Consider the following 55,696-nt stretch of genomic DNA (forward strand, 5'->3'; position numbering starts at 1 on the left):
CGCGGCGAAGGACATCACCGCGTAGCCGCTAGCGCGCGGCTGCCATGCCCCGCGTGTCGCGCCTGGTCCGGGCGCCCTGCGTGTCGTCGGTGTCGTGCGTCTCGTAGGGGTAGCGGGCGAGCGGCGCCTCCCGTGTGAAGAACGTCTTCGCATGCGCCAGCGCGGCCGTGTCCTTCAGTACGTCACCGGGCTTGCTGCCGTTGCCGAGCAGGACCCCGCCGAAACGCATGCCCAGGTACGCGGCCGAGTGGTGGAGAGTGCCGATCAGCGGGTCGGCGACCTCTTCCTCCTCGTGCGCCAGCGCGGTCACGCCCCAGAGGACGCGCCCCGCCATCCTGGCCTTGAAGTCGACGTCGGGCGTGCGCAGCCAGCCCGACCAGTAGTCCAGGTAGCGCTTGGTGAGGCCGGACACCGAGTACCAGTACAGCGGCGAGGCGATCACGATGTCGGTGGCCGCCAGGGTGGCGTCGAGCAGCAGCGCCGGATTGCTCCCGGCGGCCGGGCGTACGTGGTCGCTGTCGCGCCGCAGGTCCACGAAGTCGGGCAGCGGGTGCTCGGCGAGGCTCAGCCAGCGCTGCTCGACATCCGCGGGCAACTGTTCGGCTGCCCGGCGGGCCAGCAGCTCGGTGTTGCCGTCAGGGCGGCTGCTGCCCAGCAGGAACAGGAAGTGACGGCTCATGGGTCCCCCAGGGTGCGTGCGCAACGGGTCGTGGAACGCCACGACCCGCAAGTGCAACTACATGCGTGCACAATATATGCATACGCATGTGACGTCCATGTCGGGAGACAGGGATGGCGGATGCCGGACGCGGACTGTCGGCTTCCGGCTTCCGGGGTTCTGCCGGGGTTCCGTCGGGGTTCCGTCGGGGTTCTGTCGGGGTCAGGGCAGGCGCGTGGCGCCCGTCAGGCGGGCCAGCGCAGCCGTCTCGCGGGGCGGCGCCGAGGTGAGGTCACCGATGCGCCACGCCGGGATCCACGGCACCTGATACACGTCGATCATCGAATCGATCACCTTGACACGCTGGGCGAGTGGGCGGGGCAGCCGTCCGGGCGCGTCCGCGACCAGCACCACGGCGTCGAGGTCGAGCCCCGGGGGTGCCTCGCCCCGGCGGAACGTGTCCAGGGTGTGCGAGACGGCGTCCAGTCCCGCCGCGTGCGTACGCCCGACGAGGAGCACCGACCCCGGTTCTCCCTGGTCGGGCCGGGGCCAGTTCCGCCCGGCGTCATGGCCGCCGAAGACCGCGGCGAGCGTGGTGGTGCCGGCCCCGCCGTGCGTCGCGACCCAGGCGAACCGCCGTGGGCCGACGGCGAGGCGTTCGGGTTCGTCCCCGCCGGGTTCGGGCCACCGAGTGGGTTCCACCGTGTCGGCGACCGGCCCGCGGAGCCAGATCTCGGGCCCCTCCGCCCCCTGCCGCCTGCTCACCTGCATCACTTGACCACTCTCCTCGGTCGTTGTCGGCGTTGTCGGCCACTCTTACGAGGCTGTGACGCCGTAGTGACGCATGCAGCGGTGGTGAGCCGAGAGACTTGACTGTATGCACCTGACGGGATCTTGAGGCAAGGTCGACGCATGGAAGTACGACCCGAGTGAGGGAAGCGATGTCTCGACTCAGCCGCGAACAGAAGCGGGAATCCAAGCGGCAGCGCTCGGCGGTCGGCCCCGGTACCGGCCCGCTGGAGGTGTGGGTCACCGCGCCCGCGGGGGAAAGCGGGGGCGGTGTCACGGTCGGCGGTGTGCCGGTCGTCGTCGTGACCGGCGAGACCGTCCAGGCCGCCGTCCTGAACCACCTCCACCGACTCGCCCTCGCCGCCGGTCACTCCGTCCTCGCGACCATCCACGACGAACGGATCGGCTTCGTCGTACCGCTGGAGGTGTACGGGGACGGGTCGAGCCGGTACACGGGCGAGCCGGTACGGGTGGGGCCGCCGGCCGAGGTGCCCGAGGTGCCGGCAACCCCTCCCGCGATGCCTCCGACCCCTCCCGCGATGCCTGCGGCCCCACCCGCGGCGCCGCGGGTGCCGGTGGCGGAGCCTCAGCCCCTGCCCGGGGCCGCGGCGACGCATGTGCTGCGGGCGCTGCCGGAGCCGACGCGGGACGCCGCCCCCGGCGTCGCGGTGGCTCCGACGGGCGAGTTCGGCCCGCCGCCGCCCGTGGGACCGACTCCTGAGCGTCCGGCCCCCGCGATGGAGGCCATGTCCGTCATGGACCCCGAGCCGGAGCCGGATCCGAAGCCCACTCCCGCGCGCGGCTTCGACGCCGTCGCCGAGTCCGTGCTGGCACCGGTTCAGGAGACGGAGGGCGCGGCGTTCCTCGTGGAGCCCGTGGCGCGGATCAACGAGGCCGTGAAGATGGGCCGGATCGAAGAGGCCACGGGGATGGCGGAGCGGGTGGGCGCGGACGCGTCGCGGTCGCTGGGCCCCGAGCACCCGGAGGTGCTGCGGCTGCGCGAGCTGAGCTCGTACATCGCCTATCTGGCCGGTGACCCGCTCCGGGCGTTCCACCTGTCCCTCGACCTCGCCCGCGTCCGCAGGCGGCACCAGGACCCCGAGGCCGCGTACGGCAACGTACAGAGCGCCGCCGCGGCCTGGCGCGCCGTGCGCGACCCCGTGCAGGGGCTGAACCTGGGGCAGGACCTCATCACGCTGTGGACCGAGCTCGTGGCCGACGGCGGCCCCGCCGCCGACGACCTCGAACAGCTCGAGTCGGCCCGCACCCGCATGACCCGCCTCACGGAGCGGGCCCGGGCCCGTTCCCTGGCGGACAACCCGTACACCCCCTAGGAGGGCGGGGAGGACGAGGAGCCCCAGTGGGCCCCAGGAGCCCCCAGTGGGCCCTAGGAGCCCAGGAGCCCTAGGAGGACAGGAGCCCTAGGAGGACAGCGTCCACACGGCGTACGCCAGCGCGTCCGCGTTCCGGTTCAGCGCCGTGTCGTCGATGTTGGACGCCGTGTCGCAGGAGGCGTGGTAGCAGCGGTCGAAGGCCTGGCCGGAGGTGCCGCCCCACTTGGCGGCCTGGGCGGCCGTCTTGATGTAGTCGGCGCCGCTGAAGAGACCGCCGACCGGGATGCCCACGTTCTTGAAGGGGGAGTGGTCCGAGCGGCCGTCGCCCTCGGTCTCCGGCTCCGTGGCGATGCCGACGCCCGCGAAGTAGTCCTTGAAGGTCTTCTCGATCGTGGGGTCGTCGTCGTAGACGAAGTAGCCGGGGTTCGGTGAGCCGATCATGTCGAAGTTCAGGTAGTCGCTGATCTTCGCCCGGTTCGCGGAGGACAGGCTGTTCACGTAGTACTTCGAGCCGACCATCCCCAGCTCCTCCGCGCCCCACCAGGCGAACCGCAGGTGCTTGGTGGGCTGGTACTGGGCCCGGGAGACGGCGAGCGCGGTCTCCAGGATCGCGGCGGACCCGGATCCGTTGTCGTTGATGCCGGGTCCCGCGGTCACGCTGTCGAGGTGGGAGCCCGCCATGACGACCTGGTTGGCGTCGCCGCCGGGCCAGTCGGCGATCAGGTTGTACCCGGTGCGGCCGGAGGACGTGAACTGCTGGAGGGTCGTGGTGAATCCGGCCGCGTCCAGTTTCGCCTTCGCATAGTCGATGGAGGCCTTGTAGCCGGTGCGGCCGTGTGCGCGGTTGCCGCCGTTGGCGGTGGCGATGGACTGCAGCTGTGCGAGATGGGCCTTGACGTTGGCCACGGGGATGTCGGGTGCGGCTGCCGCGGCGGTGGGGGCCGGCGCCGCGCCGGTTATCGCGCCGGTGGTGAGGAGCGTGACGGCCGCGACGACGACGGCGCCGGTGGCACGCCCGGGAACGGAGAGCTTCATGTGGGGGGCTCCGGATTCCTTGTGGGAATGAGGTGCCTGATGGTGTTTCTGAGGCTGACGTTCCGTCAAGAGCGCAATCCGGTCAGGGTGGTTCGCATAGCGAACCCGGGCCGCCGGGGTGGGAAGGCCGGGCGGCCGTGGAGGGCGACGGTGGCCTCGGCCGGCAGGGTACCGAGGCCCAGAAGTCGTTCGCCGAGCGCGCTGTCGCTGCTCACCTACGACTTGGCGTCCACGGCGGTGGCACCCCGCACGCCGGCGACGGCACCCGCGACCGCCCCGGCCCTGAGCGCCCGAGCCGCCCGTCGCGCGGTCCGCAGCGCGTCGAAGGTGAGCAGCGACAGCGCGAGCCAGACCAGCGCGAACCCGGCCCACCGCTCCGGCGGCATGGCCTCGTGGAAGTAGAGGATGCCGAGCAGGAACTGGAACACCGGGGCGAGGTACTGCAACAGCCCCAGCGTGGACAACGGCACCCGTATCGCGGCCGCGCCGAAGCACACCAGCGGAAGTGCGGTCACCACGCCCGTCGCCGCGAGCAGTGTCGCGTGCCCCGCGCCCTCCGTGCCGAAGGTCGCGCCCCCGCTCGAACCCAGCCACAGCAGATAGGCGAGCGCGGGCAGGAACTGGATCGCCGTCTCGGCGGCGAGCGACTCGATCCCGCCGAGGTTGACCTTCTTCTTCACCAGCCCGTAGGTGGCGAAGGAGAAGGCGAGGGTGAGGGAGATCCACGGCGGCCGGCCGTACCCGATGGTGAGGACGAGCACCGCGGAGAAGCCGACACCGACCGCCGTCCACTGCAGGGGACGCAGTCGTTCCTTCAGCAGCAGGACGCCCATGGCGATGGTGACGAGCGGGTTGATGAAGTAGCCGAGGGACGCCTCGACGACGTGCTCGCTGTTCACGGCCCAGATGTAGACGCCCCAGTTGACCGTGATCACGGCCGCCGCGACGCTGATCAGCGCCAGCTTGCGCGGCTGTCGCAGCAGCTCGCCGAGCCAGGCCCAGCGCCGCATCACCAGCAGGGCGACGCCGACCACGGCGAGGGACCACACCATCCGGTGGGCGAGGATCTCGAGGGCCCCGGCCGGCTTCAGCAGCGGCCAGAAGAGGGGAACGAGCCCCCACATGCCGTACGCGGCGAAGCCGTTCAACAGCCCGACGCGCTGCTCGGCCTTGGATGTCCGGGGACCCGTCGAGCCGACAGGGCCACTGGAACCCGCGGAGCCGACGGGGTCACTGGAGCCCGCGGAGCCGGTCGCACCCATCGAATTCTTCGCCTGCTGCACGGCCACCGGCCCTCCCTCTCGCACAGCTGCTCCCGTGCAGCCTCCAAGAAGGTAGCGCCGGGCACCCCCGCCTGTCATGCCCGTATCGCTATACGGTCATGACAGGCGGGGGTGGGGAGGGCGACGGTGCCAGGGCCCCGAGGGGGAGTCAGCCCTTCAGTGCCGCCGCGATCGACTCGGCGACCGGCGTGGTCGGGCGGCCGGTCAGCCGGGACAGGTCACCGCTGGTGCCCGCGAGCTCGCCCTTCTCGATGGACGCGTCGACGCCCGCGAGGATCGCGGCGAGGGGGCCGGGCAGTCCGGCGCCGGTCAGGATGCCGGTGAGCGCCTCGACGGTGACGGCGTTGTAGACGATCTCCTTGCCGGACCGCTCGGCCACCAGGGCGGCGTACTCGGCGAAGCTCCACGCGGTGTCGCCGCTCAGCTCGTACGTCTTGTTCTCGTGGCCCTCGCTGGTCAGTACGGCCACGGCGGCGGCCGCGTAGTCGGCGCGGGCGGCGGAGGCGACCTTGCCGTCGCCGGCGGCCTGGGTGACGGCGCCGTACTCGAGGACCGGGGCGAGGTTCTCGGTGTAGTTCTCGTTGTACCAGCCGTTGCGCAGCAGGGCGTAGGGCACACCCGACGCCAGGATCGCCTTCTCGGTGCCCTTGTGGTCGTCGGCGAGGGCGGCGGTGAGGGTGCCCGGCGCGCTGGTGTACGCGAAGAGCGCGACCCCGGCGGCCTTGGCGGCGTCCAGGACGACCTGGTGCTGGGCCACGCGGCCCTTGTCGAACTCGTTGCCGGAGATGAGCAGCACCTTGTCGCCGGCGGCGAAGAGGGTCCCGAAGGTCTCGGGCTCGTTGTAGTTGGCGACCGCGATCTTCACGCCGCGGGCCGCGAAGCCGGCGGCCTTCTCCGTGTCGCGGACGACGGCGGTGATCTGGTCGGCCGGAACCTTCTCCAGCAGTCCCTCGATGACGTGGCGGCCGAGGTGTCCGGTGGCTCCGGTGACGACGATGCTCATGACTTGGCTCCTTGTGGGGTGGGTCTGTCACTAACCCTAGGAGGTGCGCTAACTCTGCGAAAGTACCCACTTTGAAGTAAGGTACTGGCATGGGAGTAAGTGCAGAGGTATCCACCGACACCCCGGCCGCGTCCAAGCCTGCGGCCGTCTCCGAGCGTGCGGCCGTCTCCAAGGCGGCCGTCTCCAAGTACGACACGGGCGAGGCGATGTGCCCGTACCGCCTCGTCCTGGAGCACGTCACCAGCCGCTGGGGTGTGCTCGTACTGATCGAGCTCCTCGACCGCCCCTACCGCTTCAGCGAGCTGCGCCGGGCGATCGGCCGGGTCAGCGAGAAGATGCTCACCCAGACCCTCCAGACCCTGGAGCGCGACGGTCTTGTCCACCGTGACGCGAAGCCCGTGATCCCGCCCCGCGTCGACTACTCGCTCACCGAACTGGGCCGCGAGGCCGCCGAGCAGGTGCGCGCGCTGGCCGTCTGGACCAAGGACCGGATGGACGACGTGGAGAAGTCCCGCCACGCGTACGACGAGGCCCGGGTGTCAGCCACCCGGGCCCCTGGAACTTCCTGAGCGCCTCGAACGCCTCGAACGGTCGGCTCGCTCAGCCGACGACCGTCCAGGTGTCCCCGCCCGCGAGGAGCGTGGCGAGATCGCCCTTGCCGTTCTGTTCGATGGCCGTGTCGAGCTGGTCGGCCATCTGGGTGTCGTAGACCGGCCGCTCCACGGAGCGCAGGACGCCGATCGGGGTGTGGTGCAGGGTGTCCGGGTCGGCCAGCCGGGAGAGCGCGAAGGCCGTGGTCGGGGACGCGGAGTGGGCGTCGTGGACCAGGACCTGTGCCTCGTTCTCCGGGGTGACGGTGACGACCTTCAGGTCACCGGTCAGCTGATCCCGTACGACACCCTTGGCGCGGTCCGCGCCGAAGCGGATCTGCTGCCCGTGTTCGAGCCGGATCACCGCCTCCTCGGCCTGCTGCTTGTCCTTGAGGGCCTCGAAGGCGCCGTCGTTGAAGATGTTGCAGTTCTGGTAGATCTCCACCAGCGCCGTGCCCGGGTGGGCGGCGGCCTGCCGCAGCACGTCGGTGAGGTGCTTGCGGTCGGAGTCCACGGTCCGGGCCACGAAGGACGCCTCCGCGCCGATGGCCAGGGACACCGGGTTGAAGGGCGCGTCCAGCGAGCCCATCGGCGTCGACTTGGTGATCTTGCCGACCTCGGAGGTGGGCGAGTACTGCCCCTTGGTGAGGCCGTAGATCCGGTTGTTGAACAAAAGGATCTTCAGGTTCACGTTGCGGCGCAGCGCGTGGATCAGGTGGTTGCCGCCGATGGAGAGGGCGTCCCCGTCACCGGTCACCACCCACACGCTCAGGTCCCGCCTGCTGGAGGCGAGGCCCGTCGCGATGGCGGGCGCGCGGCCGTGGATGGAGTGCATGCCGTACGTGTTCATGTAGTACGGGAAGCGGGACGAGCAGCCGATGCCCGACACGAAGACGATGTTCTCCTTGGCGAGACCGAGCTCGGGCATGAAGCCCTGTACGGCGGCCAGCACCGCGTAGTCACCGCAACCGGGGCACCAGCGCACTTCCTGATCGGACTTGAAGTCCTTCATGGACTGCCTGGCCTCGGCCTTGGGCACCAGAGTGAGGGCCTCGATCGTGTCCGCGCTTCCTGTGGTCGTCTCAGCCATCGATGGCCTCCTTGAGCGCCGTGGCGAGCTGTTCGGCCTTGAACGGCATGCCGTTGACCTGGTTGTAGGAATGCGCGTCGACCAGGTACTTCGCCCGGACGAGCGTGGCGAGCTGGCCGAGGTTCATCTCGGGGATCACCACCTTCTCGTAACGCCCCAGCACCGCTCCGAGATTCCGCGGGAAGGGGTTGAGGTGGCGCAGATGGGCCTGCGCGATGTTCTCCCCGGCCGCCCGCAGCCGCCGTACCGCCGCGGTGATGGGTCCGTACGTCGAACCCCAGCCCAGAACCAGGGTGTCGGCCTCGCCGGAGGGGTCGTCGACCTCGATGTCCGGGACGTCGATGCCGTCGATCTTCGCCTGGCGGGTGCGGACCATGAAGTCGTGGTTGGCGGGGTCGTAGGAGATGTTGCCCGTGCCGTCCTGCTTCTCGATGCCGCCGATGCGGTGCTCGAGTCCCGGTGTGCCCGGGATCGCCCACGGGCGGGCCAGGGTCCCCGGGTCGCGCTTGTACGGCCAGAACACCTCGGTGCCGTCGTCCAGGGTGTGGTTCGGACCCTGTGCGAACTGCACCCGCAGGTCCGGAAGTTCGTCGACCTCCGGGATCCGCCACGGCTCGGAGCCGTTGGCCAGGTAGCCGTCGGAGAGGAGGAGGACGGGGGTGCGGTAGGTGAGGGCGATCCGGGCCGCCTCCAGGGCGGCGTCGAAGCAGTCGGTCGGCGTGCACGGGGCGACCACCGGGACCGGGGCCTCTCCGTTGCGCCCGTACATCGCCTGGAGCAGGTCCGCCTGCTCCGTCTTCGTCGGCAGCCCCGTGGAAGGCCCGCCACGCTGGATGTCGATGACCAGCAGTGGCAGTTCGAGGGAGACCGCGAGCCCGATGGTCTCCGACTTCAGCGCCACGCCCGGCCCGGAGGTCGTGGTGACGGCGAGGGAGCCGCCGAAGGCCGCGCCCAGGGCCGCGCCGATGCCCGCGATCTCGTCCTCGGCCTGGAAGGTCCGCACGCCGAAGTTCTTGTGCCGGCTCAGCTCGTGCAGGATGTCGGAGGCCGGGGTGATCGGGTAGGAGCCCAGGTAGAGGGGCAGGTCCGCCTGTTTGGAGGCGGCGATCAGGCCGTACGACAGGGCCAGGTTTCCGGAGATGTTGCGGTAGGTGCCGGTCGGGAAGGTCTTGGTGGCCGGGGCGACCTCGTAGGAGACCGCGAAGTCCTCGGTCGTCTCGCCGAAGTTCCAGCCCGCCCGGAAGGCGGCGATGTTGGCGGCGGCGATCTCGGGCTTCTTCGCGAACTTGTTCCGCAGGAACTTCTCGGTGCCCTCGGTGGGCCGGTGGTACATCCAGGACAGCAGGCCCAGCGCGAACATGTTCTTGCTGCGCTCCGCCTCCTTGCGGGACAGCTCGAACTCCTTGAGCGCCTCGACCGTCATCGTCGTCAGCGGGACCGGATGGACGGCGTACCCGTCCAGTGAACCGTCCTCCAGCGGGCTGGCCGCGTAACCGACCTTCGCCATCGCCCGCTTCGTGAACTCGTCCGTGTTGACGATGATCTCCGCGCCGCGCGGCACATCACCGATGTTCGCCTTGAGCGCCGCCGGATTCATGGCCACCAGCACATTCGGCGCGTCACCGGGCGTGAGGATGTCATGGTCCGCGAAATGCAGCTGAAATGAAGAAACGCCCGGCAGGGTGCCTGCGGGCGCTCGGATTTCGGCGGGGAAGTTCGGCAGCGTCGAAAGATCATTGCCGAAGGACGCCGTCTCGGAGGTGAAGCGGTCGCCGGTGAGTTGCATTCCATCACCGGAGTCACCCGCGAACCGGATGATCACCCGGTCGAGCCGGCGTGTTTCCTTTGCCCCCGCCGGTTTGCGCTGTTCTCCTACGACGGCTTCGTCGGCCTGCTCCGCTGGGCTACTGACCTGGCTGGTCACTGAACTGGACCTCCTTCGAGGCGGCTGTCTGGGAGCGGCCTTCCCGCAGGCCTTCCCGGGATCAACCCTACGTCTGTAAGGGTCGCCTTCCCTCGGCCGTTCGCATGATGGACACCATTTTGAGATGGTTCGACGCCCTGACTTGTCATGACTTACTCGCCCCCGACGCTGCTCTGGAAGACGCTTCTACCTCATCCTTTGGTTCTCGTGCCGGTCTCGCGCCGCTCTGGTGCCGTGTCGGGCCCCCGGTCCTTCGAGGCGATTCCGTTCGGCCGACCCAGTGCGTTCGGCTGCCCCAGGGTCAGTCCCTAGTGTCAGTCCCTCAGGAGTTCAGATAGGTGAGGACCGCGAGAACACGCCGATGATCGCCGTCGCTCGGGGAAAGCCCGAGTTTCAGGAAGATATTGCTGACGTGTTTCTCGACAGCTCCGTCACTCACCACGAGCTGCCGCGCGATCGCCGAGTTGGTGCGTCCCTCAGCCATAAGTCCTAGGACCTCCCGCTCCCGCGGGGTGAGCCCGGCCAGTACGTCCTGCTTACGACTGCGTCCGAGCAGTTGCGCGACCACTTCCGGGTCCAGAGCGGTACCCCCCTGGGCCACCCGCACCACCGCGTCCACGAACTCGCGCACCTCCGCGACGCGGTCCTTGAGCAGGTAGCCGACGCCACGGCTCGAACCGGCCAGCAGTTCGGTGGCGTAGCGCTCCTCCACGTACTGCGACAGCACCAGCACCCCCACCCCCGGGTGCTGCTTGCGCAGCTGCACGGCCGCCTTCACGCCCTCGTCGGTGTGCGTCGGCGGCATCCGTACGTCGGCGACCACGACGTCCGGCAGCGAGTCCTGGGCCGCCAGGTCGGTGATGGTCTTGATCAGCGCGTCGCCGTCTCCGACACCGGCCACGACGTCGTGCCCGCGGTCGGTCAACAACCGGGTCAGGCCCTCCCTGAGCAGCACTGAATCCTCGGCGATGACCACCCGCACCCTGTCCTCCACGATTCTCGGCCCCCCACACCATTCCCCGACCCACGTCGGCCGCGTCCCCGCCCATACCTCAGCCCACAGCATCCCAGCATTCGGACCCACCTGCCCCCGAGCAAGGGGAATCAAGGGAAATCAGGGGGAGGGGGAAGGGGGAATACGGGGGGCGCACTTTTGGCTCCGGGGTGGGGTTTAGGGGGTGGGGATGGGGGTGGGGATTTCGGGCTGGCGGTGGGAAGCAGGGGGCAGGGGGCGGGGTCCGTGGGGGAGGGTTCTTGGTGGGGGCGGAGCCCTGCGGGGGCAGGGGGTACGCGCGTGGTGGGGTGCGGGGTCGGTGCTCCGTCGGGGTTGGGGGCGGAGCCCTGTCGGGGTCGGGGCCGAGCCCTGCGGGGGACTGGGGGTCATGTGCGTGGTGGGGGGCGGGGGCCGAGCCCCGTCGGGGTTGGGGGCGGAACCCTGTCGAGTTGGGGAGCCGAGCCCGGTCGGGTTTGGGGCATCGCCCCGGTGGGGGGCGGGGGCCGAGCCCCGAGGGGCCAGAGGTGACGCCTGTGGTGGGGGCAGGGGCCGAGCCCCGTGGAGGTCAGAGGTGACGCCTGTGGTGGGGTGCGGGGCAGCTGGACCGCGGGGGCCAGGGGCAGCGCCCGTGATGGGGCGCAGGGGCGGAGCCCCGCCGGGGGGCCGGGGGCGGAGCCCCCGGGGATGGGACGGGTAGGGGCGGCGGGGGCGAGAAACACCCCACCCCACCCCACCCCACGCCCCAGCTCACCCCCGCCAGGGCAACTCCGCAGTAATCCGACTGGGCCCACCCACAGGAGAGTCCACCACCAGAACCCCGTCCACCGCATCGAGCCGCTCCGCCAGCCCCGCAAGCCCGGACCCACCGGAAACATCGGCCCCACCCACACCATCGTCGACAACCTGAAGCATCAACCGGTTCTCGACCCGCCACACATCGACCGTGGCCCGCGTCGCCCGCGCATGCTTACTGATGTTCTGCAGCAGCTCGGAGACGGTGAAGTACGCGATCCCCTCGATCGCCGGCGCCGGCCGAGCGGGAAGATCCACATCCACCTGCACCGGCACGGTGCACCGCGAGGCCACGGAAGACAGCGCCGCATCCAGCCCACGATCGGTCAGCACGGCCGGATGAATCCCCCGCGCCAGATCCCGCAGCTCCTGCAACGCCGTCTTCACCTCACCGTGCGCCTCGTCCACCATCCGCGCCGCGGCCTGCGGATCCTCGGTGAGCTTCTCCTTGGCAAGCCCGAGCCCCATCGCGAGATTGACGAGCCGAGCCTGCGCCCCGTCGTGCAGATCCCGCTCGATGCGCCGCAGGTCCGCCGCGGCCGTGTCGACCACGACCCCCCGGTCCGACTCCAGCTCGACCACCCGGCTCGCCAGCCGCGACGGCCCGAGCAGCCCCGCCACCATCACCCGGTCCACCATGGTCAACGCCCGCACGATCCACGGCGTGGCCATCGTGATCAGCAGCCCCAGCAGCGCGGTGACGGTGATCTCGAAGGGGTTGTCCAGGTAGATGCGGTGCATGCCGTCGCCGTAGAGCTGGAGGCCGCCCTGCCCGCCGTACACCGGGAAGAGCCAGAACCACAGCGGATACGTCAGCATCGCCCAGCCGTACGACCAGAAGCTCAGCGCCACCACGAACGAGAACACCGACCACGGGAACTGCACCACCGAGTACAGCAGATGCCGCCACGCCGAACCGTTCTTCAGGATCGCCCCCATCCATGCCAGCGCCCCCTGCTTGCGCACCCGCAGGGGCTCCGGCGCGGCCACCTCGATCCCGAGCAACCCGCGCGCCCGCGCCCGCTCCAGCGCGCCGAACCCGCGGACGCCGGCGAGGGCCGCAGCGAGCACCGGGATCCCCAGGAAGGTGATCAGCAGACCCATGCCGAGCGAGAACATCGTGACGGCGAACGTGAACATGAGGATGCCGACCGGCAGGCCCGACATCACGTAACCGAACTCGCGCCAGCTGCGCGCCTCGATCGGCGCCCGCAGCGGTGTCGGGAGACGGTGCCGCCGCTCCTCGGCACCCGCCTCGTGGAATCCGGGCCCGCTCGGGTACCCGTACCCCTGTCCGTACTCCGTCGCCATCGGTCTTGTCCGTTCTGCTCGTCCTGCTCGTCGGTTCGTACCCCCACCCTGCTGTTCTCGGCCCTTGCCGACCATGGAGCGGGTCGGCGTCTTGGGACGGGGGTTTTCCCTACCTCGGAGCCGGACGGAAGCCGCATGCCGACGGCCCCCGCCAAGGCGGACCCATCAAGACGGACCCATCAAGACGGACCCATCAAGACGGACGCACCAAGGCCGACCCGTCGAGGCAGACACGCACAGGTCACCCCGTAGGCCGGCCCCGTCAGCCCCGTCAGCCCCGTCAGCCCCGTCAGCCCCGCCCGTCCTGCCCGCCCTGCCCGTCCTGTCAGCCCCGCCCGTCCCCCCGGTCCCGCCAAGGCAGCTCCGCCGTGATGGTGGTCGGGCCGCCGGGCGGTGAGTCGATGACGAACAGTCCGTCCACCGCGCCCAGCCGGTCCGCGAGCCCCGCCATCCCCGTACCGCCGTCGAGGGCGGCCCCACCGCGCCCGTCGTCCTGGACCTGGATGAGCAGCCGCTCGTCCGTCCGCCACACGTCGACGGACGCGGAGCGCGCCCCGCTGTGCTTGCTGACGTTCTGCAACAGCTCGGACACGGTGAAGTAGGCGATGCCCTCGATGGCGGCGGCCGGTCTCGTCGGGAGGTCGGCCGTCACCTTCACCGGCACCGTGCAGCGCGAGGCGACCGACGACAGCGCCGCGTCGAGGCCCCGGTCGGTGAGGACCGCGGGATGGATACCGCGGGCCAGATCGCGCAGCTCCTGCAGGGCCAGTTTCACCTCGCCGTGCGCCTCGTCGACCATGGCCGCGACGGTCTCGTCGGCCTGACCCTCGAGGATCTTCTCCTTGGCAAGCCCGAGCCCCATCGCGAGGTTGACGAGCCGCGCCTGCGCCCCGTCGTGCAGGTCCCGTTCGATGCGCCGCAGGTCCGCCGCGGCCGTGTCGACCACGACCCCCCGGTCCGACTCCAGCTCGGCGATGCGCCGCTCCAACTCGTCCGAGGGCGACAGCAGCCCGCGCACCATGGCCCGGTCCACGTTCGTCAGCCCCCGCGCGAGGAACGGCAGCACCGGCCACAGCAGGAACAACGACGTCAGCGTGACCGTGAACGTGACGATGCCCCACGGCAGCCGGATGAAGTCGTACAGCACCGTCCGCCAGGCCACCGAGTCCCGCAGGCTCGACCACAACCAGGGGAAGAAGCCCGTCCCGCGCACCGGCATCGGGCTCGGCTCGTCGATCCGCACGCCGAGCAGCTTGCGTGCCCGCGCCCGCTCCATCCGGCCCAGCAGCCGCCCGCCCCGCAGCCCGCCCGCGAGCAGCGGCAGCCCGATCACCGTCACGGCCAGCCCCGCGCCCGTGGAGACGAGCGTCACGACGTACACGAAGCCGAAGATCGAGACCGGCAGATTGGCGAGGAGGTGCGCGATCTCCTTCCACGTCTGCCGGCCGAGCGCGAAGCGTGGGGGAGGCAGCCGATCGCTGTCGATCGACTCGTCCGGTACATCTTGTACATCTTGTACATCTTGTGCATCTGATACATCCGGTATACCCGGTATATCCGGGGCTTGCGGCGTGTCCGACGGGCCGTGGGGGCCGAGGTGGCCGACAGGGATGATGCGTTCGGTCATATTCGCTAGCCTGCCCGGCGGCGGGCCGCCGCGCCATGAGGTCGACCGCCACGATCCACTGGGGAAAACCCCACCCTTGAGGTGAAAGCGAAGGCCGCCGCACGGTGTACCTGGATGTGCTCGCGAGGTGAAATGGGAAGTGACCGCGAGGTGCGGACGGGAACCCGGTGACATGTGAGCCGGGCGAGTGCGCGAACCCGGCGACGGGCGAGGCGGACGAGTCCCTGACATGTCCCCGATAGCCAATGCGTGACGGGCTGCTTACCGTCTCTTTAGCAGGCCCTAGACTCCCGTCCGTACAGATCGTCGAACGGGGCGCATCACAGCGTGCGCGACGGGGCGCGCGCCGGGCGCAACGAGGTCAGGGAGTGAGGGGCTGACGTGCCGGAACCGACCGTTGTCACGGCAACCGGGGCCGTCGTCGCGGCGGGCTACTTCCAGTCGTACTCGGTCGTCGGACTGCTCGCCGTCGTCGGCGTGCTGTTCGTCGCTGTCGCCTTCGGGGCGGGTCGTCTGCTGCGGCCGGTGGTCCCGACCCCCGAGAAACTCCTGACATACGAGTGCGGCGTCGACCCCGTCGGCGAGGGCTGGGCCCACACCCAGGTCCGCTACTACGTCTACGCCTTCCTCTACGTCATCTTCGCCGTCGACTCGATCTTCCTCTTCCCCTGGGCGACCGTCTTCGCCGCGCCCGGCTACGGCGCGGCCACCCTCGTGGAGATGTTCATCTTCCTCGGCTTCCTGGCCGTGGGCCTGCTGTACGCATACAAGAAGGGCGTCCTGACATGGACGTGACCCCCTCGGACGTGACCCCCTCGACGCCCTCCGAACCGGCGCCGCTGCCCGCGCCCGTGCTGCTTCCCGAGCCGGTGCTGCTTCCCGAGCCGAAGCGGCTCGGCGTGCTCTCCCGGCTGGCCCCGGAGCCGATGAAGGTGGTCCTGAACTGGGGTCGCCGCTACTCGCTCTGGGTCTTCAACTTCGGCCTCGCCTGCTGTGCGATCGAGTTCATCGCCGCGTCGATGGCCCGCCACGACTTCATCCGGCTCGGCGTGATCCCGTTCGCACCGGGTCCGCGCCAGGCCGACCTGATGGTCGTCTCCGGCACGGTCACGGACAAGATGGCCCCGGCCGTCAAGCGCCTCTACGAGCAGATGCCCGAGCCGAAGTACGTCATCTCCTTCGGCGCGTGCTCCAACTGCGGCGGCCCGTACTGGGACTCCTACTCCGTCACCAAGGGCGTCGACCAGATCATCCCGGTGGACGTCTACGTCCCCGGGTGCCCGCCCCGCCCCGAAGCGCTGCTGCAGGGCATCCTCAAGCTCCAGGAGAAGATCGCCCGGGAGTCGCTGGGGGAGCGCTACAGCTCCTCGCCGCGTCCGTCGGCCGCCGCCCTCCAGAGCGGCCTGGTGCGTCCGCCCGCCGTGAGGGAGGACCGATGACCGTCGGCTGGCTTCCCGCCCCCGTCGAGGAGCTCTTCGGCCCGGAGGCCACGGCCGAGGAGTCGTACGAGGTCCTGACGGTCGACGTACCGCCGACTGCCTGGCTCCCCGCCCTGGAGACCGCGCGCGACTCGCTGGGCTGCACCTACTTCGACTGGCTGAGCGCCGTCGACGAACCCGGCACGGGCTTCCGCGTCGCCGCGCACGTGGTGGCCCTGTCTCCCGTACGCCGCCTCCTCGTCCGTACGACCGTCCCGCACTCGGCACCCGTCCTGGCGACGGCGGTCTCCGTGTACGCCGGCGCCGGCTGGCACGAGCGCGAGACCCACGAGATGTTCGGCGTCACCTTCGAGGGCCACCCGGGCCTCGACCCCCTGCTTCTCCCCGAGGGCTTCGAAGGCCACCCCCTCCGCAAGGACTTCGTCCTCGCCGCCCGCGTCGCCAAGGCCTGGCCCGGGGCGAAGGAGCCGGGGGAGTCCGATCACGGTGGCCCCAAGCGCCGCCAGATGCTTCCGCCCGGCGTACCCGACCCCAACGAATGGGGTCCCCTGAAGGGCCAGCTCCCCCCGGCCCCCGCCCGCCCGGCGCGCGGAGCGGCCCGAGCCGCCGGCGACCGCCCGGTGCGGCGGGCCCGCACGGCGGGCGAGGGCTCGGCAAGCCAGACCACCACCACTGGTGACACGGGAACCGGTCCCGCCGCCGGTGCCACCACTGCTGCCGCTGCCGGTGCGCAGGCCCCGACGCCCCCTCGTCGGGCGCGCAGCGCCGGCCAAGGCTCGGCCAGCCAGCAGACCGAGGCCCCGGCCGCCGACGAACAGGCGCCTTCGACAGCCGCCCCCGCGGCCCCCGGAGCCGCCGAGCCGACGCCTCCCGCCGGCCCCCGCCGCACGCGCAGCGCCAGCCAGGGCTCGGCGACACAAAGGACACAGGCCACCGAGCAGCCGCCCGCTGCCGCGGCGCCGCGCAGCTCCGACGCCCCTTGGCACCACGCCCGCCCCGCGTTCGACGAGCCGCAGCAGGAGTCGAAGCAGGCGCAGGAACAGGCGCAGGAGCAGGAGCCGAAGCAGGCGCAGGAGCAGGAGTCCAGGTCGGAGTCGGAGCCGGGGGCCACCCCGGAGCCCGCGGCTGCCCCGAGTCCGGCCTCCGAGGCCACCTCGAAACCCCCGGCATCCCCCGAGTCGGACTCCGGCTCGCACCCCGACTCCACCCCCACTCCCGAAGACCCCACTCCCGAAGACCCCACCCCCAGAAACCCAGCCGGAGGCACGCAGTGAACGACGCTCTCGACGTCGCCCTACGCCTCCTCGTCGTCTTCGTCGTGTTCCTGACGTTCCCCCTGATCGTCGGTCAGACCGAGCACAAGGTGATGGCCCACATGCAGGGCCGCCTCGGCCCGATGTACGCCGGCGGCTTCCACGGCTGGGCCCAACTCGTCGCGGACGGCGTGAAGTTCGCGCAGAAGGAAGACATCGTCCCCGCGGGTGCGGACCGCCGTATCTTCCAGCTCGCCCCCGCCGTCGCCCTTCTCCCGTACCTTCTCGTCCTCCTCGCCATCCCGATCGGCCCGGGTGAGGGCGCCGTCGGCCAGGTCGTCGACGCGGGCATCTTCTTCGTTCTCGCCGTGATGGGCGTGGGCGTCCTCGGCTCGCTCATGGCGGGCTGGGCCTCGGCCAACAAGTTCTCCCTTCTCGGCGGCCTGCGCACCGCCGCGCAGCTCCTCGCGTACGAACTCCCGATGCTGCTGACCGCCGCCTCCGTCGCGATGGCGGCCGGCACGGTCTCCCTGCCCGGCATCGTCGCCGCCTTCGAGTGGTGGTGGGTGCCTTGGCAGATCGTCGGCGCGGTCGTCTTCTTCGTGGCGGGCCTCGCCGAACTCCAGCGCCCGCCCTTCGACATGCCCGTCGCCGACTCGGAGATCATCTTCGGCGCGTACACCGAGTACACCGGCCTGCGCTTCGCGCTCTTCCTCCTCGCCGAGTACGCCGGAATCGTCGTCCTGTGCGGTCTGACCACCGTCCTCTTCCTGGGTGGCTGGCACGGCCCGTGGGGTGCCGACGGCCTCGGCTGGGTCTGGACCCTTCTGAAGGCGGCCCTCCTCGCCTTCGTCGTGATCTGGCTGCGCGTCACCTACCCCCGCCTGCGCGAGGACCAGCTCCAGAAACTCTCCTGGACCCTCCTCATCCCCCTCTCTCTCGCCCAGATCGCCCTCACCGGCATCGTCAAGGTGGTGATCTCGTAACCATGGCTGAGCCTCTCCCGCCCACCCGTTCCCGCATTCCTGGCTCCGGACTCGCCAAGGGCCTGGCCGTCACCCTCCGCACGATGACGAAGAAGACCGTCACCGCGCAGTACCCGGACGCCCAGCCCGAACTCCCGCCCCGCTCCCGCGGCGTCATCGGCCTGTTCGAGGAGAACTGCACGGTCTGCATGCTGTGCGCCCGCGAGTGCCCGGACTGGTGCATCTACATCGACTCCCACAAGGAGACGGTCCCGGCGGCCGCCCCCGGTGGCCGCGAGCGCAGCCGCAACGTCCTCGACCGCTTCGCCATCGACTTCGCCCTGTGCATGTACTGCGGTATCTGCATCGAGGTCTGTCCTTTCGACGCGCTGTTCTGGTCCCCGGAGTTCGAGTACGCGGAGACCGACATCCACGAACTCACCCACGAGCGCGACAAGCTCCGCGAGTGGATGTGGACGGTTCCGGCCCCGCCCGCCCTCGACCCCGGCGCCGAGGAACCGAAGGAACTGGCCGCCGCCCGCAAAACCGCCGACAAACTCGCCGCCGAGGCAGCCACGGCAGCCGAACTCGCGGCGCAAGCAGCCGGACAGGCAGCCCAGCCCGAACCCCCGGCCAGCGGCACGACTACGCCCACGGACCCGACTACGGGCACGCCCACGGACCCGACTACGGGCACGCCCACGGACCCGACTACGGGCACGACCACGGACGCGACCACGGACCCGACTACGGGCATGCCCGAGCCCTCCAAGCCTTCCAACCCGCAGGACGGTGCGTCGTGAGCCTCGCAGCAGCCACGGCCGCCGCGGCGCGGGCCACGACCACCGCCGCCGAAAGCCACGGCTTCCTCTCCCCGACGGGCGTCGAGATCGCCTTCCTCCTCGTCGGCCTGGTCACCTTCGGCGCCGCGATCGTCACCGTCACCACCAAGCAGCTGGTGCACGCCGCCCTGTGGCTGGTGATGACGCTCGGCGGCCTCGCCGTCGAGTACCTCCTGCTCACGGCCGAGTTCATCGCCTGGGTGCAGGTCCTCATCTACGTCGGTTCCGTCGTCGTCCTCCTTCTGTTCGGTCTGATGCTCACCAAGGCGCCGATCGGCCGCTCCCCGGACGCCGACTCGGGCAACCGCTGGGCCGCCCTCACCGTGGCCGTCGCCGCGGCCGCCGTCCTTGTCTGGGTGGTCGTGGACGCCTTCCGCACCACCTGGGTCGATCTGACGGGCCCCGCCGCCGGTTCCACCGAGGTCACCGGAGCGAGCCTCTTCCAGAACTGGGTCCTTCCCTTCGAGGCCCTCTCCGTCCTCCTCCTCGCCGCCCTGGTCGGCGCGATCGTCCTCTCCCGCAAGGCGAAGGCGGACGCGACCACCACCGCGGACGCTGCCACCCCCTCGGGTGCCCAGAGCCGCCGGAGCGAGAAGGAAGGGACCCGCTGATGCACCTCGCCTATCCCGCCGTGCTCTCCGCCCTCCTCTTCTGCACGGGCCTGTACGGAGTTCTCGCGCGCCGCAACGCGATCCTGGTCCTGATGTCCGTCGAGCTCATGCTCAACGCCGTCAACCTGAACCTCGTCGCCTTCGACGTCTGGCTCTCCAGGACCAGCCGTGACGCGCTCCACTCCGGCCAGGCCCTGACCCTGTTCACCATCGCCATCGCGGCCGCCGAGATCGGCATCGGCCTGGCGATCGTCCTCGCCGTCTACCGGGGCCGCGGCACCTCGGACATCGACAAACTCCGCGACACCGCCGAGGGCCCCGCCCCGGACGGCTCCCACGGCGACGGCACCGAAGAAGCCCCCGTCACGGGAGACGAGAAGGCTGAGGCCACCGCGTGACCACGACCACCCTCGCCGTCCTCGTTCCCCTCCTTCCGTTCCTGGGCGCCGCGGCCGGACTCCTCCTCGGCCGCACGGCCCCCGGCTACGTCCGCCCCCTCGCGGTACTCCCGTCCCTCACCTCGCTAGCCCTCGCCGTACTGGTCGCCGTGCGCCAGGGCGGCGGCCAGGCCATCAACGCGGCCACCGAACTGACGCCCACCGGCTCGGTCCCGATCGAACTCGCCCTGCACATCGACGGCTTCGCCGCCCTCGTCGCCGTACTCGTCGGCGTCGTCGCCTCCTGCGTGCAGATCTACTCGACGGGCTACCTGCGCGACGACCCGCGCTACCCCTCGTACGCCGCTCTCGTCTCCCTCTTCACCTCCGCGATGCTGCTCGTCGTCTACTCCGGCGACCTGATCGTGCTCCTGGTCGGCTGGGAGGTCATGGGCATCTGCTCGTACTTCCTGGTCGGCCACTACTGGGAGACCCCCGAGGCCCGCGCCGCCTCGATCAAGGCCTTCCTGGTCACCAAACTCGGCGACGTCCCCTTCCTCATCGGTCTGTTCGCCCTAGGCACCGACGCCGGGTCCTTCCGCATCACCACGGTCCTCGGCACCGTCGCGAGCGGCGGACTGCACCATCCGACGCTGATCGCCCTGCTGCTCCTCGCCGGCGTGGCGGGCAAGTCGGCGCTGTTCCCGCTGCACACCTGGCTGCCCGACGCGATGGCGGGCCCGACACCCGTCTCCGCCCTGATCCACGCGGCGACGATGGTCGCCGCCGGTATCTACTTCGTGGCCCGGCTCCTCCCCGTCTTCCAGGCCTCCTCGGCCGCGATGGTGGTCCTCGCCGTCATGGCCGCTGTCACGATGGCGGGCTCGGCACTCGCCGCACTCGCCCAGGACGACATCAAGCGGGTCCTCGCCTACTCGACGATCGGCCAGCTCGGCTACATGGCCGGCGCCCTCGCCGTCGGCGACCGTGGTGCCGCCGTCTTCCACCTCCTGTCCCACGGCGCCTTCAAGGCGCTGCTGTTCCTCGCCGCCGGCGTGATCATCCATGCCTCCGGCACCAACTCGCTGGCCGTCATGTCCCGCATGACGGGCCTGCGATCCCGCGTCCCCGACGCCTACTGGACGATGACCGTGGCGCTGCTCGCGCTCGCCGCGATCCCGCCGTTCAGCGGCTTCTTCTCCAAGGAGGCCGTCCTCGGCGCGGCCGAGCACGTCGCCACCGGCCACACCGAGCACGCCCCCGGCTCCGCGGGCTGGATCGTCCTCGTCGCCGGTCTGGTCACCGCCGTACTCACCGCCGCGTACGCGACCCGGCTGTGGCTGCTGGCCTTCCACGGCCGGGGCGTCGAGGCCCCCGCCCACGGCAAGGAGCCGCGCAGCATGACCGTCGTGCTGTGGGTGCTCGCCGTCCCTTCCCTCGCTTTCGGGCTCGCGTACGGCCCACTGCCCGACTGGTTCGACGGCCGCGACCTGACACCGGTCCTCACCACCTCCGTCCTCGGCACGGGGCTCGCCCTGGTCGGCGGGATCGTCACCTACGGCGCCTGGCGGCACACCACCGCGCTGGCTCCCCGCGTGCCGATGGGTGCGGTCGTGGCCCATCCCGATGCCGAGCCCGCGCAGGTCGAGGCGGAGGCGATCGCCAGTCACGCGCCCGTGTTCGGAGACGTGGCCTACGCCCCAGACCCGGCGGATCCCGGACGGCTGCTGCTCGGCCCGCTGCACCGGCACGCGGCCGTCGGATTCCACCTCGACGCCGTGTACAACGTGCTGTTCGTCCGCCCCGTCCAGGCCGGAGCCGCACTCGTCCGGTTCCTCGACCGTGAGGTCGTCGACACCTACGTACGCGGTGCCGCCGCCCTACCCCGCCTGCTCGGCGCCGCCGTACGGCGCGCGCAGACCGGCAATGTGCAGACCTATGTGAGCGCGCTGCTCGCCGGCACCGTCGTCCTGGTGGTCGCCGCCCTCCTCGTCGCCACGGGAGCGTGAGCAGGCGTGATCGATATCAGTGAATCCGTGATGCAGATTCTTCTCGCGTTGATCGTCGTCGGGCCGCTCATCGGCGCCGCCGCCGCTCTCCTGCCCGCGCCGCCCGGACTGAAGGGGAAGTCGCCGGACCAGGCCGTGCTGCGGCACGGCGTGATCGTCACCGGCGTGGTGCTCATCGCCGCGATCGTCCTCGCGCTCGGCTTCGACCACGGCACCCCGGCCAAGGCACAGCAGATGCAGGCCACGACGGACATCAGCTGGATCCCCGCACTCGACGTGCGGATCCACCTCGGCATCGACGGCATTTCCCTCCCCCTTCTGGTCCTGACCGCGCTGCTGACCTTCCTCTGCGCGCTCTACAGCTACTTCAAGATGCCCGCGGGGCCGACCCCGAAGGCCTTCGTCGCACTGCTGCTCGTCCTCGAGTCCGGCACCCTCGCGACCTTCGCCGTCCTCGATCTGCTGCTGTTCTTCCTCGCGTTCGAGATGGTGCTCATCCCGATGTACTTCCTCATCGCCCGGTGGGGCGGTGCGCAGCGCCAGGCCGCGGCCTGGAAGTTCATCCTCTTCACACTGCTCGGTTCGGTCGTCATGCTGCTGGGCCTGCTTCTGATCGGAATCAAGGCGGGCACATTCGACATGGTGGCACTCGCCACTGACAACGGCCGGTCGCTGACCACATCCGTGCAGGTCATCGCCGTTTTGGCGATCGGAATCGGGCTCGCGGTCAAGACGCCGATGTGGCCGCTGCACAGCTGGCTGCCGGACGCCCACACCGCCGCGCCCACCGTTGGCTCGGTCCTGCTGGCTGGTGTACTGCTGAAGATGGGTACGTACGGTTTCGTCCGGATTCTGCTGCCGGTCGCGCCGGACGGGATGCACACCTTCGCCCCCTACCTCGCCGCCTTCGCCGTGGTCGGGATCATCTACGGATCCCTGGCCTGCCTGGCCCTCGCGAAACAGGGAGCGAAGGGCGATCTCAAGCGGCTCATCGCGTATTCGTCCGTCGGTCACATGGGATTCGTCCTGCTCGGCATCGCGACGATGACCCCGACCGGCGTGAACGGCGCGCTGTTCGCCAACATCGCCCACGGCCTCATCACCGGACTCCTCTTCTTCCTCGTCGGGGCGCTGAAGGACCGCACGGGCACCACCGACCTCGACACCCTCGCCGAGGAGACCGGCGCCGCGCTCTACGGCAAGGCTCCGCGTCTCGGCGGGCTCCTCGCCTTCGCCGCCGTCGCCTCTCTCGGGCTCCCGGGCCTCGCCGGATTCTGGGGCGAGATGCTGGCTCTGTTCGGCGCGTTCAAACCCGCAGCCGACCTCAGCCGTCCCGCGTATCTGACGTTCATGGCGATCGCCGCCTTCGGCACGCTGCTCACGGCCGCGTACATGCTCGTCGTCGTACGCCGTGTGTGCATGGGCGAGACCCCGGGGCAGGAGGCGCCGAAGCTCGCCGACGTCCAGAGCTACGAGTTCGCGGCCTGGACGCCGCTCGTCGCTCTCACCGTCGTCGCCGGCCTGTGGCCCAAGGCCCTTCTCGGCCTGACCGACCCGGCCGTACAGCAGCTCCTCGCAGGAGGCACCCGATGAGCTCCCTGGTCCAGTCCGTCGACTGGCTCGCGATCGCGCCGCCCACCCTCGCCGCGGTCGTCGGACTCGTCGTGCTCGTCGCCGACCTCTTCATCGGAGAGGAGAAGAAGGCGGTACTCGGCTGGGTGTCGGTGGCGGGGCTCGCCGCGTCCGCGCTCATGCTGCTGCCCCTCCGGGACGGCGACCGCGCCACCTTCTGTCTGACGGGCGACGCGCACGCCTGTAGCTACACGGCGGACCGCTTCACCCTCGTCATCCAGTTCCTGGTCCTCGGCGGCGCGCTCCTGGCGGCACTGCTGTCGGTCACGGCCCTGAAGGACGCCAACAAAGACCTCCCCGAAGGGGAGTTCTGGTTCCTGTTGCTCTCCTCGGCCGCGGGCGCCGCCCTGCTGCCCGCCTCCCGCGACCTCGCGACACTCATCGTCGCCCTCGAAGTCGCCTCACTGCCCGCCTTCGCACTTGTCGGCATCAAACGCGGTGACAGGAAGTCCTCCGAGGCGGCCCTGAAGTTCTTCCTGTCCTCCGTCACGGCGACCGCCGTCAGTCTCATGGGCGTCAGCTTCGTCTACGCGACGACCGGCAGCCTCTACCTGACCCAGATCGCGGACAGGATCCAGCACGTCGACGGACAGTTCCACACCCTCGCCCAGGCGGGCGTCGTCCTCACCCTTGTCGGCTTCGCCTTCAAGACGGCCGCCGTGCCCTTCCACTTCTGGGTGCCCGACACCTACGTAGGGGCGCCTTTGCCGATCGCCGCCTACTTGTCGGTCGTCGGCAAGGCGGTCGGCTTCTCCGGCCTGATCCTCGTCACCGTCGTCGCCCTCCCTTCGTACGGGGACGTCTGGGGCCCGGCGCTCGCCGCGCTGGCCGCCCTCACCATGACCGTCGGCAACGTCGGCGCCCTGCGCCAGCAGGCCACGCGCGCGTACAGCGCGGTCCGCCTGCTCGCCTGGTCCTCCGTCGGCCAGGCCGGCTACCTCCTGGTCCCGATCGCGTCCGCCGCCTACTCCAAGGACGCCGAGAAGGCCATCGGCTCCACCGTCGCGTACGCCCTGATGTACGCGGTGGTGAACCTGGGCGCCTTCGCCGTGGCCGCCCTCGTCGCCCGTACGAGCCCCCTGAACCGCATCAGCGACTACCGGGGCCTGTACGCGAGGAGCCCCCTGTCCGCGCTGATCCTCGGCTTCTTCCTGCTCTGCCTCGCTGGACTGCCGCCGGGCATCATCGGGCTCTTCGCCAAGGTCACCGTCTTCGCGGCCGCCGTCGACGCGGGGCTCGGCTGGCTGGCCGTGGTCATGGCCGTCAACGTCGTGATCGCGCTCTTCTACTACCTCCAGTGGACGACCCTGCTCTTCCGCGCCCCCGAGGGGGAGCCCGAGAAGCACCGTGTCCCGGCCCCGCTGACCGCCGCGATCGCCCTGACGGCCGTCCTGGGCATCGCCCTCTCCGGAGCACCCCAGCTGGTCCTGCGCTTCTCCACGACCGGCCTGTTCTGAGACCGTCACCCGGACCGTCACCCGGACCGTCACCCGGACCGTCACCCGGACCGTCACCCGGACCGTCACCCGGACGGTCCACGTGCGCTGTCGCGCGCACAAGGGAACTAGTGCTCCCCGCCTGGCGTTGACCAGTGCGGGAGGTTCCACTGAAAAGTGGAAGCAAGGTATCAGCAAGCAAAGGGTTCCCCTGCCGCACTACTTGGAGGGCGTACCGTGCACCGCCGGCACAATGGGCTCAGGACCGCCGTACTCCTCGGGGGACTGTCCGCACTCATCATCGTCATCGGCAGTTTCTTCGGGCGTACCGGCCTCGTCGTCGCGCTGTTCATCGCGATCGGGACGAACGCGTACGCGTACTGGAACAGCGACAAACTGGCTCTACGCGCGATGCGCGCACGCCCGGTGAGCGAATTCGAGGCCCCGGCCCTGTACCGCATCGTCCGAGAGCTCTCGACCCAGGCCCGACAGCCCATGCCGCGCCTGTACATCTCACCGACCGAAGCGCCGAACGCGTTCGCGACGGGACGCAATCCGCGCAACGCGGCGGTGTGCTGCACCGAGGGAATCCTGCGCATCCTGGACGAGCGCGAGCTGCGCGGCGTCATCGGCCACGAGCTCAGCCATGTCTACAACCGCGACATCCTGATCTCGTCGGTCGCGGGCGCCCTCGCCTCAGTGATCATGTTCCTGGTGAATTTCGCCTGGCTGATCCCGGTCGGCCGTTCGAACGACGACGAAGGCCCCGGCATCCTCGGCATGCTGCTGATCATGATCCTGGGTCCGCTCGCCGCGTCCCTCATCCAGCTGGCCATCAGCCGCTCCAGGGAGTACGAGGCGGACGCGTCCGGCGCCCAGCTCACCGGCGACCCCCTCGCCCTCGCCAGCGCCCTGCGCAAACTCGACGCGGGCACCAAACAACTGCCTCTGCCCCCCGAGCCGCGCATCGAGACCGCGAGCCACATGATGATCGCCAACCCCTTCCGCCCGGGCCAGGGAATGTCGAAGATGTTCTCCACGCACCCGCCGATGGCGGAGCGCATCGCCCGGCTCGAGCAGATGGCAGGTCGCCAGCAATGAAGACAATCCTGAACGTCATTTGGCTCGTCCTGAGCGGCTTCTGGCTGTTCCTCGGCTACTTGGCCGCCGGCGTGCTGCTGTGCATCACCATCATCGGCATCCCCTTTGGCATCGCGGCCTTCCGTATCGGCGTCTACGCCCTGTGGCCCTTCGGCTATACGACGGTGGAGCGCCGCGACGCGGGCGCCCCCTCCTGCGTCGGCAATGTTCTGTGGCTGGTCCTCGCGGGCTGGTGGCTCGCCCTCGCCCACATCGTCACCGGCATCCTGCTGTGCATCACGATCATCGGCATCCCGTTCGGCATCGCCAACTTCAAGCTCATCCCGGTCTCGTTGCTCCCGCTGGGCCGCGAAATCGTCCGCACGGACGAGCCGTTCGCCACGCGCTGACGGGGCGGCGCGGGGGTGCAGAATCCGAAGTACGCCGTGGCGGCGTACAGCAACAGGGGCGTCGGCGAGTCGATATGGGCCCTGTGCAAGGACGCCACTGACGAGCTCTACGCCGATCCGCTCCCTCCCCCGCGCGTCCGGTACGACCTCCTCGGCTGCGCACCCCGGGGCGAGCTGGCCGGGGCCGTGGAGCGGGCCCGCACCACGGGCTCCGCTCCGCTGGGCGGCCTATTGGTGCGGACCCTCGACGCCACACACACCCCGGTCGGGGAGGAATGGCCACTGGAGTACGCACGGGTCCTCGGCGACCGCCCGTGCGCGCTCGACCCGGCGCTGCGCGACATCACCGTCGAGGCGTCGGCGATCCCGGACACCCAGGCCGAACGCCCCCAACGGTCGTTACTCTCCGCGGGACACCGGCTCCTGGGCGCGGACGGCGAGCCGTGGGGCCACTGCCGGGACCTCGGCCAAGTCCCGGGCGAATTCCTCGAACCGGCTGACCCGCCGGTGCGCCTGCTCGGCTGCTCCCCGCGCGGATCCCTGCGCGACGCGCTCGAAGCGGGCGACGAGGACCTGGGACACGCCCGCGTGCTGCGCCTCAACTGGGTCGGCCGGACGGTCGGCTCCGTACTCGAAGGCGAGATCATCGCGTGGATCCCCTCCGCGCACGGCCGGGGCCTGGTCGATCTCACGCTCGACCCCTGGTCGCGGCGGCTTCCCAGAGCAGCCCGCGAGGCCTGGGACGTGTGGTGGCACGAACGCCAGTCCGAGCCGAACAGCTGGGCCCGATGCAGCTCGCAGGGGCGCGAGTTCTGGCTCGACCGGGCACGGGAAGGAACGAACCCGTACGGGCCCGACCCAGAGCCAGGCTCCACCTACCACCTCGACGGCCGCCACGTCACCGACGCGCCGGCCTTCCACTGCGCGCTGGGCGAGGCGGTGAACGGTCCCGGCGGCTACTTCGGCCACGACCTGAGCGCCGTCGCCGACTGCCTGCGAGGCGGCTACGGCGCCGAGCCGCCCTTCACCCTCGTCTGGCACGACGCGGACGTCGCCCGCACCTGCCTCGGCGTGACACCGTGCCGCGACCGCAGGCCTCCGACATTCGAGGAACTGCTCGCCTTCCTCACCGAGAACGGCGTCGACGTACGCATCGCCTGATGGGTTATCCACAGGCCGCCCGATTGTCAGTGGCGCGCTGCATCATGAAGCCATGACCGAAATCGAGCAGTTGCTGGCACGGGTCGGTACGGAGGCCCGCAACACCCGCCCGTGGGGCTGGCCTTCGCTCCCCGAGCCCGTGGACGCGGCCACGGTCACCCGCGCCGAAGCCGTCCTGGGCTTCACCCTGCCGCCACTGCTCGCCGCGCTCTACCTACAGATAGGGGACGGCGGCTTTGGTCCGGAGTACGGCCTGTTGCCGCTGCTCGACGGCGCCCCGTCCGGCGAGCCCGCCGCCGTCCCGCAGTACCTCGCCCACCGGGAGAGCGGCCGCCAGGACCCCGACTGGCCCTGGCCCGAGGGCGTCCTGCCGATATCCCACTGGGGCTGCGGGATGTACGCGTGCGTGGACTGCCGCAGCCCCCGGGGCACGGTCCTGCTCTTCGAGCCGAACGCCGACGAGGCCGACCATGCCTGGTACGTGGACGCACCCGACCTGGAGGCGTGGCTGGACACCTGGCTGGAGGGCTCCGGCTGGTACGAGGAGTCCAACGACGACACGGACTTGGCCCCTTGGCCCGACTTCCGCATACGCACGGCGGCGGCACAGGCCTCGTAGCGACCTGCCCGCCACCGACGCCCCGCCGATGGCCACCGCGAGGCCACCTGCCCCGTCACGCCGTACGCCGCCATCCCCTCACGCCGTACGCCGCCACCCCCACACCCAGCACAGCCACGCCCACGATCACCGAAAGCGCCGGCAGCGCGAACGCCAGGGTCACGCACCCGACGAGTCCCACCACCGGCACCAGCCGCGCCGCCGGAGCGGGGCTCAGGGTCCACGCCGACGCGTTGGCCACGGCGTAGTACGCCAGTACACCGAAGGAGGAGAACCCGATCGCGCCCCGCACGTCCACCGTCGCGGCCAGCGCGGCGACCACCGCGCCCACGGCCAGCTCCGCCCGGTGCGGCACCTGGAAACGCGGATGTACGTCGGCCAGGGTGCCCGGCAGATGACCGTCGCGGGCCATGGCCAGCGTCGTCCGTGAGACGCCCAGGATCAGGGCGAGGAGCGAGCCGAGCGCGGCCACGGCCGCACCCACCCGTACCACCGGCACGAGCCCCGGCACACCGGCCGTCCGCACCGCGTCGGCCAGCGGCGCCGAGGCGCGCCCGAGCCCCTCCGGCCCCAGCACCGAAAGGACCGCCACCGCGACCGCCGCGTACACCACGAGCGCGACACCCAGAGCCGTCGGGATCGCGCGCGGAATGGTGCGCGCCGGATCCCGTACCTCCTCACCGAGCGTCGCGATCCGTGCGTATCCGGCGAACGCGAAGAACAGCAGCCCCGCCGCCTGAAGCACCCCGCCCGCGCCACCGGAGACCCCGACGTCCAGTCGCCCGGCGTCGGAGGCGTCCGATCCGAGACACACGACCACCACGGAAGCGAGGACCGCGAGGACCACCGAAACGATCACCCGGGTCAGCCGGGCGGACTTGTGCATGCCGCCGTAGTTCACCGCGGTGAGGGCCACCACGGCCCCGACCGCCACCGCGTGCGCCTGCCCCGGCCAGACGTACGCGCCCACGGTGAGCGCCATCGCCGCACAGGAGGCCGTCTTCCCGACGATGAACGACCAGCCCGCCAGATACCCCCAGAAGGCGCCGAGACGCTCACGCCCGTACACATAGGTGCCACCGGAGGCGGGATACAGAGCGGCCAGCCGTGCCGAGGACATCGCGTTGCAGTACGCGACCACGGCCGCGACCGCGAGCCCGAGGAGCAGGCCGGACCCGGCCGCCCGTGCGGCGGGGCCCAACGCCGCGAAGATCCCGGCACCCACCATCGACCCGAGCCCGATGACCACGGCGTCCCCGACGCCCAGGGTGCGCCGCAACTCTGATCCGGACTGTGCCATGGACGGCACCCTACTGATCGCTGCAACCGACCGCCGCCGACAAGGCGTCCTTCCCGACAACGCGCCACGAACACCAGCACGACCACCGGCTGCTCGAACTCGAAGGCATGAGACAGCAGGCCCGGAGCAGGATCACAGCACAGGCACAGCGCGGAGAGGCAGGTTCAGGGCATGGGCATCATCAGCTGGATCATTCTGGGACTGTTGGCCGGAGCCATCGCCAAATTCCTGCTGCCGGGCCGTGACCCGGGCAGTTTCATCGGAACGACCGTCATCGGCATCGCGGGCGCCTTCATCGGCGGCTGGATCTCCGCGCGCTGGCTGGACCACCCGATCGCCAAGCAGTTCTACGACGGCGCCACGTGGGCTGCCGCGATCGGCGGCTCGCTCGTCCTGCTCATCCTCTACCGCATCCTGTTCGGCGACTCGCGCCGTTGAGGGCGCGCCCCGAGGCCGCAGCCAGCAGGCGAGAAGGGTGGGCACCCCCGGGGGCCCACCCTTCCTCGTACGCGCAACTTTCCTCGTACGCGCAATGAACCACCGGCCGAAGCCGGTTGGCGGCCGATGGCTACCGGTAGTTCACGAACTGCAGCGCGAAGTCGAAGTCCTTGCCCTTGAGCAGCGCCTGCACGGCCTGCAGGTCGTCACGGCTCTTCGAGCTGACACGCAGCTCGTCGCCCTGCACCTGCGCCTTCACGCCCTTCGGACCCTCGTCGCGAATGATCTTCGCCACCTTCTTCGCGTTGTCCTGGGAGATGCCCTCCTCGATGGACGCGAAGATCTTGTACTCCTTGCCGGAGAGCTGGGGCTCGCCCGCGTCCAGCGCCTTCAGCGAGATACCGCGCTTGACCAGCTTGGTCTCGAACACATCGAGGACGGCCTTGACCCGCTCCTCGGAGTTCGCCTCCATCAGGATCTTCTCGCCGGACCAGGAGATGGAGGCGCCCACGTTCTTGAAGTCGTAGCGCTGCGAGATTTCCTTGGCGGCCTGATTGAGGGCGTTGTCGACCTCCTGCCGCTCGACCTTCGAGACGATGTCGAAACTGGAGTCGGCCATGTCCTGTGGCTCCTTGTATCGGGGTGCGTAGGGGCGGCCGTCGAGCCCGGCGTAGGTCCCCGGCCGCATCCGCATAAGCCTAGCCACCCCCTCCCCTCCAAGCGCAGATCAATCGGGTGGCGAAGCACCCCCGAGCATCAGGTATCGTTTACGTCGTTGCCAGGGAGCACCGCCGAAAAGCGGTCCTCAGGGCAGCAACCCCGGCGGTGTGCCCGAGCGGCCAAAGGGAGCAGACTGTAAATCTGCCGGCTCAGCCTTCCCAGGTTCGAATCCTGGCGCCGCCACACGGGAATCAAAGGGCCCGTGACCTGCCCTCTACGCAGGTCACGGGCCCTTTGTCATGCGCTCTCGCGAGAGACGTCCTGTCTCGCGCTGTCTCGCATTCGAACGCACCGTCTCGGGGTCTGTGGACGGGCCGTGGACGGGCTTTCCGGCCCCCTGGACGGACTTCCCCAGGCGGGCGGAGATCTTGGCGTTGGCGGCCTCGTCTCCGTCGCTGAGGAACTGTGCGCAGACCCGGAAGAGGACGGCGATGCTGTGGCCCGCGCGCTCGGCCACGAGCTGCGGTTCTACCCCTGAGCTGAGCCATGTGGGGACTGTCGCGTGACGTAGATCATGTGGGCGCTTGGCAAGGGGCGATTCCTTCTGCGCGCGTGTCAGGGTGGGTGATCGGGCTTCGGCCCAGACAACGTGAGGTGCTGTTCGCCACCTCCGGCTAGTTTCAGGGGCTGTTCGTGCGGGCGGTCGCCGGCGCCCTGAACTCCGCGGCGCCGATCGACGCGCTGGCGGTGGGTCTTGATGCGGTCTCCGAGATGCTCACCGACCAACGCGACTGAGTGCGTACTCGACAAGCTGTGATCATGGCGAACCCCGAGCCCCAGGAGCGCGACCTGATCAAGCTCACCTCGATGTCGGCCGCGCTCGCCGACACCCTGCGTCGACACGGCGTTATGGAGTCGGCCGCGAGCCTGGCCGCCGAGGCGGGAGTCGCCGTCTTCAAAGTCGGCTTCGAGCGCTGGATCACGGGGGACGAGGAACGCGAGTTGTCGCGGTTGATGCGGAATCACTGGACGAACCCAAGGCCGTGACCGCAGGCCGCTCGGTGTGTTGCCCTGAAGGGTTGTTGACGTGGGGGACGGGGGACCGGCCCGCGAGTACGGCCGCCGGTGCTTCACAGCTCCCGCGTGTCGTGCGCTTCGCCGGTGTCCGTCCAGGCTGGACGCGACCGAGGGCGCGGCTCCCTGAGGTGGAGCGCTCCCCGGCGACGTCGGCGGCCATCTTCGGCCGTGCGTCCGTGGCTTTTGCGTGATCTTGATAGTGCCCGTCGCATCTGTCAACCCCTGTGTGAGGCACGGGAGTTGATCGAAAAAGTAGTCGCGCTTGAAGATCATTTAGGCATAGGGTCCAGCCACGTTCGATTGACACCTACGCGTTGAAGACCTCCGGAGGAACCCAGTACGCGACGATCCACCCGTACTACGACTCCTCGACGGGCAAGAACTGCGCGGTGACTGCGGCTGACCCGGACCGACGCGGCGAGGAAGTACCCGACCGTCGCGCCGCAAGGCTCGCACGGAGAACCGGAGACCTATTCCGGACTGTGATGGTGCAGTTCCGAAGGGGTTTCTTCGTGTGAGGGGGCGGAATCGGAGGTTGGCGACCGGGGCTGGGGTCGGGTGCTGTCGGTGCGGCTGCTGCCCGCCGGGCAGACTGATCTCATGTCATCGCGTCGTAGGAACTGCCCCGAGTGCCGTCGGGAGATCGCCGTCGTCGCGGGACGGTTCGCCCGGCATGATCCGCCTGGTGCCCGGGGGAGCGGGGAGCTGGTCTCGTGTCCTGGGTCGCGTCGGCCGGCGCAGCTGGGGGCGGCCCAGCCGACGCTGGACGGGTACTCCGTGCCCGACTTTCCCGGGCAGCTTCCGTTGTTCTGAGCGGGCCGGCGAATGGCCTGGTCCGGTCGGTGTCTAGTTCCCCGCCACCGATTTGATCGCCACCGAAATCGGCGTCGAGCCGCTGATCAACTCCAGGGTCAGCCCGGCCGTCGCAGGAGTCTCCACCAGCTCCGCCAACACCGCGGCGACGTCGTCCCGCGGGACCGCTCCGCGGCCCGTCGAGGCCTCCAGGCGTACGAGGCCGGTGCCGGCGTCGTCGATCAGCGATCCGGGGCGCAGGATCGTCCACTCCAGGGACGTACGACCGCGTACGTACTCGTCGGCCTCGCCTTTGGCGCGCAGATACAGGTCGAAGACGTCGTCGCCCGGGTGCGCCGGGTCCGCGCCCATGGACGACACGACGACATGGCGCCGTACGCCCGCTCGTTCCGCGGCGTCGGCGAACAGGACGGCGGCGCCCCTGTCCACCGTCGCCTTGCGGGCCGGACCGCTGCCCGGGCCCGCGCCCGCCGCGAAGACGGCCGCGTCCGCGCCCTGCAGATGGGCGGCGACCTCCTCCACCGAAGCCGACTCCAGATCGCAGAGGACCGGCTCGGCACCGGCCGCCCGCAGATCGTCGCCCTGCTCGGCGCGGCGGATGATCCCCGCGACCTCGTCACCGCGCGCGGCGAGCAGTCGCTCCAGCCGCAGCGCGATCTGACCATGACCTCCAGCGATGACAATGCGCATGTTTCCGACCGTACGCCCGGATGGACCCGTTCGCCGCACGACCCTGTGGACAACTCAGGGGTCTCTTGAGTTGTCCACAGGGTCGCGCGGCGGGGGAGGCCGTCGTGCCCTCGGCCCGCGCGGTGAACAGGGGGCGCTCGGGGGGTGGTTGCGGCTGTGCGCGCACAACGCGTGGGTTGGTGGACGGCAGTTGTGGCTAGGAAGGCTCTCCGCGTCCCTGTCGGGGCAGGTCCAGCCCCGCCACTGCCGCCGAGTTGCAGTACTCCCGCACCGCGCTGGTCCGTGCCACCACGCGCCCCCGGTGCACCACGATCCGGCTGTACGCGAGCGACAGCGCCCCTGCCAGCCGTTTCCCGCGCACCGCGAGCAACTCGGCCGGGAAACCCGCTTCCACGCGTACCTCGGGCAGTCCGAGGGCGGCCCGAGCGCCGGAGCTCACGGCGTCGTACGCGTCCTCGGGGCGCAGACCGTGCCGTGAGGCCAGCAGGTAGGCGGCCTCCAGGGGGTCGCCGCGGCCCACCGGGTTCGATACGTCCCGGAGGGCGCCGCTGCCCGCGGCGATCCGTACCCCGGCCGCCCGCAGCATCCGCACCGGAGCCGTTCCGCGCCGGTCCACGCCCCCGCAGCCGCCCTGCGGCAGGCACACCACGGTCACGCCCGCCGCGGCGAGTTGTTCGGCCGCCCGGGAGGCCACCTCGGACGGCAGCCGGCCGAGGCCGCTGCACGGGCCGAGCGTCACGCCGGACCGCAGGCCGCCCGCCATCGCCGCGAGCCGGGCGAGCCGGGCGGGATCGGAGGCGTCCGTGTGCAGGTCGACCGGGCAGCCGTGTTCCGAGGCGAGTTCCAGGACCGCCTCCACGTACCCCGTCGGATCCGGGTCGGCGTCCGGGCAGCCGCCCACCACCGAAGCGCCCATCTTCACGGCGTCCTGCAGTATCGCGAGCCCGTCGGCACCGGCGAGCCCGGTGAGCACCCGCGGCATCGCCACCGCCGTCAGCTCGGCCAGCCCGCGCAGCGCCCGCCGCGCCTGGAGCACCGCCGCCAGCGAGTCGAGACCCTGTACGTCGCCGACGCGCACGTGCGAGCGCAACGCCGTCGCCCCGTGCCCGAGTTGCAGCAACGCGGCCTCGGTGGCCCGGCGCTGGACCTCCTGGGTGTCGTACGAGAGGGGGCCGTCGCCGTCGGCCGTCAGGGCCGTGTCGCCGTGGGCGTGGGGCTCGGCGGGGGCCGGCAGGAGCAGGTAGCCGTCGAGGTCCACCTTCGAGGCGCGCGAGCCGGAGGAGGGTGTCGCCAGGCTCCCGGCGGTGCCGACCGCCTCGATGCGCCCGCCGCCCAGCCGCACGTCCACAGTCCGGCCGTCGGTGAGCCGCGCTCCGCGCAGCAGCAGGGTGGCGGTGTCGGTCTGTCCCGACGAGGAGTGGGGTGGCTGCGGCTGACTGTCGGGCATCGCGCTCCTGGGGCTCGGGGGCGGCTGCGGGGAGGGGCGACTGGGGAGGTGGGCGCTTCGGTGGTGGCGGTGTGGGGTGGCCGGGTGGAGGAGGGGGAGGTGGCTGGGTGGAGGGGTGGGGCGAGGTCGTGGGTGGTGAGGGGCAAGATCACGCAGCGTGAGTCGAGCCTAGGGTGGCGAACCCTCCTCGTCCGGGAGGAGCGCAATAGTCGTACCGGTGTGGTCCGTGCACGGACAGAAAGTGGGAGATGAGAGCCGGACACGCGAGTCGGGACGGCCGGACGGAGTCGCTGGTCGGCTGGACGGAGCCGCTGGTCGGCCGGGCGGAGAGGCGGGGACCGGAGGCTGTCGACCGGGCTGTGTGCCCGTGATCCGTGGGGCGGGAGCGGCCGGAGTCGCGGCCGTGACGCACCGTTCGTGAGGGGCCGGAGTCGCGGCGGCGAACGGCCGGGAACGGGCCGGGGCGGGTGCCGCGAAACGGATTTGGGCGATCGGCGGGCGAGCGTGTAATGTCTTCATCGCTCGCCCCAATAGCTCAGTCGGTAGAGCGTCTCCATGGTAAGGAGAAGGTCTACGGTTCGATTCCGTATTGGGGCTCTGGTGTGAGGGGTTCCCGTCGCAAGGCGGGGACCAATCGCATCACAGCGGTGTAGCTCAGTCGGTAGAGCAAGCGGCTCATAATCGCTGTGTCACCGGTTCAAGTCCGGTCACCGCTACAGACAGTAGCCGATTGTGGGGTCGGTCCTTCGATCGGCTACTCTTCTATGCGTTAATGTCCCATCCGTTCGTCAAGGAGCACTCCTGTGGCTGCCACCGACGTCCGCCCGAAGATCACGCTGGCCTGCGTGGAGTGCAAGGAGCGGAACTACATCACCAAGAAGAACCGGCGTAACGACCCGGACCGACTGGAGATGAAGAAGCACTGCCCGCGTTGCAATGCGCACACCGCGCACCGCGAAACGCGATAAATCAGGCTCGTACACGAGGCCGTCCCCAGTAACGGGGGCGGCCTCGCGTCGTTCACCGGCCGAGTGCCGACGTGTGAGTGATCGTCGAGCAGTCGCCGACAGTCCTCGTACGGGCATCGGTCCGAGAATCGCTGCACCGGCTGAAAACCAGGAGGTACCGAGCCCATGGCGCTCGACCAGTCCTTCGTGGGGCGGTCCTACCCGCCCACCGACCCCTATGAGGTCGGTCGGGAGAAGATCCGCGAGTTCGCGGAGGCCGTGGGGGACACCAACCCGGCGTACACGGACCCGGAGGCCGCCAAGGCGCTCGGGTACTCCGATGTGATCGCCCCGCCGACCTTTGTGTTCGCGATCACCTTCAAGGCCGCGGGGCAGGTCGTCCAGGACCCCCAACTGGGTCTCGACTACAGCCGCGTGGTGCATGGTGACCAGAAGTTCGCCTACACCCGTCCGGTGCGCGCGGGCGACCGGCTCACGGTCACCTCGACCATCGAGGCGATCAAGTCCATGGCGGGCAACGACATCGTGGACATCCGTGGTGAGGTCCATGACGAGGCGGGCGAGCACGTGGTGACGGCCGTCACCAAGCTCGTGGCACGTGCGGCGGAGGAGGGCTGACCATGACGGCGAAGATCGCGTATGACGACGTCGAGGTCGGTGCCGAGCTGCCGGCCCGGACTTTCCCCGTGACGCGCGCCACACTCGTGCAGTACGCGGGCGCCTCCGGGGACTTCAACCCCATCCACTGGAACGAGAAGTTCGCGGTCGAGGTCGGTCTCCCCGACGTCATCGCGCACGGCATGTTCACCATGGCCGAGGCGATCCGTGTCGTCACCGACTGGGCCGGTGACCCGGGTGCGGTCGTGGAGTACGGCGTCCGCTTCACCAAGCCCGTCGTCGTCCCCAACGACGACAAGGGAGCGAGCATCGAGGTCAGCGGCAAGGTCGCGGCCAAGCTGGACGACAACACCGTCCGCGTCGACCTCACCGCGATGAGCGCGGGGCAGAAGGTCCTGGGCATGTCGCGAGCGGTCGTTCGACTGGCCTGATGGCCGTCATGAGGGGCGATGGGTAGGAGCGGGTAAGGGGCGTCGGCCATGGTCGGCGCCCCTTACGTGCGTCTGGCCGCGCCTGGTTGTACCGGGTTCGTCCGTTCGTGGTCCGGTTGTCTGTGGGTGTCCGTGGTCTGTTGTCTCGGGTCCGGCTGCCTGTGGGTTCCCGTGGTCTGTCGGTCCGCGGTCCGGCTGTCCGCCGGGGGGTGGGTCGGGGCCGTGCCGGTACGTCGAGCCCGTCGCCGCCGGATCAGACGTGGGCCGGGCAAGGGAGCCGCTGCTCGATCCGAACGTAAGCGACGGGCTTGCGACGCACCGGCACGGCCCCTTCCGTGCGTGCGCGGCTGCCGGTCGCGGGGGCGTGCGCGTCATTCGAAGCCGCTCCCGCCTACCGCTTGACTTAGTTAGTGATTGGGCACTAACTTAGTCGCATGGTCAGGATGAGCGCAGACGAGAGGCGCGAGAGCGTCATCCGCGCGGCGATCGCGGAGTTCGCCCGGGGTGGTTACTACGGCACGTCCACCGAGGCGATCGCCAAGCGTGTGGGTGTCTCGCAGCCGTATCTCTTCCGGCTCTTCCCGGGCAAGAAGGCGATCTTCCTCGCGGCGGCCGAACGCTGTCTGGAGGACGCTCGGCGCACTTTCGAGGAGGCCGCCGAGGGGCTGGAGGGCGAGGAGGCCCTGCACTCCATGGCCGACGCGTACACCAAGGTCATCGCGGAGCACCCGGAGCGGCTGCTCATGCAGATGCAGACGTACGCCGCGGTGGCGGCCGCCGAGGAGGCCGGTGACCACGAGTTCGGCCAGGCGGTACGGGCCGGCTGGATGGGGCTGTGGGACGCGGCTCATCTGCCGCTGGGTGCCGACGTGAACGACACCACGACCTTCATGGCGTACGGGATGCTCGTCAACTGCCTGGTGGCCATGGGCTTTCCGGCCGATCACCGGGTATGGGAAGGGCTCTACCCCTCGGCGCGGGTCAAGAGCGGGACCGGGCTCTGAAGCGGGCGGGTCGGTCACGGGGGAGGCGGAGATCGCCGCCTTTCCATGGCCGCGAAAGTTAGTAAGCAATAACTAATCATAGGGAACGATCGCCCTTAGGGGGAGCGATGTCACAGCAGACCGCACGTCGCGGGGGAGCCACCTGGGCCCTCATCATCACCAGCGTCGCCGGATTCATGGCGGCCCTCGACAATCTCGTCGTCACCACCGCACTGCCCTCCATCCGCAAGGATCTCGGCGGCGCGCTGGACGACCTGGAATGGACCGTGAGCGCCTACACGCTCACCTTCGCCGTCCTGCTGATGTTCGGTGCGGCGCTCGGTGACCGGTTCGGCCGCCGTCGGCTCTTCCTCGTCGGTCTCTCCGTCTTCACCGGCGCGTCCGCGGCCGCCGCCATGGCACCCGGCCTCGACTCGCTGATCGCCGCCCGCGCGGTCCAGGGCGTCGGCGCGGCGATCATGATGCCGCTCACGCTCACCCTGCTGACGGCCGCGGTGCCGGCCGCCAAGCGCGGCATGGCGTACGGGATCTGGGGCGCGGTGAACGGACTCGCGGTCGCCTCCGGGCCCCTCATCGGCGGCAGTCTCACCGAACACGTGTCCTGGCACTGGATCTTCTGGCTGAACGTTCCGCTGGGCCTCGCCCTGCTGCCCCTCGCCCGACTGCGGCTGGCCGAGTCCCACGGCACCGGCGCCCCGCTCGACATCACCGGCACCCTGCTCGTCAGCGGCGGTCTGTTCGGGATCGTGTACGGCCTGGTCCGCGGGCCCGCCGAGGGCTGGACCAGCCCGATCGTCCTGACCGGTCTGCTCGCCGGCGCCGCGCTGCTCACCGGCTTCGTCTTCCACGGCATCCGCGCCAAGAACCCGATGCTGCCGATGCGGCTCTTCCGCTCCCGTGCCTTCGCCGGGATCAACGCCGCGAGCCTGCTGATGTTCCTCGGGATGTTCGGCTCGATCTTCCTGCTCAGCCAGTACATGCAGGGCGTCCTCGGCTACTCGCCCACCCAGGCCGGCCTGCGGATGCTGCCCTGGACCGGGATGCCGATGCTCGTCGCGCCGATCGCCGGGTACCTCTCCGACCGTGTCGGCGGGCGTCCCGTGGTCGCCACCGGGCTCTTCCTGCAGGCCGCCGGGCTCGCGTACTACGCCTCCGTGGTCGCCGCCCACGCCTCGTACGCCGCCCAGCTGCCCGCCCTGATCGTCAGCGGCATCGGAATGTCCCTGTACTTCGCCCCCGCCTCCAACCTGGTCATGTCCAGCGTTCGTCCCCAGGAGCAGGGCATCGCCTCCGGCGCCAACAACGCGCTGCGTGAGGTGGGCGGCGCGCTCGGCATCGCGGTGATGTCCTCGATCTTCTCCGCGCAGGGCGGCTACGGGACCGCGCAGACCTTCGTGGACGGTCTGCGGCCGGCGCTCGTGGTGGGCTCGGCGGTGGTCGCCCTGGCGGGCGTCGCGGTGCTGCTCATCCCGACGGCGCGGCGTGCGGCTCAGGCCCGGGTCGTCGCCTCCGAGTCGCCCCAGGGGCAGGATCTGGCCCAGGCGCCGGTTCTGGAAACCGCCTCACGCTGAGGCAAGGGAAACCGCCTCACGCCGAGGCACAGGAAACGCCTCACGCCGAGGCAAGAGAAACCGCCTCGCGGTGAGCGGGAGGGAAACCGCCCGCCGGTGGAGGGTCCAGGATCCAAACCCTTGATTGGTCCATCTCGTGAACACACAGAAGCGGCCCCGCCTCGACCGGCGGGGCCCTTCTCGTACTCTTGAGCCCGTGCAGGAACTCCACGACGCTCCGCTCGCCCCGCTGACCACCTTCCGGCTGGGGGGTCCCGCGACCCGGCTGATCACCGCCACGACCGACGCCGAGGTGATCGCCGCCGTCCGGGAGGCCGACGACACCGGTACGCCGCTGCTGATCATCGGCGGCGGATCGAACCTGGTCATCGGTGACAAGGGCTTCGTCGGGACCGCCCTGCGCATCGCGACCACCGGCTTCGCCCTCGACGGTACGAGGCTGGAGCTGGCGGCGGGCGAGGTGTGGACCGACGCGGTCGCCCGCACCGTCGAGGCCGGGCTCGCCGGCGTCGAGTGCCTCGCCGGGATCCCCGGCTCCGCCGGCGCGACCCCGATCCAGAACGTGGGCGCGTACGGCCAGGAAGTGTCGTCCACCATCACCGAAGTGATCGCGTACGACCGCAGGGCGCGCGAGACGGTCACCCTGGCCAACGCCGACTGCGCCTTCTCGTACCGCCACAGCCGCTTCAAGGCCGACCCCGAGCGGTACGTCGTGCTGCGCGTCAGGTTCGAGCTGGAGGACGCGGACGGGCTGTCGGCGCCGATCAAGTATGCCGAGACGGCACGCTCCCTCGGGGTCGAGCCCGGCGACAGGGTGCCGCTCGCCGCCGCCCGCGAGACCGTCCTGAAGCTGCGCTCCGGCAAGGGCATGGTGCTCGACCCCGAGGACCACGACACCTGGTCGGCCGGGTCGTTCTTCACCAACCCGATCCTCACGCACGAGGAGTTCGCCGCGTTCCACGCGCGCGTGGCCGAGCGGCTGGGCACCGACGTCGTGCCGCCCGCGTACCCGGCGGGCGAGGGCCACACCAAGACCTCCGCGGCCTGGCTGATCGACAAGTCCGGCTTCACCAAGGGCTACGGCTCCGGACCCGCCCGGATCTCCACCAAGCACACGCTGGCCCTCACCAACCGGGGCCGGGCCACCACCGAGGACCTCCTCGCGCTGGCCCGCGAGGTCGTCGCCGGCGTCCGCGACGCCTTCGGGATCACCCTCGTCAACGAGCCGGTGACGGTGGGCGTGGAGCTCTAGGTGGAGCTCCAGTTCTAGTAGGCGACGCCGACGCCCTGCTTCACCGTCCCGGGGTCGTTGATCATCGCCAGCATCGCGTGCGCCACGTCGGCGCGCCCGATGAACCGGCCCTTGAGCGGGAAGCCTCCGACGACCGTCCGGTACGAGCCGGTCACCGGCTTGTTCTGCAGGCGCGGCGGGCGCGCGACCGTCCAGTCGGTCGCGCTCCGGGCCAGTTCGCCCTCCATGGCCGCCAGGTCGGCGTAGACGTCCTTCAGGATCAGCGAGACCAGGCCCCGCGCGGCGCGGTCGGCGAACGCCGCGCCCTCGGGGTCGGGACCGACCGGCCCCGCGCTCACCACCAGCAGCCGGCGCACCCCCTCGGCCTCCATGGCGCCCAGCACCGTACGGGTCAGCCGGGTCGCGATCCCGGCGTCCTTGCGGCTGCGGGCGCCGAGCCCGGAGAGGACGGCGTCGCGGCCCGCGACCGCGGGGCGCAGCGCCTGCGGGTCCGTGAGGTCCGCGCGGAGCACCTCCAGGCCCGCGCCCGTGACGGTCAGCCGCGCCGGGTCCCGTACGACGGCCGTGACCTGGTGGCCGGAGTCCAGCGCCTGCCGGACGATCTCCTGGCCGATGCCGCCGGTGGCCCCGAAGACGGTGAGTTTCATGACGTGATCCCCCTGGATGGATCGGGTGGGTGAGTATTCACTCACCTCTGCTTGCTCCTAGAGTGGGTAAGCACTCACCCACTCGTCAAGGCCGAACAGGGGTGACCATGGAATCCTTGGGGCCCATGCAGCAGAAACCGGCCCGGATCCGCATCCTCGACGCGGCGCACGAGCTCATGCTCACCATCGGCCTCGCCCGCGCCACGACCAAGGAGATCGCCAAGGCCGCGGGCTGCTCGGAGGCGGCGCTCTACAAGTACTTCCCGAGCAAGGAGGAACTGTTCGTCAACGTGCTCAAGGAACGCCTGCCCCAGCTGACCCCGCTGCTGGCCGGCCTCGCGGCCGAGCCGGGCCGGGGCTCCCTTCTGGAGAACCTCACCGAGATCGCCCGCCAGGCGGCCCTCTTCTATGAGCAGAGTTTTCCGATCGCAGCCTCCTTGTACGCGGAAACGCAGCTCAAGCGCCGGCACGAGGAGTCGATGCGCTCCATGGGGTCGGGCCCCCACATGCCCATCCGGGGCCTCGACGCCTATCTCCGCGCCGAACAGGACGCGGGCCGGGTCCGCGTCGGGGTCGACACCTACGCGGCCGCCTCGCTCCTGCTGGGCGCCTGCGCCCAGCGCGCCTTCGCCTACGACTCCACGGAGGAGGGCAAGCCGCCGCCCGTGGACGAGTTCGCCCTGTCGATCGCCCGCACGCTGCTGGGCGGAATCTCCGTTGCGGACGAGCCCTCGTGACGGTCACTCTGGCCCGATGAGACAAGCCCCCACGGCCGTGCGACGCTCCCTGTGCGGCTGAGCGTCACGGAGTTCACGCCGCGCGTCGGCCCCCGGGCCTACCGGGTCGTCCAGCCGCGTCCGCCGCTGCGGCACACCACGCTCAGTGACCCCTTCGAAGGCTGGGGCTACCTCGTGGGCGACCACGACGGACTCGCCCGCCTCGCCGCGCTCTTCTCGTTCGCCGCGTTCTCCCGGCACACGATCGTGTACGTCCCGCTGCGGCGGAGCATCCCCAGGGCCTACGCGCCCGGGGTGCCGGTCGACCTCGTCCTCGCCCACCGTTCGCCGGGCCTGCGGGCCTCCACCTGGCCCGAACTGCGCCGTCGGCTGCGTGAGGGCACCCCGCTCACCGTGCGCACGAACGAGGAGCGGACCGCAGCCCACGCGGCCGCCTGGGAGGCGCGCTGGGAGCAGCGCTGGGACCGCCTCGACGCCCGGGACCGGATCCGTCCGGCTGTACACGCGGGGACGCTCTTCCTCCTCGGCGCCCGCGACACCTTCGCCTCGGCCGCCACGCACCTGGAGGCGGCGGCCGGGTTCGGGCCGCGTGGAAAGCGGGCCGCCGAGGGGCAGGACGTGCTCGTCGCCTCCCTCACCCCGCACCTGCCGCCGTCCCGAGGCCGTCACGTCGAGCTGGACATCGGCTTCCAGGCGTATCCGCCCTACACCCACTTCAGGCGACCGGGGCGGCCAGCCAGTCGTCGATGCCCGACAGCAGCTTCTCCTTGACGTCCTTGGGCGCCGCCGTGGCCCGCACCGACTGGCGTGCGAGTTCGGCCAGTTCCGCGTCCGTGAAGCCGTGGTGGTGGCGTGCCAGCTCGTACTGGGCGGCCAGCCGGGAGCCGAACAGCAGGGGGTCGTCGGCGCCGAGGGCCATCGGGACGCCGGCTTCGAAGAGGGTGCGCAGGGGGACGTCCTCGGCCTTCTCGTAGACCCCCAGGGCGACGTTCGACGCCGGGCACACCTCGCAGGTGATGCCGCGGTCCGCGAGCCGCTTCAGCAGCCGCGGGTCCTCGGCGGCGCGCACACCGTGCCCGATCCGGGTGGCGTGCAGGTCGTCCAGGCAGTCGCGGACCGACGCCGGGCCGCTCAGCTCGCCGCCGTGCGGCGCGGACAGCAGACCGCCGTCCCGCGCGATCGCGAAGGCCCGGTCGAAGTCCCGCGCCATGCCCCGCCGCTCGTCGTTGGAGAGCCCGAAGCCGACGACGCCGCGGTCCGCGTAGCGCACGGCGAGCCGGGCCAGGGTGCGGGCGTCCAGCGGGTGCTTCATGCGGTTCGCGGCCACCAGGACGCGCATCCCGAGCCCGGTCTCCCGCGCGGCCGAGTCCACCGCGTCCATGATGATCTCCAGAGCCGGGATGAGCCCGCCCAGCCGGGGCGCGTACGAGGTCGGGTCGACCTGGATCTCCAGCCACCCGGAGCCGTCCTTCAGGTCCTCCTCGGCGGCCTCGCGCACCAGCCGCTGGATGTCCTCGGGCTCTCTGAGGCAGGACCGCGCCGCGTCGTACAGCCGCTGGAAGCGGAACCAGCCGCGCTCGTCGGTCGCCCGCAGCCTGGGCGGTTCGCCGCTGGTCAGGGCGTCGGTGAGGGCTTCGGGCAGCCGGACGCCGTACTTGTCGGCCAGCTCCAGCACGGTGGTGGGCCGCATCGAACCGGTGAAGTGCAGGTGCAGATGGGCTTTCGGCAGTTCAGAGAGATCACGTACGCGCTCCATTCCAGGATCCTGCCGTACGTTCCCGCCGTGTCGGTAGCGCTTTCCTCGTTAGTGGTCTTGCTCGCACGAAGAAGCGGGCCGTCTCCCCCCGGGGGAAACGGCCCGCACACACGCGTGGAGCGCGAAAACGTCAGTCCCGTGCCTCGGCCAGGAGCTTCTGGATCCGGCTGACGCCCTCGACGAGATCCTCGTCACCCAGGGCGTACGACAGGCGCAGGTACCCCGGGGTGCCGAAGGCCTCACCCGGGACGACCGCGACCTCGGCCTCCTCCAGGATGAGCGCGGCCAGCTCGACCGTGTCCTGGGGGCGCTTGCCGCGGATCTCCTTGCCGACGAGGGCCTTGACCGAGGGGTACGCGTAGAAGGCGCCCTCGGGCTCGGGGCAGAGCACGCCGTCGATCTCGTTGAGCATCCGCACGATGGTCTTGCGGCGGCGGTCGAAGGCCTCGCGCATCTCGGCGACGGCCGTCAGATCGCCGGAGACGGCGGCGAGGGCGGCGACCTGGGCGACGTTGGACACGTTCGAGGTGGCGTGCGACTGGAGGTTGGTCGCGGCCTTGACGACGTCCTTCGGGCCGATGACCCAGCCCACGCGCCAGCCCGTCATGGCGTACGTCTTCGCGACGCCGTTCACGACGATGCACTTGTCGGCGAGCTCGGGGACGACCACCGGGAGGGAGTGGAATTCCGCGTCCCCGTAGACCAGGTGCTCGTAGATCTCGTCCGTCAGGACCCACAGGCCCTTCTCGGCGGCCCAGCGGCCGATCTCCTCGATCTGCTCGCGGCTGTAGACCGCGCCCGTCGGGTTGGACGGGGAGACGAAGAGCAGCACCTTGGTGTTCTCGGTGCGGGCGGCCTCCAGCTGCTCGACCGAGACGCGGTAGCCGGTGGTCTCGTCGGCGACGACCTCGACCGGGACACCGCCGGCGAGACGGATCGACTCCGGGTACGTCGTCCAGTAGGGCGCCGGGACGATGACCTCGTCGCCCGGGTCGAGGATCGCGGCGAAGGCCTCGTAGATGGCCTGCTTGCCGCCGTTGGTGACCAGGACCTGGGCGGCCTCCACCTCGTAGCCGGAGTCGCGCAGGGTCTTCGCGGCGATCGCGGCCTTCAGCTCGGGGAGCCCGCCGGCCGGCGTGTAGCGGTGGTACTTCGGGTTGGAGCAGGCCTCGATGGCGGCCTGGACGATGTAGTCCGGGGTCGGGAAGTCGGGCTCACCGGCGCCGAAGCCGATCACCGGGCGCCCGGCGGCCTTGAGTGCCTTGGCCTTGGCGTCCACGGCGAGGGTGGCGGACTCGGAGATCGCGCCGACTCGGGCGGAGACCCGGCGCTCGGTGGGAGGGGTTGCAGGGCTCATGGCACCCATCGTTTCAGACTGGAAACTTCCCCGGCACGCGGGTTTCACGGACTGAACAACAAGAGAACAACCGTCCGGATCCGGATCCCTCACCGGTCGATCTTCGGCGGACAAAGCCCGTACGGACACTTTCTGTTCGACGACCGGCCCCGGACCACGTACACTCTCACCTCGTTGGCCTTCACCGGCCGCACTCAACCGATGCACACCGAGCATCCGGGTGGATGCGGTACGTTGGGGGAAACAAAGGGTCGTAGCTCAATTGGTAGAGCACTGGTCTCCAAAACCAGCGGTTGGGGGTTCAAGTCCCTCCGGCCCTGCTACACACACCTTCGCCAGGATGTGTGCGCATGTACGTACTGCAATGCACCGCCGTGCGGCTCAACCGGGCGCGGCACGGCCACGACCCGGAATCAGGTGAGGACGAGTGACGGACGCCGTGGGCTCCATCGACATGCCTGATGCCGAGGCGCCCGAGTCTCAGAAGAAGGCCCGCAAGGGCGGTAAGCGTGCCAAGAAGGGCCCGCTGAAGCGCCTTGCCACTTTCTACCGCCAGATCGTCGCGGAGCTCCGCAAGGTCGTCTGGCCGACTCGCAATCAGCTGACGACGTACACCACAGTGGTGATTGTCTTCGTCGTCATCATGATTGGCCTGGTGACCGTGATTGACTATGGGCTCAACCACGCCGCCAAGTACGTCTTCGGCTGAGCCGAGAGCGAAGGGCGCCGTCACCGGCGCCCCTTTCGCGCGTTCCACCCCCATGTATCCAGGAAGAAGCAGCCACCGTGTCTGACCCGAACCTGAACGATGCCAGCGAGTCGGTCGAGTCCGTTGACGACGAGCTCGACATCGTCGAGGGCGCGGACGTCGTGGACGAGTTCGAGGCTGCCGATGCCGCCACCGGCGAGCCCGCCGAGGAAGCGGCCCTGCACGTCGAGGACGAGTCCGGTGAGGACGTCGAGGACGAGGACGTTCCCGACGAGGCCCTCGCCGTAGACGCCGAGGAAGGCGACGAGGAAGAGGCCGAAGAAGAGGCCGAACCCGTCGACCCCGTCACCGCTCTGCGCGAGGAGCTGCGCACGCTCCCCGGCGAGTGGTACGTCATCCACACCTACGCCGGTTACGAGAACCGCGTGAAGACCAACCTCGAGCAGCGCGCCGTCTCGCTGAACGTCGAGGACTTCATCTTCCAGGCCGAGGTGCCGCAGGAAGAGGTCGCGCAGATCAAGAACGGCGAGCGCAAGACGATCAAGCAGAACAAGCTGCCGGGCTACGTCCTGGTCCGCATGGACCTGACGAACGAGTCCTGGGGTGTCGTCCGCAACACTCCCGGTGTCACCGGCTTCGTGGGCAACGCCTACGACCCGTACCCGCTGACGCTGGACGAGATCGTCAAGATGCTCGCCCCGGAGGCCGAGGAGAAGGCCGCTCGTGAGGCCGCCGAGGCCGAGGGCAAGCCCGCTCCGCAGCGCAAGCTCGAGGTCCAGGTGCTGGACTTCGAGGTCGGCGACTCGGTCACCGTCACGGACGGCCCGTTCGCCACGCTGCAGGCGACCATCAACGAGATCAACGCCGACTCCAAGAAGGTCAAGGGCCTGGTGGAGATCTTCGGTCGCGAGACCCCGGTCGAGCTTTCGTTCGACCAGATCCAGAAGAACTAGCAGCTTCTGGACGTACGTCTTCCGAACAGGTCAGACGGGCTCACGCAGCCCGTCTGACCTGCTCGGTTTTTGGCCGCGCATGGATACCCGTTATCGTTGTGCGGTATGCCTCCATCCGGATGAACCGGGCGGAAGCTGAAAACTCTCACTAGGACCCGGAGAGAGCACATGCCTCCCAAGAAGAAGAAGGTCACGGGGCTTATCAAGCTCCAGATCCAGGCCGGCGCGGCCAACCCGGCTCCGCCGGTCGGCCCGGCGCTGGGCCAGCACGGCGTCAACATCATGGAGTTCTGCAAGGCCTACAACGCCGCGACCGAGTCGCAGCGCGGTTGGGTCATCCCGGTGGAGATCACGGTCTACGAAGACCGCTCCTTCACCTTCATCACCAAGACTCCGCCGGCCGCCAAGATGATCCTCAAGGCCGCGGGTGTCGAGAAGGGCTCCGGCGAGCCGCACAAGACCAAGGTCGCCAAGATCACCCAGGCGCAGGTCCGCGAGATCGCCACCACGAAGATGCCCGACCTCAACGCCAACGACCTGGACGCCGCGTCGAAGATCATCGCCGGCACCGCCCGTTCCATGGGCATCACGGTCGAGGGCTGACACCCACCTTCGTAGGAACCATGCGGCGCGAGCCGCACGTGGCAGGGCCTGCTCGGTCCGTACCACGACTCCTCAGAACACATCAGGAGCAGTAGTGAGCAAGCGCAGCAAGTCTCTCCGCGCTGCGGACGCCAAGATCGACCGGGAGAAGCTCTACGCCCCGCTCGAGGCCGTCCGTCTCGCCAAGGAGACCTCCACGAGCAAGTTCGACGGCACCGTCGAGGTCGCCTTCCGCCTGGGTGTAGACCCGCGCAAGGCCGACCAGATGGTCCGCGGCACCGTGAACCTCCCGCACGGCACCGGTAAGACCGCCCGGGTCCTGGTCTTCGCGACCGGTGACCGTGCCGAGGCCGCACTCGCCGCGGGCGCCGACATCGTCGGCTCCGACGAGCTCATCGACGAGGTGTCGAAGGGCCGTCTGGACTTCGACGCCGTCGTCGCCACCCCGGACCTCATGGGCAAGGTCGGCCGTCTGGGCCGTGTCCTCGGCCCGCGTGGTCTGATGCCGAACCCGAAGACCGGCACCGTGACCCCGGACGTGGCCAAGGCCGTGACCGAGATCAAGGGCGGCAAGATCGAGTTCCGCGTCGACAAGCACTCGAACCTGCACTTCATCATCGGCAAGACCTCCTTCGACGAGGCCAAGCTGGTGGAGAACTACGGCGCCGCGCTGGACGAGATCCTTCGTCTGAAGCCGTCCGCCGCCAAGGGTCGCTACATCAAGAAGGCCGCGATCAGCACCACGATCGGCCCCGGCGTTCCGGTCGACCCGAACCGCACCCGCAACCTCCTCGTCGAGGAGGACCCGGCCGCCGTCTGAGCCTTCCGCTCACCACGGTGACCGCGTCGCATACGCGTTCTTGGCACGGGCCCCGCAACCTTTCGAGGTGCGGGGCCCGTCCCCATTCCTGGATACGTGTGTCAGTGGGCTGCGTTAGCGTGCAGCTCTCAGGATTCGCATAGGGGTGGGACGAATGAAGAGCACGCGCGTGCGCCGAGTGACCTTTTCGATCGCGCTGGTGAGCGCGCTGGCGGGGGTGGCCGCCTGTTCCTCGGGCTCCTCCGGAGGCTCCGGCAAGGGCGACAAGGCGGCCCAGGGCACGACTCACGTCAGCCCCATAGCGGCCCTGCAGTCGGCCGAGAAGTCCACCGACGGCGCCGACTCCGCCAGGATCGAGTCCACGACGAGCCTGGGCACGCTGATGTCCATGAAGTCGAACGGCTCCATGGGCTGGGGCAGCGGCCTCACCGGTGACATGACGATCACGTACACCGGCGGCACGATGGCCGAGGCGATGCGCAAGACGGGCAGCACCTCCATGCAGGCCCGCTATCTGTCGGACGCCTACTACGCCAAGATGGGCGAGGCGTTCGCCGGGCAGACGGGCGGCAAGCACTGGATCAAGTACGCGTACGACGACCTGGCGAAGATCGCGGGCGGCTCCGGCGCGTTCCTGAAGGACCAGATGCAGAACAGCTCGCCGAACCAGTCGGTGAAGCTCCTGCTGGCCTCCGGCGATGTGAAGAAGGTCGGCGACGAGACGGTCCGCGGCGAGAAGACCACGCACTACGCGGGCACGGTGAACGTCTCGGACCTCGCGGCCAGGAGCTCCCACCTCACCGCGAGCCAACTCGCCGACCTCAAGAAGCAGTTCACCCAGGCCGGCATCACGACGGAGGACGTCGACATCTGGGTCAACGGCAAGGACCTGCTCGTCAAGGCGGTCTCCAAGGGCGAGTTGTCGAGCGGCACGATGTCCTCCACGACGTACTACAGCGACTACGGAGTGAAGGTCGCCGCCGTGGCGCCCCCGGCGGGCGACACGACCGATTTCAAGGACCTGCTGAAGACACAGGGCCTGACGCCGGGCAGCAGCGACACTTCGAGCGGTTCGGGCACCACGAGCTGAGGCTCCGGGCGCCCGGAGGCCCAGGTACCAAGCAACTCAAGTACCAAGAAACTCAAAAGAATTCAGGAGACCGCTGGAACCTCCCTGGGCTACGCTGCTGGCGCAGTCTGTGTATCGCTCATGTGTTCCCTGGGGGGATCCTGATGTTTTCTGTGCGTGACTCCGTACGGCACGGAGCGGCGGGGGCCGCACTCGCGGCCCTGGTCTTCGGAGGGGGCGCCGTCGCCTGTGCGAAGGGCGACGAGTCGCCGAAGATGACGCCCGCGGCGGCCGTGGCCAAGGCGGCGAAGAACAGCGAGGCCATCACCTCGCTCAGCTACCGGATGACGGGCAAGGTCCCGGAGACGGGCCGCGTCGAGGCCCAGGCCTCGATGAGCATGAAGCCGCTGGCCATGAGCATGAAGATGACCGCTCTCGACCAGGGCGCTGACGGCAAGATGGAGATCCGGGTCGTCGACGGGGCGATGTACCTGGGCGGGGGCGCGGCCGCCGCCAAGGAGATGGACGGCAAGAGCTGGATGAAGTTCGACATCTCCGGGATGGCCAAGGGCGCCGACGGCTCCGCGGGCATCGACGCGAGCAAGCTCTCCGACCAGGCCGACCAGGACCCGTCCCAGGCGTCCACCTACCTGACCGGCTCCAAGGACGTGAAGAAGGTCGGCACCGAGAAGATCGACGGCGTGCAGACCACCCACTACAACGGCACGGTCACCCTCGACGAACTCCGCGCCGAGCTCAAGAAGAAGGACAAGGCGACGCGGGACAAGCGCGAGAAGAGCTTGAAGCAGTACGAGGAGCTGGGCGCCGACAAGCTCACGATGGACATGTGGGTCGGGCCGGACGACCACACCAAGCAGGTCCGGGTGCGCGCCGCCTCCGACAAGGGCCCGCTCGACATGACCATGGTCTTCCTCGACTACAACAAGCCGGTGACGGTGAAGGCCCCGCCCGCCAAGGACACCGTCGACCTCGCGCAGCTGATGAAGGACGCTCAGAAGGGCTGATCCGGCACCGAACCGCCGCTGAGCCGAGGCGCCGTGGGGCGCTGGGCGAGGCGCCGTCGAGTGCCGGGACGAGGCGCTGTCGAGCGGATTTGCTTGACAGCGACCCCGTCACGTACTGTTCCCCAGAAGCCAAAGACCGCTGGTCGTTGCCTTGTGCTCGCAAGAGGGCGGGGCGGCCGAAGGATCCGCTGAAACTGCGGACGACCCGCGTAGGTGACCGTGGATGTGCTCCCGGAGTTCGCTTGCCCAGCTTGCGGACGTACCGGTCGAGCTACGCCCCGTGCGCCTGCGCCGGGGCGTTTCGTTTTGCCCAGCCCCTTCTGAGCGGTCCTCATCACCCGGAAGGAGGCCGACGCTCTATGGCAAGGCCCGACAAGGCTGCCGCGGTAGCCGAGCTCGCGGACCAGTTCCGCAGCTCGAACGCCGCCGTGCTGACCGAGTACCGGGGTCTCACCGTGGCGCAGCTCAAGACGCTGCGTCGTTCGCTCGGTGAAGACGCCCAGTACGCCGTGGTGAAGAACACGCTGACCAAGATTGCGGCCAACGAGGCCGGGATCTCTACGCTCGACGACCTGTTCAACGGTCCGACGGCGGTCGCGTTCATCACCGGTGACCCGGTGGTGTCCGCGAAGGGTCTTCGTGACTTCGCCAAGGACAACCCCAACCTCGTCATCAAGGGCGGTGTCCTTGACGGCAAGGCGCTGTCCGCCGACGAGATCAAGAAGCTTGCGGACCTCGAGTCCCGCGAGGTTCTGCTCGCCAAGCTGGCGGGTGCCTTCAAGGGCAAGCAGACTCAGGCTGCCCAGCTCTTCCAGGCGCTCCCCTCGAAGCTCGTCCGCACCGTGGACGCTCTTCGTGCCAAGCAGGCCGAGCAGGGCGGTGCCGAGTAATTCGGCTCGCGCATTGACCGCCGCCTGAGCAGTTCCGCCCAGGCAGTGGTCGCAGCGGGCCGAAAGTACGCCCGCCTCACATGTACATCCGGCACCAGCCGAATAAGTGGAAGGATCGCCCCTCATGGCGAAGCTCAGCCAGGAAGACCTGCTCGCGCAGTTCGAGGACATGACCCTCATCGAGCTCTCTGAGTTCGTGAAGGCGTTCGAGGAGAAGTTCGACGTCACCGCCGCCGCCGCGGTCGCCGTTGCCGGTCCGGCCGGCCCCGCCGCCGCTGCCGAGGCCGTCGAGGAGCAGGACGAGTTCGACGTCATCCTCACCGGTGCCGGCGAGAAGAAGATCCAGGTCATCAAGGTCGTGCGTGAGCTGACCTCCCTGGGTCTGAAGGAGGCCAAGGACCTCGTGGACGGCGCCCCGAAGCCCGTTCTCGAGAAGGTCGCCAAGGAGGCCGCCGAGAAGGCTGCCGAGTCCCTCAAGGGCGCCGGCGCCTCCGTCGAGGTCAAGTAGTCCCACGGGCCCGCTGAGGGCCCCTCGCGAGCCGATACAGGACTACTAGTGAGCCTGTAACGCTGACGCACTGAGGAGCGATCACCCAACTGGGTGGTCGCTCTTCGGCGTTCCCGGGGGTCCGGTGGCGGCTGCCTTGCACTGTCGGTGGCGACGAGTATGGTGATCTTCGTTGTGCCTCCGGCCGAGCCCGTGACGGGCTGCAAGACGGGCTGCAAGACAGGTTGCACGTGACGATCGCGGCACTTGCTTAGGGCATGGGGGGCCTTGACGAACCGCACGCAGCGCGCAATTCTCAGGACGCGTCGTCACAACGATCCGGATCCGAGGCATGGATCGGTGGCGAAGAGGGCAGTATCGATGTGCATTGAGGGCGTGGCTTGCCGCAGGTGTTGAGAACAACGATGGTCTCAAAAAACCGGGACTGGACATCAGTGGGCCTAGTGGCTACACTGACCCTTTGCGCTGCCTGTTAGCTGCCTCCTGCCCGTCACCAGGGGCATGCCCTCGCGTGAGCACCGATGACTAGATCATCCCTGACCTGGCCTTTTGGCTGAATCGGGAACGGACTGTCTCTGTGCCCACAGTGGGGGGCCGGTACGCGCGTAGTGAGTCCGAGCCCTCGGAAGGACCCCCTCTTGGCCGCCTCGCGCACTGCCTCGACCGCGAATACGAACAACGGCGCCAGCACCGCCCCGCTGCGCATCTCCTTTGCAAAGATCAAGGAGCCCCTCGAGGTTCCGAACCTTCTTGCGCTGCAAACCGAGAGCTTCGACTGGCTGCTCGGCAACGACGCGTGGAAGGCTCGTGTCGAGGCGGCTCTGGACAACGGACAGGACGTCCCCACGAAGTCCGGTCTGGAGGAGATCTTCGAGGAGATCTCCCCGATCGAGGACTTCTCCGGGTCGATGTCCCTGACGTTCCGGGACCACCGCTTCGAGCCTCCGAAGAATTCCATCGACGAGTGCAAGGACCGCGACTTCACGTACGCGGCCCCGCTCTTCGTCACCGCCGAGTTCACCAACAACGAGACCGGCGAGATCAAGTCCCAGACGGTCTTCATGGGCGACTTCCCGCTCATGACCAACAAGGGCACCTTCGTCATCAACGGCACCGAGCGTGTCGTGGTGTCGCAGCTCGTCCGCTCGCCGGGCGTCTACTTCGACTCCTCCATCGACAAGACGTCCGACAAGGACATCTTCTCCGCGAAGGTCATCCCGTCCCGGGGTGCCTGGCTGGAGATGGAGATCGACAAGCGCGACATGGTCGGTGTCCGCATCGACCGCAAGCGCAAGCAGTCCGTCACCGTTCTCCTGAAGGCTCTCGGTTGGACGACCGAGCAGATCCTCGAGGAGTTCGGCGAGTACGAGTCCATGCGCGCCACCCTGGAGAAGGACCACACCCAGGGCCAGGACGACGCGCTGCTCGACATCTACCGCAAGCTGCGTCCGGGCGAGCCCCCGACCCGCGAGGCCGCGCAGACGCTTCTTGAGAACCTCTACTTCAACCCGAAGCGCTACGACCTCGCGAAGGTCGGCCGTTACAAGGTCAACAAGAAGCTGGGCGGCGAGGCCCCGCTGGACGCCGGCATCCTGACCGTCGAGGACATCATCTCGACGATCAAGTACCTGGTGAAGCTGCACGCCGGTGAGACCGAGACCGTCGGTGACAACGGCACGCAGATCGTGGTCGAGACGGACGATATCGACCACTTCGGCAACCGTCGTCTGCGCAACGTCGGCGAGCTCATCCAGAACCAGGTCCGCACGGGTCTGGCTCGTATGGAGCGCGTCGTCCGCGAGCGCATGACGACCCAGGACGTCGAGGCGATCACGCCGCAGACCCTGATCAACATCCGGCCGGTCGTCGCCTCCATCAAGGAGTTCTTCGGCACCAGCCAGCTGTCGCAGTTCATGGACCAGAACAACCCGCTGTCGGGTCTCACCCACAAGCGCCGTCTGTCGGCTCTTGGCCCGGGTGGTCTCTCCCGTGAGCGGGCCGGCTTCGAGGTCCGTGACGTGCACCCCTCGCACTACGGCCGCATGTGCCCGATCGAGACCCCTGAAGGCCCGAACATCGGTCTGATCGGCTCGCTCGCCTCCTACGGCCGGGTCAACGCGTTCGGTTTCGTCGAGACGCCGTACCGCAAGGTCACCGGCGGTGTCGTCACCGACGAGGTCGACTACCTCACGGCCGACGAAGAGGACCGATTCGTCATCGCGCAGGCCAACGCGCCGCTGACGGACGAGCTCCGCTTCGAGGAGTCCCGCGTCCTGGTCCGCCGTCGTGGCGGAGAGGTCGACTACGTCCCCGGTGAGGACGTCGACTACATGGACGTCTCGCCGCGCCAGATGGTGTCGGTCGCGACCGCCATGATCCCGTTCCTCGAGCACGACGACGCCAACCGTGCCCTCATGGGCGCGAACATGATGCGTCAGGCCGTTCCGCTCATCAAGTCCGAGGCGCCGCTGGTCGGCACCGGCATGGAGTACCGCTGTGCGGTCGACGCCGGTGACGTACTGAAGTCGGAGAAGGACGGTGTGGTCCAGGAGGTCTCCGCGGACTACGTCACCACCGCCAACGACGACGGCACGTACACCACGTACCGCCTGCACAAGTTCTCCCGCTCGAACCAGGGCACCTCCGTCAACCAGAAGGTTGTCGTGGACGAGGGCGCCCGGGTCGTCGCCGGTCAGGTTCTGGCCGACGGTCCGGCGACCGAGAACGGCGAGATGGCGCTCGGCAAGAACCTGCTCGTGGCGTTCATGCCGTGGGAGGGTCACAACTACGAGGACGCGATCATCCTGTCGCAGCGCCTCGTGCAGGACGACGTCCTCTCCTCGATCCACATCGAGGAGCACGAGGTCGACGCCCGTGACACCAAGCTCGGCCCCGAGGAGATCACCCGGGACATCCCGAACGTCTCCGAGGAGGTCCTCGCCGACCTCGACGAGCGCGGCATCATCCGCATCGGTGCCGAGGTCGTCGCCGGCGACATCCTGGTAGGCAAGGTCACGCCCAAGGGCGAGACCGAGCTGACCCCGGAGGAGCGCCTGCTCCGCGCGATCTTCGGTGAGAAGGCGCGCGAGGTGCGCGACACCTCGCTGAAGGTGCCGCACGGCGAGATCGGCAAGGTCATCGGCGTCCGCGTCTTCGACCGTGAAGAGGGCGACGAGCTGCCGCCGGGCGTGAACCAGCTGGTTCGTGTCTACGTGGCGCAGAAGCGCAAGATCACGGACGGTGACAAGCTCGCCGGCCGCCACGGCAACAAGGGTGTCATCTCGAAGATCCTGCCGATCGAGGACATGCCGTTCCTGGAGGACGGCACCCCGGTCGACATCATCCTCAACCCGCTCGGTGTCCCGTCCCGAATGAACCCGGGACAGGTCCTGGAGATCCACCTCGGCTGGCTCGCCAGCCGCGGCTGGGACGTCTCCGGTCTCGCCGAGGACTGGGCGCAGCGACTGCAGGCCATCGAGGCCGACGTGGTCGCCCCGGGCACCAACGTCGCCACCCCCGTCTTCGACGGTGCGCGTGAGGACGAGCTCGCGGGTCTGCTGCAGCACACGATCCCGAACCGCGACGGCGAGCGCATGGTGCTTCCGTCCGGCAAGGCGCCGCTGTTCGACGGCCGCTCCGGCGAGCCGTTCCCGGAGCCGATCTCGGTCGGCTACATGTACATCCTCAAGCTCCACCACCTGGTCGACGACAAGCTGCACGCCCGCTCGACCGGTCCGTACTCGATGATCACCCAGCAGCCGCTGGGTGGTAAGGCCCAGTTCGGTGGCCAGCGCTTCGGTGAGATGGAGGTGTGGGCGCTGGAGGCGTACGGCGCCGCTTACGCCCTCCAGGAGCTGCTGACCATCAAGTCCGACGACGTGACCGGCCGCGTGAAGGTCTACGAGGCCATCGTCAAGGGCGAGAACATCCCCGAGCCCGGCATCCCCGAGTCCTTCAAGGTGCTCATCAAGGAGATGCAGTCTCTCTGCCTCAACGTGGAGGTGCTGTCCAGCGACGGTATGTCCATCGAAATGCGTGACACCGACGAGGACGTCTTCCGCGCGGCGGAGGAGCTCGGCATCGACCTGT

At 69.6% G+C, this 55,696-nt stretch carries 55 protein-coding genes and 4 tRNA genes (2 of these 59 only partly in view); 42 read left to right on the top strand and 17 right to left on the bottom strand.

Going from position 1 to position 55,696, the window contains the following annotated elements; translation table 11 throughout:
* On the top strand, positions 1-25 hold the 3' portion of the coding sequence (locus KVT44_RS22490; protein WP_217568280.1) for an ABC transporter permease. Its footprint begins 872 nt before the window's first position; 25 of the gene's 897 nt are visible here — the last part of the coding sequence; its start codon lies beyond the left edge, outside the window; its stop codon occupies positions 23-25.
* Between the two features lie 3 nt (positions 26-28).
* Here KVT44_RS22490 and KVT44_RS22495 read toward each other — a convergent pair whose 3' ends face one another.
* On the bottom strand, positions 29-679 hold the full coding sequence (locus KVT44_RS22495) for a flavodoxin family protein (RefSeq protein WP_217568281.1): 651 nt from the start codon (positions 677-679) through the stop codon (positions 29-31).
* Between the two features lie 201 nt (positions 680-880).
* Positions 881-1,429: a DUF6668 family protein gene (locus KVT44_RS22500; RefSeq protein ID WP_217568282.1), complete on the bottom strand. Its 549-nt coding sequence runs from the start codon at positions 1,427-1,429 to the stop codon at positions 881-883.
* A gap of 170 nt (positions 1,430-1,599) precedes the next feature.
* Here KVT44_RS22500 and KVT44_RS22505 point away from each other — a divergent pair, with 170 nt between their 5' ends.
* Positions 1,600-2,781, top strand: a complete 1,182-nt coding sequence (locus KVT44_RS22505) for a tetratricopeptide repeat protein (protein ID WP_217568283.1) — start codon at positions 1,600-1,602, stop codon at positions 2,779-2,781.
* A gap of 87 nt (positions 2,782-2,868) precedes the next feature.
* Here the strand turns inward: KVT44_RS22505 and KVT44_RS22510 are convergent, their stop codons facing one another.
* From KVT44_RS22510 to KVT44_RS22520, 3 genes are all read right to left on the bottom strand, one after another.
* Positions 2,869-3,816, bottom strand: a complete 948-nt coding sequence (locus KVT44_RS22510; protein WP_217568284.1) for a M28 family metallopeptidase — start codon at positions 3,814-3,816, stop codon at positions 2,869-2,871.
* Positions 3,817-4,031: 215 nt separating this feature from the next.
* The gene (rarD, locus tag KVT44_RS22515; RefSeq protein ID WP_308314076.1) at positions 4,032-5,105 is read right to left on the bottom strand and encodes an EamA family transporter RarD; all 1,074 of its coding nucleotides are present in this window, start codon (positions 5,103-5,105) and stop codon (positions 4,032-4,034) included.
* Between the two features lie 142 nt (positions 5,106-5,247).
* Entirely contained in the window at positions 5,248-6,102 is an 855-nt protein-coding gene (locus KVT44_RS22520) for an SDR family oxidoreductase (RefSeq protein ID WP_217568285.1), read from the bottom strand.
* Between the two features lie 206 nt (positions 6,103-6,308).
* Here KVT44_RS22520 and KVT44_RS22525 point away from each other — a divergent pair, with 206 nt between their 5' ends.
* Positions 6,309-6,671: a helix-turn-helix domain-containing protein gene (locus tag KVT44_RS22525; protein WP_097285807.1), complete on the top strand. Its 363-nt coding sequence runs from the start codon at positions 6,309-6,311 to the stop codon at positions 6,669-6,671.
* 31 nt (positions 6,672-6,702) lie between these two features.
* On the opposite strand, the gene KVT44_RS22530 is transcribed toward KVT44_RS22525, so the two are convergent.
* The 5 genes from KVT44_RS22530 to KVT44_RS22550 form a co-directional block, all read right to left on the bottom strand.
* The gene (locus KVT44_RS22530; RefSeq protein ID WP_075028568.1) at positions 6,703-7,782 is read right to left on the bottom strand and encodes a 2-oxoacid:ferredoxin oxidoreductase subunit beta; all 1,080 of its coding nucleotides are present in this window, start codon (positions 7,780-7,782) and stop codon (positions 6,703-6,705) included.
* On the bottom strand, positions 7,775-9,706 hold the full coding sequence (locus KVT44_RS22535) for a 2-oxoacid:acceptor oxidoreductase subunit alpha (protein ID WP_217568287.1): 1,932 nt from the start codon (positions 9,704-9,706) through the stop codon (positions 7,775-7,777). The genes KVT44_RS22530 and KVT44_RS22535 overlap by 8 nt, the downstream gene beginning before the upstream one ends.
* Before the next feature lie 322 nt (positions 9,707-10,028).
* Positions 10,029-10,688, bottom strand: coding sequence for a response regulator transcription factor (locus KVT44_RS22540; protein ID WP_054232179.1), 660 nt, complete (start codon positions 10,686-10,688; stop codon positions 10,029-10,031).
* A gap of 759 nt (positions 10,689-11,447) precedes the next feature.
* The gene (locus KVT44_RS22545; RefSeq protein WP_217568288.1) at positions 11,448-12,803 is read right to left on the bottom strand and encodes a sensor histidine kinase; all 1,356 of its coding nucleotides are present in this window, start codon (positions 12,801-12,803) and stop codon (positions 11,448-11,450) included.
* Between the two features lie 325 nt (positions 12,804-13,128).
* Complete coding sequence (locus KVT44_RS22550) at positions 13,129-14,430, bottom strand: sensor histidine kinase (RefSeq protein ID WP_217568289.1); 1,302 nt, start codon at positions 14,428-14,430, stop codon at positions 13,129-13,131.
* Between the two features lie 381 nt (positions 14,431-14,811).
* Between KVT44_RS22550 and KVT44_RS22555 the strand changes: the two genes are divergently transcribed.
* From KVT44_RS22555 to KVT44_RS22620, 14 genes are all read left to right on the top strand, one after another.
* Positions 14,812-15,225 carry an NADH-quinone oxidoreductase subunit A gene (locus tag KVT44_RS22555; RefSeq protein WP_067367359.1) on the top strand — a complete coding sequence of 138 codons (414 nt, stop codon included), beginning with the start codon at positions 14,812-14,814 and terminating at the stop codon, positions 15,223-15,225.
* Complete coding sequence (locus KVT44_RS22560) at positions 15,216-15,869, top strand: NADH-quinone oxidoreductase subunit B (RefSeq protein WP_217568290.1); 654 nt, start codon at positions 15,216-15,218, stop codon at positions 15,867-15,869. Before KVT44_RS22555 ends, KVT44_RS22560 begins: the two co-directional genes overlap by 10 nt.
* Positions 15,866-17,143 (top strand): NADH-quinone oxidoreductase subunit C, encoded by a 1,278-nt coding sequence (locus KVT44_RS22565; RefSeq protein ID WP_217568291.1) that lies wholly within the window; start codon positions 15,866-15,868, stop codon positions 17,141-17,143. The genes KVT44_RS22560 and KVT44_RS22565 overlap by 4 nt, the downstream gene beginning before the upstream one ends.
* Positions 17,140-18,108: a complex I subunit 1 family protein gene (locus KVT44_RS22570; protein WP_054228325.1), complete on the top strand. Its 969-nt coding sequence runs from the start codon at positions 17,140-17,142 to the stop codon at positions 18,106-18,108. The genes KVT44_RS22565 and KVT44_RS22570 overlap by 4 nt, the downstream gene beginning before the upstream one ends.
* Before the next feature lie 2 nt (positions 18,109-18,110).
* Positions 18,111-18,890: an NADH-quinone oxidoreductase subunit I gene (locus KVT44_RS22575; protein ID WP_217568292.1), complete on the top strand. Its 780-nt coding sequence runs from the start codon at positions 18,111-18,113 to the stop codon at positions 18,888-18,890.
* Positions 18,887-19,540 carry an NADH-quinone oxidoreductase subunit J gene (locus tag KVT44_RS22580; RefSeq protein WP_217568293.1) on the top strand — a complete coding sequence of 218 codons (654 nt, stop codon included), beginning with the start codon at positions 18,887-18,889 and terminating at the stop codon, positions 19,538-19,540. The genes KVT44_RS22575 and KVT44_RS22580 overlap by 4 nt, the downstream gene beginning before the upstream one ends.
* Positions 19,540-19,938 (top strand): NADH-quinone oxidoreductase subunit NuoK, encoded by a 399-nt coding sequence (gene nuoK / locus KVT44_RS22585; RefSeq protein WP_217568294.1) that lies wholly within the window; start codon positions 19,540-19,542, stop codon positions 19,936-19,938. The genes KVT44_RS22580 and nuoK overlap by 1 nt, the downstream gene beginning before the upstream one ends.
* Entirely contained in the window at positions 19,935-21,926 is a 1,992-nt protein-coding gene (locus KVT44_RS22590) for an NADH-quinone oxidoreductase subunit L (RefSeq protein ID WP_217568295.1), read from the top strand. The genes nuoK and KVT44_RS22590 overlap by 4 nt, the downstream gene beginning before the upstream one ends.
* 6 nt (positions 21,927-21,932) lie before the next feature.
* Entirely contained in the window at positions 21,933-23,519 is a 1,587-nt protein-coding gene (locus tag KVT44_RS22595) for an NADH-quinone oxidoreductase subunit M (protein ID WP_217568296.1), read from the top strand.
* Complete coding sequence (locus KVT44_RS22600; protein ID WP_190169922.1) at positions 23,516-25,015, top strand: NADH-quinone oxidoreductase subunit N; 1,500 nt, start codon at positions 23,516-23,518, stop codon at positions 25,013-25,015. The genes KVT44_RS22595 and KVT44_RS22600 overlap by 4 nt, the downstream gene beginning before the upstream one ends.
* 216 nt (positions 25,016-25,231) lie before the next feature.
* Positions 25,232-26,095, top strand: coding sequence for a zinc metalloprotease HtpX (htpX, locus tag KVT44_RS22605; protein WP_060901518.1), 864 nt, complete (start codon positions 25,232-25,234; stop codon positions 26,093-26,095).
* Positions 26,092-26,484, top strand: coding sequence for a YccF domain-containing protein (locus tag KVT44_RS22610; RefSeq protein WP_054228318.1), 393 nt, complete (start codon positions 26,092-26,094; stop codon positions 26,482-26,484). Before htpX ends, KVT44_RS22610 begins: the two co-directional genes overlap by 4 nt.
* Before the next feature lie 15 nt (positions 26,485-26,499).
* Positions 26,500-27,645, top strand: a complete 1,146-nt coding sequence (locus tag KVT44_RS22615) for a barstar family protein (RefSeq protein WP_217568297.1) — start codon at positions 26,500-26,502, stop codon at positions 27,643-27,645.
* Between the two features lie 52 nt (positions 27,646-27,697).
* Complete coding sequence (locus KVT44_RS22620) at positions 27,698-28,264, top strand: SMI1/KNR4 family protein (RefSeq protein WP_099921169.1); 567 nt, start codon at positions 27,698-27,700, stop codon at positions 28,262-28,264.
* Between the two features lie 55 nt (positions 28,265-28,319).
* Here the strand turns inward: KVT44_RS22620 and KVT44_RS22625 are convergent, their stop codons facing one another.
* The gene (locus KVT44_RS22625; RefSeq protein WP_217568298.1) at positions 28,320-29,564 is read right to left on the bottom strand and encodes an APC family permease; all 1,245 of its coding nucleotides are present in this window, start codon (positions 29,562-29,564) and stop codon (positions 28,320-28,322) included.
* 171 nt (positions 29,565-29,735) lie between these two features.
* Here KVT44_RS22625 and KVT44_RS22630 point away from each other — a divergent pair, with 171 nt between their 5' ends.
* Positions 29,736-30,002 (top strand): GlsB/YeaQ/YmgE family stress response membrane protein, encoded by a 267-nt coding sequence (locus tag KVT44_RS22630; RefSeq protein ID WP_217568299.1) that lies wholly within the window; start codon positions 29,736-29,738, stop codon positions 30,000-30,002.
* Positions 30,003-30,132: 130 nt separating this feature from the next.
* Here the strand turns inward: KVT44_RS22630 and KVT44_RS22635 are convergent, their stop codons facing one another.
* Positions 30,133-30,621 carry a YajQ family cyclic di-GMP-binding protein gene (locus KVT44_RS22635; protein ID WP_054228329.1) on the bottom strand — a complete coding sequence of 163 codons (489 nt, stop codon included), beginning with the start codon at positions 30,619-30,621 and terminating at the stop codon, positions 30,133-30,135.
* Positions 30,622-30,823: 202 nt separating this feature from the next.
* Here KVT44_RS22635 and KVT44_RS22640 point away from each other — a divergent pair.
* The 4 genes from KVT44_RS22640 to KVT44_RS58180 all read left to right on the top strand — a co-directional run bounded on the left by KVT44_RS22640 (position 30,824) and on the right by KVT44_RS58180 (position 32,552).
* Positions 30,824-30,905: transfer RNA gene (locus KVT44_RS22640), tRNA-Tyr, on the top strand.
* A 133-nt stretch (positions 30,906-31,038) separates the two neighbouring features.
* On the top strand, positions 31,039-31,200 hold the full coding sequence (locus KVT44_RS22645; RefSeq protein ID WP_217568300.1) for a hypothetical protein: 162 nt from the start codon (positions 31,039-31,041) through the stop codon (positions 31,198-31,200).
* 281 nt (positions 31,201-31,481) lie between these two features.
* Positions 31,482-31,709 (top strand): hypothetical protein, encoded by a 228-nt coding sequence (locus tag KVT44_RS22650; RefSeq protein WP_217568301.1) that lies wholly within the window; start codon positions 31,482-31,484, stop codon positions 31,707-31,709.
* Between the two features lie 630 nt (positions 31,710-32,339).
* Positions 32,340-32,552 (top strand): hypothetical protein, encoded by a 213-nt coding sequence (locus tag KVT44_RS58180; protein ID WP_060901523.1) that lies wholly within the window; start codon positions 32,340-32,342, stop codon positions 32,550-32,552.
* 33 nt (positions 32,553-32,585) lie between these two features.
* Here the strand turns inward: KVT44_RS58180 and KVT44_RS22655 are convergent, their stop codons facing one another.
* Positions 32,586-33,242 (bottom strand): SDR family oxidoreductase, encoded by a 657-nt coding sequence (locus KVT44_RS22655; RefSeq protein WP_180292902.1) that lies wholly within the window; start codon positions 33,240-33,242, stop codon positions 32,586-32,588.
* 196 nt (positions 33,243-33,438) lie between these two features.
* A complete protein-coding gene (locus KVT44_RS22660; RefSeq protein ID WP_217568302.1) occupies positions 33,439-34,689 on the bottom strand; it encodes an amidohydrolase family protein in 1,251 nt (416 codons plus the stop codon).
* A gap of 524 nt (positions 34,690-35,213) precedes the next feature.
* Here KVT44_RS22660 and KVT44_RS22665 point away from each other — a divergent pair.
* From KVT44_RS22665 to KVT44_RS22700, 8 genes are all read left to right on the top strand, one after another.
* Positions 35,214-35,286: transfer RNA gene (locus KVT44_RS22665), tRNA-Thr, on the top strand.
* A 46-nt stretch (positions 35,287-35,332) separates the two neighbouring features.
* A tRNA-Met gene (locus KVT44_RS22670) sits at positions 35,333-35,405 on the top strand.
* Between the two features lie 87 nt (positions 35,406-35,492).
* The gene (rpmG, locus tag KVT44_RS22675) at positions 35,493-35,657 is read left to right on the top strand and encodes a 50S ribosomal protein L33 (protein ID WP_004571794.1); all 165 of its coding nucleotides are present in this window, start codon (positions 35,493-35,495) and stop codon (positions 35,655-35,657) included.
* A gap of 165 nt (positions 35,658-35,822) precedes the next feature.
* Complete coding sequence (locus KVT44_RS22680; protein WP_060899260.1) at positions 35,823-36,275, top strand: MaoC family dehydratase N-terminal domain-containing protein; 453 nt, start codon at positions 35,823-35,825, stop codon at positions 36,273-36,275.
* A 2-nt stretch (positions 36,276-36,277) separates the two neighbouring features.
* Positions 36,278-36,706, top strand: coding sequence for a MaoC family dehydratase (locus tag KVT44_RS22685; protein ID WP_099921165.1), 429 nt, complete (start codon positions 36,278-36,280; stop codon positions 36,704-36,706).
* A gap of 434 nt (positions 36,707-37,140) precedes the next feature.
* Entirely contained in the window at positions 37,141-37,710 is a 570-nt protein-coding gene (locus tag KVT44_RS22690; protein ID WP_217568303.1) for a TetR/AcrR family transcriptional regulator, read from the top strand.
* A gap of 107 nt (positions 37,711-37,817) precedes the next feature.
* Positions 37,818-39,281 carry a DHA2 family efflux MFS transporter permease subunit gene (locus KVT44_RS22695; protein WP_217568304.1) on the top strand — a complete coding sequence of 488 codons (1,464 nt, stop codon included), beginning with the start codon at positions 37,818-37,820 and terminating at the stop codon, positions 39,279-39,281.
* A gap of 196 nt (positions 39,282-39,477) precedes the next feature.
* On the top strand, positions 39,478-40,533 hold the full coding sequence (locus tag KVT44_RS22700) for a UDP-N-acetylmuramate dehydrogenase (RefSeq protein ID WP_217568305.1): 1,056 nt from the start codon (positions 39,478-39,480) through the stop codon (positions 40,531-40,533).
* 14 nt (positions 40,534-40,547) lie between these two features.
* Here the strand turns inward: KVT44_RS22700 and KVT44_RS22705 are convergent, their stop codons facing one another.
* Positions 40,548-41,180 carry an NAD(P)-dependent oxidoreductase gene (locus tag KVT44_RS22705; protein WP_217568306.1) on the bottom strand — a complete coding sequence of 211 codons (633 nt, stop codon included), beginning with the start codon at positions 41,178-41,180 and terminating at the stop codon, positions 40,548-40,550.
* Between the two features lie 125 nt (positions 41,181-41,305).
* Between KVT44_RS22705 and KVT44_RS22710 the strand changes: the two genes are divergently transcribed.
* The gene (locus KVT44_RS22710; protein WP_217568307.1) at positions 41,306-41,917 is read left to right on the top strand and encodes a TetR/AcrR family transcriptional regulator; all 612 of its coding nucleotides are present in this window, start codon (positions 41,306-41,308) and stop codon (positions 41,915-41,917) included.
* 51 nt (positions 41,918-41,968) lie between these two features.
* Complete coding sequence (locus KVT44_RS22715) at positions 41,969-42,688, top strand: hypothetical protein (RefSeq protein WP_217568308.1); 720 nt, start codon at positions 41,969-41,971, stop codon at positions 42,686-42,688.
* Here KVT44_RS22715 and KVT44_RS22720 read toward each other — a convergent pair.
* Both KVT44_RS22720 and KVT44_RS22725 read right to left on the bottom strand, forming a co-directional pair.
* Positions 42,633-43,673, bottom strand: coding sequence for an adenosine deaminase (locus KVT44_RS22720; RefSeq protein ID WP_099921158.1), 1,041 nt, complete (start codon positions 43,671-43,673; stop codon positions 42,633-42,635). The genes KVT44_RS22715 and KVT44_RS22720 overlap by 56 nt on opposite strands.
* 130 nt (positions 43,674-43,803) lie before the next feature.
* A complete protein-coding gene (locus KVT44_RS22725; RefSeq protein ID WP_099921157.1) occupies positions 43,804-45,030 on the bottom strand; it encodes a pyridoxal phosphate-dependent aminotransferase in 1,227 nt (408 codons plus the stop codon).
* Positions 45,031-45,277: 247 nt separating this feature from the next.
* On the opposite strand from KVT44_RS22725, the gene KVT44_RS22730 reads away from it, so the two are divergent.
* The 10 genes from KVT44_RS22730 to rpoB form a co-directional block, all read left to right on the top strand.
* Positions 45,278-45,350 (top strand) — tRNA-Trp (locus tag KVT44_RS22730).
* 107 nt (positions 45,351-45,457) lie between these two features.
* Positions 45,458-45,739: a preprotein translocase subunit SecE gene (secE, locus tag KVT44_RS22735; RefSeq protein ID WP_067367170.1), complete on the top strand. Its 282-nt coding sequence runs from the start codon at positions 45,458-45,460 to the stop codon at positions 45,737-45,739.
* A gap of 77 nt (positions 45,740-45,816) precedes the next feature.
* Complete coding sequence (gene nusG, locus KVT44_RS22740) at positions 45,817-46,692, top strand: transcription termination/antitermination protein NusG (protein ID WP_099921156.1); 876 nt, start codon at positions 45,817-45,819, stop codon at positions 46,690-46,692.
* Positions 46,693-46,860: 168 nt separating this feature from the next.
* On the top strand, positions 46,861-47,295 hold the full coding sequence (rplK, locus tag KVT44_RS22745) for a 50S ribosomal protein L11 (RefSeq protein WP_030359033.1): 435 nt from the start codon (positions 46,861-46,863) through the stop codon (positions 47,293-47,295).
* Between the two features lie 94 nt (positions 47,296-47,389).
* Positions 47,390-48,115 carry a 50S ribosomal protein L1 gene (gene rplA / locus KVT44_RS22750; RefSeq protein WP_060901502.1) on the top strand — a complete coding sequence of 242 codons (726 nt, stop codon included), beginning with the start codon at positions 47,390-47,392 and terminating at the stop codon, positions 48,113-48,115.
* Positions 48,116-48,269: 154 nt separating this feature from the next.
* Complete coding sequence (locus KVT44_RS22755; protein ID WP_217568309.1) at positions 48,270-49,205, top strand: hypothetical protein; 936 nt, start codon at positions 48,270-48,272, stop codon at positions 49,203-49,205.
* A gap of 152 nt (positions 49,206-49,357) precedes the next feature.
* A complete protein-coding gene (locus KVT44_RS22760; protein WP_217568337.1) occupies positions 49,358-50,209 on the top strand; it encodes a DUF1396 domain-containing protein in 852 nt (283 codons plus the stop codon).
* A gap of 359 nt (positions 50,210-50,568) precedes the next feature.
* Positions 50,569-51,099 carry a 50S ribosomal protein L10 gene (gene rplJ, locus KVT44_RS22765; RefSeq protein WP_060901499.1) on the top strand — a complete coding sequence of 177 codons (531 nt, stop codon included), beginning with the start codon at positions 50,569-50,571 and terminating at the stop codon, positions 51,097-51,099.
* 124 nt (positions 51,100-51,223) lie between these two features.
* Positions 51,224-51,607: a 50S ribosomal protein L7/L12 gene (rplL, locus tag KVT44_RS22770; RefSeq protein WP_067367157.1), complete on the top strand. Its 384-nt coding sequence runs from the start codon at positions 51,224-51,226 to the stop codon at positions 51,605-51,607.
* A gap of 638 nt (positions 51,608-52,245) precedes the next feature.
* Positions 52,246-55,696: the 5' portion of a DNA-directed RNA polymerase subunit beta gene (rpoB, locus tag KVT44_RS22775; RefSeq protein WP_099921153.1), read on the top strand. It continues 35 nt past the right edge of the window; only the first 3,451 of its 3,486 coding nucleotides appear in the window; the start codon lies at positions 52,246-52,248; its stop codon lies beyond the right edge, outside the window.

Origin of the sequence: Streptomyces sp. GbtcB7, from assembly GCF_019091445.1 — a bacterium.
Lineage (GTDB): Bacteria > Actinomycetota > Actinomycetes > Streptomycetales > Streptomycetaceae > Streptomyces > Streptomyces mirabilis.

What these genes read in the sequence shown, in the direction of transcription:
- KVT44_RS22565 (WP_217568291.1), top strand. Translation starts at nt 15,866, where the DNA reads ATGACCGTCGGCTGGCTTCCCGCCCCCGTCGAGGAGCTCTTCGGCCCG.
- KVT44_RS22695 (WP_217568304.1), top strand. Translation starts at nt 37,818, where the DNA reads ATGTCACAGCAGACCGCACGTCGCGGGGGAGCCACCTGGGCCCTCATC.
- rplJ (WP_060901499.1), top strand. Translation starts at nt 50,569, where the DNA reads ATGGCAAGGCCCGACAAGGCTGCCGCGGTAGCCGAGCTCGCGGACCAG.
- KVT44_RS22560 (WP_217568290.1), top strand. Translation starts at nt 15,216, where the DNA reads ATGGACGTGACCCCCTCGGACGTGACCCCCTCGACGCCCTCCGAACCG.
- KVT44_RS22530 (WP_075028568.1), bottom strand. Translation starts at nt 7,782, where the DNA reads ATGGCTGAGACGACCACAGGAAGCGCGGACACGATCGAGGCCCTCACT.
- KVT44_RS22610 (WP_054228318.1), top strand. Translation starts at nt 26,092, where the DNA reads ATGAAGACAATCCTGAACGTCATTTGGCTCGTCCTGAGCGGCTTCTGG.
- KVT44_RS22600 (WP_190169922.1), top strand. Translation starts at nt 23,516, where the DNA reads ATGAGCTCCCTGGTCCAGTCCGTCGACTGGCTCGCGATCGCGCCGCCC.
- KVT44_RS22500 (WP_217568282.1), bottom strand. Translation starts at nt 1,429, where the DNA reads ATGCAGGTGAGCAGGCGGCAGGGGGCGGAGGGGCCCGAGATCTGGCTC.
- rplK (WP_030359033.1), top strand. Translation starts at nt 46,861, where the DNA reads ATGCCTCCCAAGAAGAAGAAGGTCACGGGGCTTATCAAGCTCCAGATC.
- KVT44_RS22720 (WP_099921158.1), bottom strand. Translation starts at nt 43,673, where the DNA reads ATGGAGCGCGTACGTGATCTCTCTGAACTGCCGAAAGCCCATCTGCAC.
- KVT44_RS22680 (WP_060899260.1), top strand. Translation starts at nt 35,823, where the DNA reads ATGGCGCTCGACCAGTCCTTCGTGGGGCGGTCCTACCCGCCCACCGAC.
- KVT44_RS22520 (WP_217568285.1), bottom strand. Translation starts at nt 6,102, where the DNA reads ATGAGCATCGTCGTCACCGGAGCCACCGGACACCTCGGCCGCCACGTC.
- KVT44_RS22575 (WP_217568292.1), top strand. Translation starts at nt 18,111, where the DNA reads ATGGCTGAGCCTCTCCCGCCCACCCGTTCCCGCATTCCTGGCTCCGGA.
- KVT44_RS22690 (WP_217568303.1), top strand. Translation starts at nt 37,141, where the DNA reads ATGGTCAGGATGAGCGCAGACGAGAGGCGCGAGAGCGTCATCCGCGCG.
- KVT44_RS22725 (WP_099921157.1), bottom strand. Translation starts at nt 45,030, where the DNA reads ATGAGCCCTGCAACCCCTCCCACCGAGCGCCGGGTCTCCGCCCGAGTC.
- KVT44_RS22630 (WP_217568299.1), top strand. Translation starts at nt 29,736, where the DNA reads ATGGGCATCATCAGCTGGATCATTCTGGGACTGTTGGCCGGAGCCATC.
- KVT44_RS22550 (WP_217568289.1), bottom strand. Translation starts at nt 14,430, where the DNA reads ATGACCGAACGCATCATCCCTGTCGGCCACCTCGGCCCCCACGGCCCG.
- KVT44_RS58180 (WP_060901523.1), top strand. Translation starts at nt 32,340, where the DNA reads ATGTCATCGCGTCGTAGGAACTGCCCCGAGTGCCGTCGGGAGATCGCC.
- KVT44_RS22545 (WP_217568288.1), bottom strand. Translation starts at nt 12,803, where the DNA reads ATGGCGACGGAGTACGGACAGGGGTACGGGTACCCGAGCGGGCCCGGA.
- KVT44_RS22685 (WP_099921165.1), top strand. Translation starts at nt 36,278, where the DNA reads ATGACGGCGAAGATCGCGTATGACGACGTCGAGGTCGGTGCCGAGCTG.
- KVT44_RS22660 (WP_217568302.1), bottom strand. Translation starts at nt 34,689, where the DNA reads ATGCCCGACAGTCAGCCGCAGCCACCCCACTCCTCGTCGGGACAGACC.
- KVT44_RS22510 (WP_217568284.1), bottom strand. Translation starts at nt 3,816, where the DNA reads ATGAAGCTCTCCGTTCCCGGGCGTGCCACCGGCGCCGTCGTCGTCGCG.
- KVT44_RS22495 (WP_217568281.1), bottom strand. Translation starts at nt 679, where the DNA reads ATGAGCCGTCACTTCCTGTTCCTGCTGGGCAGCAGCCGCCCTGACGGC.
- KVT44_RS22625 (WP_217568298.1), bottom strand. Translation starts at nt 29,564, where the DNA reads ATGGCACAGTCCGGATCAGAGTTGCGGCGCACCCTGGGCGTCGGGGAC.
- KVT44_RS22505 (WP_217568283.1), top strand. Translation starts at nt 1,600, where the DNA reads ATGTCTCGACTCAGCCGCGAACAGAAGCGGGAATCCAAGCGGCAGCGC.
- KVT44_RS22705 (WP_217568306.1), bottom strand. Translation starts at nt 41,180, where the DNA reads ATGAAACTCACCGTCTTCGGGGCCACCGGCGGCATCGGCCAGGAGATC.
- KVT44_RS22710 (WP_217568307.1), top strand. Translation starts at nt 41,306, where the DNA reads ATGCAGCAGAAACCGGCCCGGATCCGCATCCTCGACGCGGCGCACGAG.
- KVT44_RS22650 (WP_217568301.1), top strand. Translation starts at nt 31,482, where the DNA reads ATGGCGAACCCCGAGCCCCAGGAGCGCGACCTGATCAAGCTCACCTCG.
- KVT44_RS22620 (WP_099921169.1), top strand. Translation starts at nt 27,698, where the DNA reads ATGACCGAAATCGAGCAGTTGCTGGCACGGGTCGGTACGGAGGCCCGC.
- KVT44_RS22655 (WP_180292902.1), bottom strand. Translation starts at nt 33,242, where the DNA reads ATGCGCATTGTCATCGCTGGAGGTCATGGTCAGATCGCGCTGCGGCTG.
- KVT44_RS22755 (WP_217568309.1), top strand. Translation starts at nt 48,270, where the DNA reads ATGAAGAGCACGCGCGTGCGCCGAGTGACCTTTTCGATCGCGCTGGTG.
- rplL (WP_067367157.1), top strand. Translation starts at nt 51,224, where the DNA reads ATGGCGAAGCTCAGCCAGGAAGACCTGCTCGCGCAGTTCGAGGACATG.
- KVT44_RS22635 (WP_054228329.1), bottom strand. Translation starts at nt 30,621, where the DNA reads ATGGCCGACTCCAGTTTCGACATCGTCTCGAAGGTCGAGCGGCAGGAG.
- KVT44_RS22525 (WP_097285807.1), top strand. Translation starts at nt 6,309, where the DNA reads ATGTGCCCGTACCGCCTCGTCCTGGAGCACGTCACCAGCCGCTGGGGT.
- nuoK (WP_217568294.1), top strand. Translation starts at nt 19,540, where the DNA reads ATGCACCTCGCCTATCCCGCCGTGCTCTCCGCCCTCCTCTTCTGCACG.